At 62.1% G+C, this 41,434-nt stretch carries 44 protein-coding genes and 1 pseudogene; 26 read left to right on the forward strand and 19 right to left on the reverse strand.

Annotation, left to right across the window (positions count from 1 at the left end):
• Positions 1–128: 128 nt before the first annotated feature.
• The 4 genes from AC0L2A_RS29230 to AC0L2A_RS29245 form a co-directional block, all read right to left on the reverse strand.
• On the reverse strand, positions 129–770 hold the full coding sequence (locus AC0L2A_RS29230; protein WP_473611740.1) for a D-glycero-alpha-D-manno-heptose-1,7-bisphosphate 7-phosphatase: 642 nt from the start codon (positions 768–770) through the stop codon (positions 129–131).
• The gene (locus tag AC0L2A_RS29235) at positions 763–1,335 is read right to left on the reverse strand and encodes a D-sedoheptulose-7-phosphate isomerase (protein ID WP_473611741.1); all 573 of its coding nucleotides are present in this window, start codon (positions 1,333–1,335) and stop codon (positions 763–765) included. Before AC0L2A_RS29235 ends, AC0L2A_RS29230 begins: the two co-directional genes overlap by 8 nt.
• Before the next feature lie 7 nt (positions 1,336–1,342).
• On the reverse strand, positions 1,343–2,833 hold the full coding sequence (gene rfaE1 / locus AC0L2A_RS29240; protein ID WP_473611743.1) for a D-glycero-beta-D-manno-heptose-7-phosphate kinase: 1,491 nt from the start codon (positions 2,831–2,833) through the stop codon (positions 1,343–1,345).
• Between the two features lie 151 nt (positions 2,834–2,984).
• Positions 2,985–3,620 (reverse strand): LysE family translocator, encoded by a 636-nt coding sequence (locus AC0L2A_RS29245; RefSeq protein WP_473611744.1) that lies wholly within the window; start codon positions 3,618–3,620, stop codon positions 2,985–2,987.
• 166 nt (positions 3,621–3,786) lie between these two features.
• Between AC0L2A_RS29245 and rfaD the strand changes: the two genes are divergently transcribed.
• Genes rfaD through waaC form a run of 3 tightly spaced genes read left to right on the forward strand, consistent with a single transcriptional unit; the run spans position 3,787 to position 6,688 of the window.
• Complete coding sequence (rfaD, locus tag AC0L2A_RS29250) at positions 3,787–4,737, forward strand: ADP-glyceromanno-heptose 6-epimerase (RefSeq protein WP_473522719.1); 951 nt, start codon at positions 3,787–3,789, stop codon at positions 4,735–4,737.
• The gene (gene waaF / locus AC0L2A_RS29255; RefSeq protein ID WP_473611745.1) at positions 4,710–5,717 is read left to right on the forward strand and encodes a lipopolysaccharide heptosyltransferase II; all 1,008 of its coding nucleotides are present in this window, start codon (positions 4,710–4,712) and stop codon (positions 5,715–5,717) included. The genes rfaD and waaF overlap by 28 nt, the downstream gene beginning before the upstream one ends.
• Entirely contained in the window at positions 5,714–6,688 is a 975-nt protein-coding gene (waaC, locus tag AC0L2A_RS29260) for a lipopolysaccharide heptosyltransferase I (RefSeq protein ID WP_473611747.1), read from the forward strand. Before waaF ends, waaC begins: the two co-directional genes overlap by 4 nt.
• A gap of 137 nt (positions 6,689–6,825) precedes the next feature.
• Here the strand turns inward: waaC and greA are convergent, their stop codons facing one another.
• Together greA and AC0L2A_RS29270 are read right to left on the reverse strand one after the other, a co-directional pair.
• Entirely contained in the window at positions 6,826–7,299 is a 474-nt protein-coding gene (gene greA, locus AC0L2A_RS29265; RefSeq protein WP_023799806.1) for a transcription elongation factor GreA, read from the reverse strand.
• Positions 7,300–7,584: 285 nt separating this feature from the next.
• Positions 7,585–8,124 carry a tetratricopeptide repeat protein gene (locus AC0L2A_RS29270; RefSeq protein WP_419694369.1) on the reverse strand — a complete coding sequence of 180 codons (540 nt, stop codon included), beginning with the start codon at positions 8,122–8,124 and terminating at the stop codon, positions 7,585–7,587.
• Between the two features lie 197 nt (positions 8,125–8,321).
• Here AC0L2A_RS29270 and AC0L2A_RS29275 point away from each other — a divergent pair, with 197 nt between their 5' ends.
• From AC0L2A_RS29275 to AC0L2A_RS29300, 6 genes are all read left to right on the forward strand, one after another.
• Positions 8,322–8,747, forward strand: coding sequence for a DUF3775 domain-containing protein (locus AC0L2A_RS29275; RefSeq protein WP_023799808.1), 426 nt, complete (start codon positions 8,322–8,324; stop codon positions 8,745–8,747).
• Between the two features lie 150 nt (positions 8,748–8,897).
• Positions 8,898–9,806 (forward strand): extensin-like domain-containing protein, encoded by a 909-nt coding sequence (locus AC0L2A_RS29280; protein WP_473611786.1) that lies wholly within the window; start codon positions 8,898–8,900, stop codon positions 9,804–9,806.
• Positions 9,807–9,998: 192 nt separating this feature from the next.
• Positions 9,999–10,814 carry an extensin-like domain-containing protein gene (locus AC0L2A_RS29285; RefSeq protein ID WP_473611748.1) on the forward strand — a complete coding sequence of 272 codons (816 nt, stop codon included), beginning with the start codon at positions 9,999–10,001 and terminating at the stop codon, positions 10,812–10,814.
• Positions 10,815–11,212: 398 nt separating this feature from the next.
• Positions 11,213–11,920, forward strand: coding sequence for an LssY C-terminal domain-containing protein (locus AC0L2A_RS29290; RefSeq protein ID WP_473611750.1), 708 nt, complete (start codon positions 11,213–11,215; stop codon positions 11,918–11,920).
• A 226-nt stretch (positions 11,921–12,146) separates the two neighbouring features.
• Positions 12,147–13,457, forward strand: a complete 1,311-nt coding sequence (locus tag AC0L2A_RS29295) for a hemolysin family protein (protein WP_473611751.1) — start codon at positions 12,147–12,149, stop codon at positions 13,455–13,457.
• Between the two features lie 78 nt (positions 13,458–13,535).
• Entirely contained in the window at positions 13,536–14,492 is a 957-nt protein-coding gene (locus AC0L2A_RS29300; protein ID WP_473611752.1) for a methyltransferase, read from the forward strand.
• Here AC0L2A_RS29300 and AC0L2A_RS29305 read toward each other — a convergent pair.
• The 3 genes from AC0L2A_RS29305 to AC0L2A_RS29315 form a co-directional block, all read right to left on the reverse strand.
• Positions 14,482–15,372, reverse strand: coding sequence for an alpha/beta fold hydrolase (locus tag AC0L2A_RS29305; RefSeq protein WP_473611754.1), 891 nt, complete (start codon positions 15,370–15,372; stop codon positions 14,482–14,484). The two genes, AC0L2A_RS29300 and AC0L2A_RS29305, sit on opposite strands and share 11 nt — an antisense overlap.
• A complete protein-coding gene (locus AC0L2A_RS29310; protein WP_473611755.1) occupies positions 15,369–16,277 on the reverse strand; it encodes an alpha/beta fold hydrolase in 909 nt (302 codons plus the stop codon). Before AC0L2A_RS29310 ends, AC0L2A_RS29305 begins: the two co-directional genes overlap by 4 nt.
• A gap of 167 nt (positions 16,278–16,444) precedes the next feature.
• Positions 16,445–17,317, reverse strand: a complete 873-nt coding sequence (locus tag AC0L2A_RS29315; RefSeq protein WP_473611756.1) for an NmrA family NAD(P)-binding protein — start codon at positions 17,315–17,317, stop codon at positions 16,445–16,447.
• 116 nt (positions 17,318–17,433) lie between these two features.
• On the opposite strand from AC0L2A_RS29315, the gene AC0L2A_RS29320 reads away from it, so the two are divergent.
• A complete protein-coding gene (locus tag AC0L2A_RS29320; protein ID WP_473611758.1) occupies positions 17,434–18,366 on the forward strand; it encodes a LysR family transcriptional regulator in 933 nt (310 codons plus the stop codon).
• Between the two features lie 123 nt (positions 18,367–18,489).
• Here the strand turns inward: AC0L2A_RS29320 and AC0L2A_RS29325 are convergent, their stop codons facing one another.
• From AC0L2A_RS29325 to AC0L2A_RS29340, 4 genes are all read right to left on the reverse strand, one after another.
• The gene (locus tag AC0L2A_RS29325; RefSeq protein ID WP_473611759.1) at positions 18,490–18,867 is read right to left on the reverse strand and encodes a VOC family protein; all 378 of its coding nucleotides are present in this window, start codon (positions 18,865–18,867) and stop codon (positions 18,490–18,492) included.
• 286 nt (positions 18,868–19,153) lie between these two features.
• Positions 19,154–20,032 carry an AraC family transcriptional regulator gene (locus AC0L2A_RS29330; RefSeq protein ID WP_473611760.1) on the reverse strand — a complete coding sequence of 293 codons (879 nt, stop codon included), beginning with the start codon at positions 20,030–20,032 and terminating at the stop codon, positions 19,154–19,156.
• 127 nt (positions 20,033–20,159) lie between these two features.
• The gene (locus tag AC0L2A_RS29335; RefSeq protein ID WP_473611762.1) at positions 20,160–20,975 is read right to left on the reverse strand and encodes an oxidoreductase; all 816 of its coding nucleotides are present in this window, start codon (positions 20,973–20,975) and stop codon (positions 20,160–20,162) included.
• Between the two features lie 197 nt (positions 20,976–21,172).
• A complete protein-coding gene (locus AC0L2A_RS29340) occupies positions 21,173–21,595 on the reverse strand; it encodes a RidA family protein (RefSeq protein ID WP_287321514.1) in 423 nt (140 codons plus the stop codon).
• Between the two features lie 131 nt (positions 21,596–21,726).
• Here AC0L2A_RS29340 and AC0L2A_RS29345 point away from each other — a divergent pair, with 131 nt between their 5' ends.
• The 6 genes and pseudogenes from AC0L2A_RS29345 to AC0L2A_RS29370 all read left to right on the forward strand — a co-directional run bounded on the left by AC0L2A_RS29345 (position 21,727) and on the right by AC0L2A_RS29370 (position 26,332).
• Entirely contained in the window at positions 21,727–22,629 is a 903-nt protein-coding gene (locus AC0L2A_RS29345; RefSeq protein WP_473611763.1) for a LysR family transcriptional regulator, read from the forward strand.
• 555 nt (positions 22,630–23,184) lie between these two features.
• Entirely contained in the window at positions 23,185–24,183 is a 999-nt protein-coding gene (locus AC0L2A_RS29350) for a cupin domain-containing protein (protein WP_473611764.1), read from the forward strand.
• Between the two features lie 287 nt (positions 24,184–24,470).
• Positions 24,471–24,836, forward strand: a complete 366-nt coding sequence (locus tag AC0L2A_RS29355) for a putative quinol monooxygenase (RefSeq protein WP_023799825.1) — start codon at positions 24,471–24,473, stop codon at positions 24,834–24,836.
• Positions 24,833–25,084, forward strand: a pseudogene (locus tag AC0L2A_RS29360) (SDR family NAD(P)-dependent oxidoreductase); the annotation flags it as partial. The gene AC0L2A_RS29355 and the pseudogene AC0L2A_RS29360, both read left to right, overlap by 4 nt.
• Complete coding sequence (locus tag AC0L2A_RS29365) at positions 25,035–25,553, forward strand: SDR family oxidoreductase (RefSeq protein WP_473611766.1); 519 nt, start codon at positions 25,035–25,037, stop codon at positions 25,551–25,553. The pseudogene AC0L2A_RS29360 and the gene AC0L2A_RS29365, both read left to right, overlap by 50 nt.
• 122 nt (positions 25,554–25,675) lie before the next feature.
• Entirely contained in the window at positions 25,676–26,332 is a 657-nt protein-coding gene (locus AC0L2A_RS29370; protein ID WP_473611767.1) for a DUF1579 family protein, read from the forward strand.
• Between the two features lie 194 nt (positions 26,333–26,526).
• Here AC0L2A_RS29370 and AC0L2A_RS29375 read toward each other — a convergent pair whose 3' ends face one another.
• Positions 26,527–27,039: an OmpA family protein gene (locus AC0L2A_RS29375; RefSeq protein WP_128187260.1), complete on the reverse strand. Its 513-nt coding sequence runs from the start codon at positions 27,037–27,039 to the stop codon at positions 26,527–26,529.
• A gap of 10 nt (positions 27,040–27,049) precedes the next feature.
• The gene (locus AC0L2A_RS29380) at positions 27,050–27,709 is read right to left on the reverse strand and encodes a L,D-transpeptidase (RefSeq protein WP_473611769.1); all 660 of its coding nucleotides are present in this window, start codon (positions 27,707–27,709) and stop codon (positions 27,050–27,052) included.
• 193 nt (positions 27,710–27,902) lie between these two features.
• Between AC0L2A_RS29380 and AC0L2A_RS29385 the strand changes: the two genes are divergently transcribed.
• Both AC0L2A_RS29385 and AC0L2A_RS29390 read left to right on the forward strand, forming a co-directional pair.
• Positions 27,903–28,289, forward strand: coding sequence for a helix-turn-helix domain-containing protein (locus tag AC0L2A_RS29385; protein WP_473611770.1), 387 nt, complete (start codon positions 27,903–27,905; stop codon positions 28,287–28,289).
• Between the two features lie 128 nt (positions 28,290–28,417).
• Positions 28,418–29,059, forward strand: a complete 642-nt coding sequence (locus tag AC0L2A_RS29390) for a hypothetical protein (protein WP_473611771.1) — start codon at positions 28,418–28,420, stop codon at positions 29,057–29,059.
• Positions 29,060–29,256: 197 nt separating this feature from the next.
• On the opposite strand, the gene AC0L2A_RS29395 is transcribed toward AC0L2A_RS29390, so the two are convergent.
• Together AC0L2A_RS29395 and AC0L2A_RS29400 are read right to left on the reverse strand one after the other, a co-directional pair.
• Entirely contained in the window at positions 29,257–29,580 is a 324-nt protein-coding gene (locus tag AC0L2A_RS29395) for a carboxymuconolactone decarboxylase family protein (protein ID WP_473611773.1), read from the reverse strand.
• A 243-nt stretch (positions 29,581–29,823) separates the two neighbouring features.
• On the reverse strand, positions 29,824–31,059 hold the full coding sequence (locus tag AC0L2A_RS29400) for a class I SAM-dependent methyltransferase (RefSeq protein WP_473611788.1): 1,236 nt from the start codon (positions 31,057–31,059) through the stop codon (positions 29,824–29,826).
• Positions 31,060–31,936: 877 nt separating this feature from the next.
• Here AC0L2A_RS29400 and AC0L2A_RS29405 point away from each other — a divergent pair.
• From AC0L2A_RS29405 to AC0L2A_RS29430, 6 genes are all read left to right on the forward strand, one after another.
• On the forward strand, positions 31,937–33,661 hold the full coding sequence (locus tag AC0L2A_RS29405) for a hypothetical protein (RefSeq protein ID WP_473611774.1): 1,725 nt from the start codon (positions 31,937–31,939) through the stop codon (positions 33,659–33,661).
• The gene (locus tag AC0L2A_RS29410; RefSeq protein WP_473611775.1) at positions 33,658–33,942 is read left to right on the forward strand and encodes a hypothetical protein; all 285 of its coding nucleotides are present in this window, start codon (positions 33,658–33,660) and stop codon (positions 33,940–33,942) included. Before AC0L2A_RS29405 ends, AC0L2A_RS29410 begins: the two co-directional genes overlap by 4 nt.
• 248 nt (positions 33,943–34,190) lie before the next feature.
• A complete protein-coding gene (locus AC0L2A_RS29415) occupies positions 34,191–36,056 on the forward strand; it encodes a TPR end-of-group domain-containing protein (RefSeq protein ID WP_473611777.1) in 1,866 nt (621 codons plus the stop codon).
• Between the two features lie 119 nt (positions 36,057–36,175).
• Positions 36,176–37,504 carry a gluzincin family metallopeptidase gene (locus tag AC0L2A_RS29420; protein WP_473611778.1) on the forward strand — a complete coding sequence of 443 codons (1,329 nt, stop codon included), beginning with the start codon at positions 36,176–36,178 and terminating at the stop codon, positions 37,502–37,504.
• 22 nt (positions 37,505–37,526) lie between these two features.
• Entirely contained in the window at positions 37,527–38,168 is a 642-nt protein-coding gene (locus tag AC0L2A_RS29425) for a hypothetical protein (RefSeq protein WP_128186519.1), read from the forward strand.
• 39 nt (positions 38,169–38,207) lie between these two features.
• Positions 38,208–38,534, forward strand: coding sequence for a hypothetical protein (locus tag AC0L2A_RS29430; RefSeq protein WP_473611779.1), 327 nt, complete (start codon positions 38,208–38,210; stop codon positions 38,532–38,534).
• A 110-nt stretch (positions 38,535–38,644) separates the two neighbouring features.
• Here the strand turns inward: AC0L2A_RS29430 and AC0L2A_RS29435 are convergent, their stop codons facing one another.
• Entirely contained in the window at positions 38,645–39,625 is a 981-nt protein-coding gene (locus AC0L2A_RS29435) for a quinone oxidoreductase family protein (RefSeq protein ID WP_473611781.1), read from the reverse strand.
• Between the two features lie 97 nt (positions 39,626–39,722).
• Here AC0L2A_RS29435 and AC0L2A_RS29440 point away from each other — a divergent pair, with 97 nt between their 5' ends.
• Positions 39,723–40,160 (forward strand): winged helix-turn-helix transcriptional regulator, encoded by a 438-nt coding sequence (locus AC0L2A_RS29440; protein ID WP_473611782.1) that lies wholly within the window; start codon positions 39,723–39,725, stop codon positions 40,158–40,160.
• 81 nt (positions 40,161–40,241) lie between these two features.
• On the opposite strand, the gene AC0L2A_RS29445 is transcribed toward AC0L2A_RS29440, so the two are convergent.
• Positions 40,242–40,847, reverse strand: a complete 606-nt coding sequence (locus AC0L2A_RS29445; protein WP_473611784.1) for an NADPH-dependent FMN reductase — start codon at positions 40,845–40,847, stop codon at positions 40,242–40,244.
• 92 nt (positions 40,848–40,939) lie between these two features.
• Here AC0L2A_RS29445 and AC0L2A_RS29450 point away from each other — a divergent pair, with 92 nt between their 5' ends.
• On the forward strand, positions 40,940–41,308 hold the full coding sequence (locus AC0L2A_RS29450) for a winged helix-turn-helix transcriptional regulator (protein ID WP_473611785.1): 369 nt from the start codon (positions 40,940–40,942) through the stop codon (positions 41,306–41,308).
• Positions 41,309–41,434: the final 126 nt, after the last annotated feature.

The following is a 41,434-nucleotide window of genomic DNA, read 5'->3' on the forward strand; positions in this document are numbered from 1 at the left end:
AATTGGCGTCGAGGCTGCGGCAGTCCCCTTCTCCCCGTCACTATACGGGGAGAAGGTGCCGGCAGGCGGATGAGGGGCGGCGCCGAGACCGGCAATTGGCCTGAAGCGACTACCCTGACCTGGACGGATTAAGGCCAAAGCGCCTCGACCGCCGCCAGCAGCACGCTCAGGTCGCTGTGGTCGCGCAGCGGCAGAACCGAAAATCCTCGCTCGCTGGACGCGTCGCCGTCGATCAGCCAGCCGCGCGACAGGCCGGCGCGTCGCCCCGCCTCCATGTCGGCCGGCTTGTCGCCGACGATGAGTGAACGCTGGAGATCGAGGCGGAGGCGCCCGGCGGCCTCGATCAGCATGCCCGGATTGGGCTTGCGCATCGGATGCTCGGCAATGGCAAGCGGCCCACTGCCTGCCTTGTGATACGCGCAGGCAAGCACCATGTCCACGAACGCGCCCTGATCGCGCAGCAGTTCCAAAACCCGGCCGTTCACGTTGGCGAAAACACTCCAGTCAAAATACCCGCGCGCGATGCCGGACTGGTTGGTCACCACGACGACAGGGATTCCGGCCCGGTTGGCGGCAGCGATCACTGGCGCGATATCTTCGCGCAGCACGATGTCAGCCGGATCGCTGGGGTAGTCGGTGTCGACATTTATGGTGCCGTCGCGGTCGAGGAACAGCGCCGGCATACGCTCGGGAAAAACCTTATCGCCGATCCTCTCCACCCACAGACCCGGCTCCACCAGCGGGTGCGGATTCACCGCCCTGTCAGCCATCACAGAGGCGCGCTTCGACCATTTCGCACAGATGATGATAGAGACACAGATGCCCCTGCTGGATGATCGGCGTCGAGGTCGAGGGCACGTTGAGCAGGATATCGGAGAGCGGCTTGAGCTTGCCGCCGCTGTCGCCGGTCAGGCTGATCACCGTCATGTCCATCATGCGCGCCTGTTCGGCGGCGGCGAGGATGCTGGGCGAGTTGCCGCTGGTCGAGATGGCGAGCAGCACGGCGCCCGCGGCACCATGCGCCTCGACCTGGCGTGAAAACACCGTGTCGAACCCGTAATCATTGCCCCAGGCGGTCAGCACCGCCGCATTGGCCGGCAGCGCGATGACGTTGTAGGCCTTGCGCTCCTTCAGGAAGCGGCCGACCAGTTCGCCGGCGATGTGAATGGCGTCGCTGGCCGAGCCGCCATTGCCGCAGATCAGCAGCGCCTTGCCCTGCGAAAGCGCGGCGACGACGGCGGCAACCGCCCGCTCCATCTCGCTGGTGAGGTCGCGCTCGACCATCGCGGTGATCGCGGCCGCCGAGCGGACCAGATAGTCGTTCAGTGCGGACATGAAAACCTCAGTTTGTGCTGCCGGCGCGCAACTTGCCGATGGTGCCGGTGGTGCTCTTGCCGGCGACGAGATCGACCAGCACGACGCGGCCGCCCGCCTTTTGCACGATTTCGGCGCCGACCACCTGATCGATCGTATAGTCGGCGCCCTTGACCAGTATGTCGGGCTTCAGCGCCTCGATCAGCGCGAGCGGCGTGTCGTCCTCGAAGACGACGACGGCATCGACCGAGGCAAGCGCCGCCAGCACGCAGGCCCGGTCATGCTCGTCGTTGACCGGGCGCCCTGGCCCCTTCAGCCGGCGCACCGAGGCATCGCTGTTGAGGCCGAGCACCAGCCGGTCGCACTGGCTGCGCGCCGCGTGCAAAAGGCTGACATGGCCGGCATGAAGGATATCGAAGCAGCCATTGGTGAAGCCGACGCTCAGGCCTTCGTCCTTCCACGTCGCCACCAGCCGTGCGGCGGCAGTGGCATCGAGAATTGCATCCTTGTGGGCAACCGGTCCATGCGAGCGAAACAGCGCGCCGGTGAGTTCCTCGACCGTCAGCCGTGCGGTGCCGCGTTTTCCCACCACCACGCCAGCCGCCGCGTTGGCGATGGCCGCGGCAATGACGCGGTCGGCGCCCGCAGCCAGAGCCAACGCAAACGTAGCGATGACCGTGTCGCCGGCGCCGGAAACGTCGAACACCTCCCGCGCCTGCGTGGAAATGTGGCGGGCATCGTCGGCATCGACGACGCTCATGCCTTTTTCGCTGCGCGTCGCGACGACGAACTCGAAGCCATGTGCCGAGATCAGCTCACGCGCCGCGGCGACGATCTCGTCATCGGCAAACACCGCGCGTCCGACCGCCTCGCCAAGTTCCTTGCGATTGGGCGTGATCGCCGACGCCCCGGAGTAGCAAGCATAGTCGCGACCCTTGGGATCGACCAGCACCGGCTTTCCCGCCTCGCGGCAGATCGAGATCAGCTCGCCGGCGACGCCGTCGAGCAACATGCCCTTGCCGTAGTCGGACAGGATGACGATGTCGGCTTGCGCGAGCCCGGCGCGGAAAAGCCGGATCAGCGTCGCCCGCTCGGCGTCGCGTAGCGGCTTGATTTCCTCTTCGTCGAAGCGCAGCACCTGCTGGTTGAGCGCGCTGAAACGGCTTTTCGACGAGGTCATCCGGTTGGCGTCCTGCGCGAGACCGCCGGTGTCGACGCCAAGCTCGGTAAGCATGCGCATGAGATTGTCGCCGGCCGGATCGGCGCCGATCACCGAAACCGGTATTGCGGCAGCGCCGAGCGAGACGATGTTGGCGACGACATTGCCGGCGCCGCCCATTGCCGAGGTTTCGCCACGCCCGCGCAGCACCGGAATTGGCGCTTCCGGCGAAATCCGCTCGATGACGCCGTTGACGAAACGGTCGAGGATGAAGTCGCCGACCACCAGCACGGTGATGTTGCCGAACCGCGAGATGGCGCGGTGAAGCGGTTCGGAAGAAGGCAGGTATTGCTCGCTCATGTCATCTTCGACGTGCAATGAGAGCCGGTCCCGATGCTGTGAAAACGCTGGACTGGCAGGGCTGGTCGTTCATGGCGAAGCCGATATACCGCAATTCGGCTCAGCGCAACGGCAGGCACCGAACGGCCCACAGCCAAAGCCGGTCGACGGATCAGCTTTTCTGCAAAGCCACATGGACACCCAATCCGACGAGCACCGCACCGCCCGCACGCCGCATCAGGCGTTGCGCGTGGCTCGAGCGTCGCAGCCTGGTGATCAGCGCACCCGCCAGCACCACGCACATGACATCCGCCGAGGAGAACATCAGATTGACGATCGTCCTGAGGACGAGGAATTGCAGCCAGACGGGAAACGTCGCCGATGCGTCGATGAATTGCGGCAGGAACGCCATGAAGAAGATTGCAGTTTTTGGATTGAGCACCTCGACGGTGATGCTCTCGAAAAAGGCGCGGCGGGCGGATTTCGGCTCGATGCCTGAGATGATAACAGCATCGTCTTGCGCCCTGGCGCGGAACAGCGACACACCCAGCCAGATCAGATAGAGCGCGCCGGCCAGCTTGACCGCCATGTAGAGCGTCGGCACGGCATGGAAAAGCACGGACAGTCCTGCAGCGGCAGCGACGACGTGCACATAGCCGCCAAGATGGATACCCAACGCCGCCGTCAGGCCGGACCAGCGGCCGCGCGCCATGGTTTGCGCAGCAGCGTAAAGCATCGCCGGACCGGGGATGTAGGCAAAGATCGCCGTGGTGGCGAAAAAGGCGATAAGCAGTTCGGTCGACGGCATTACCCTTGCTCCTGTCGTGCTTCGCCGGTGGATCGCCGACTGAAGCGAAAGCTGTGCGGCGGCACTGAGGTCTGCAGCCAACCGCCGGATTGCGACCTGCTTTATCGACAGCCCCGCAAGCCTCCCCTATAAGGGCCGGAATTGGCACAAGATACCAGAGGCTTTCATGATCATCGTCACGGGCGGCGCCGGCATGATCGGCTCAAACATAGTCGCCGCGCTCAATGCCGAAGGGATCAGCGACATTCTCGTCGTCGACGACCTGACCGACGGCCACAAGATCGCCAATCTCGCCGACCTGCAGATCGCCGATTATCTCGACAAGGACGATTTCCTGCCGCGGATGGAGGCCGGGGACCTTGGCCGCATCGAGGCCGTCTTCCACCAGGGCGCCTGCTCGACCACCACCGAGTGGAACGGCAAGTTCATGATGGAGGTGAACTACGCCTATTCGAAGCGGCTGCTGCATGCCTGCCTGGCGCTGCGGCTGCCTTTCCTCTATGCCTCCTCGGCTTCCGTCTATGGCGGCGGCGCCGAGTTTCGCGAGGAGCCGGACTGCGAGCGCCCGCTCAATGTCTATGCCTATTCGAAGAAGCTGTTCGACGACTATGTCCGCCGCACCGTCTTCGAAACCGACCATTCGCCGGTGGCAGGCCTGCGCTACTTCAACGTCTATGGTCCGCGCGAGGCGCACAAGGGCGCCATGGCCTCGGTCGCCTACCATCTGTTCAACCAGGTCGAGCAAGGCCACAACCCAAAACTGTTCGGCGCCTATGACGGTTTCGGACCCGGCGAGCAGAGCCGCGATTTCATCCATGTCGGCGACGTTGCCGATATCAATCTGTGGTTGTGGAAACGCGGCTCAAGCGGCATCTTCAACTGCGGCACCGGCCGAGCCCAACCGTTCCGCGCCATTGCCGAAACGGTGATCGGCGCGCTCGGCAAAGGCGAGATCGAGTTCATCGACTTCCCAGACCATCTCAAGGGCAGCTACCAGAGTTTTACGCAGGCTGATATGTCCCGGTTGCGCGCCGCCGGTTACAATGGTCAGTTTCGCACAGTGGAAACCGGCGTCAGAGACTATGTCGAATGGCTGAAAGCCCAACGATCCTCGTGATCGGCCCACGCTGGGTGGGCGACATGGTGATGGCGCAGTGCCTGTTCTCGGCGCTGAGAGAGCTTCACCCGGACGCCGCGATCGACGTGCTGGCGCCGGCATGGGCGGCGCCACTGGTCAAGCGGATGCCCGAAATACGCCGGCAGGTCGATCTGCCGCTGAAATCCGGAGCGCTGGAATTCCGCATGCGAAGGCGCGTCGGCCGCCTGCTGCGCGGCCACTACGACATCGCCTATGTCATGCCTGGAAGCTGGAAGTCGGCGCTGGTCCCGTTCTTTGCCCGCATTCCGCGCCGTGTCGGCTACCTCAAGGAAATGCGCTACGGGCTGCTGACCGATGTCGTAGCCTTGCCCGACGATGTGAAACGGCGCACGGCGCAGGCTTATTTCGGCCTCGCGCAAGGCGGCACGTTCCATGCTCCCAAGCTCGCTGTCGACACGAAAAACCAGGCGGCATTGCTGGGCCGCTTCGGGCTGGAGGCGAAAAAATTCGTCGCGCTGATGCCCGGCGCCGAGTTCGGGCCGGCCAAACGCTGGCCGAGCGACCACTATGCCGGCCTTGCCCGCGACATGATGGAAAAAGGTTTTGCGGTCGCGCTGTTCGGATCGAAGAACGACGCTGAGGTGACGGCGGAAATCGCCACGCTTGCACCTGATGTTGTCGACCTCGCCGGCCAGACGCGGCTGGAGGACGCCATCGACCTGATCGCCGCGGCCAGGCTTGCGGTGTCGAACGACAGTGGGCTGATGCATGTCGCCGCCGCGGTCGGCACGCCGATCGTGGCCGTCTACGGCTCGACCTCGCCGCACAATACGCCGCCGCTCGCCGAGCAGCGCGAACTGGTCTGGCTCGGCCTGTCCTGTTCGCCCTGCCACCGGAAAATCTGCCCGCTCGGCCACCTCAACTGCCTGAACACGCTTGAGGTGGCACAGGTCGCGGCGGCGGCGGAACGGCTGCTGGAAATGCCGGCCGCCGCATGAGGGTGCTCATCGTCAAGACATCTTCGATGGGTGACGTCATCCACAGCTTTCCAGCCGTCGAGGATGCGCGCCGCAACCGGCCGGACGTGTCGTTCGACTGGTGTGTGGAAGAGGCTTTTGCCGGCATCGTGGCGCTGCATCCGGCGATCGCGACCATCCACACCGTGGCGATCCGGCGCTGGCGCACAAGCCCGCTCGGCCGCGGCACATGGCGCGAGGCAGCGGGACTGCGCCGCGCCTTGCGGGATCGCCGCTACGATCTCGTCATCGACGCGCAAGGATTGCTGAAGTCGGCGGTGGTGGCGAAACAGGCCGCGGCGCCGATCGCCGGCTTCGACAAGTCGAGCGCTCGCGAGCCTTCGGCGACCGTGTTCTACGACCGCCGCTACGCTGTGCCGCGCGACCTGCACGCCATCGAACGCACAAGGCGGCTGTTCGGGCTGGCGCTCGGCTATGAACCGGACTTTTCCAGGCTCGACTCCGGCATCGTGCCGCCGGCCGTCGGGTCGACCTTTGTCGGCGGAAAAACCGCCTTCCTGCTGCACGGCACCAGCCGCGAGGACAAGAAATGGCCGGTCGGCGACTGGATCGAGATTGCCCGGCTTCTCGTCGAAAGAGGAATGACGCCGGTCACCACCTGGTCGAACGACAGGGAACAGGCGGTTGCCGAGGCGATCGCCCAAGCCGTTCCACAGACCGTGCTGGTGCCGAAATCACCGCTTGCCGAGATCGCCGCGATCATCGGCCGGTCGGTGCTGGTCATCGGCGCCGATACCGGCCTTACCCACCTCGCCAGTGCCTTCGGCCTGCCGACCGTCGCGGTGTTTGTGACGACTGAACCCGGCCTGACCGGCCCGCGCGGGCCGTTCTCGTCAACGCTGCTGGCCGCGCCCGGCGCTCGTGTCGCGCCGATAGAGGTGATAGCGGAAGCTGAGAAGCTGCTTGCGCTCAAATCGCAGGCCGCGACATAGGACCTTTTCAGAATTCGCTCTGGCGAGTCGAATAGCGTGGTTTTCGAGAACCGGAGCGGAGCGTACTAAAGTACGTGAGCACCGGAAGCGCAGAAAACCGCGCTAGTCGGCCGCCAGAGTAGAATTATCAAAAGGTCCTAAATGAACTGCACCTGGACGATCTCATAGCCCCGCGCGCCGCCTGGCGCGTTGACCTCGATGGCATCGCCGACTTCCTTGCCGATCAGCGCCCGCGCGATCGGTGAGGAGATCGAGATGCGGCCTGACTTCACGTCCGCTTCCTGGTCGCCGACGATCTGGTAGGTCTTCTTCTCTTCCGTGTCCTCGTCGACCAGCACCACGGTCGCGCCGAACTTGACCTTTTCGCCGCTGAGCTTGGTGATGTCGATCACTTCGGCGCGGGCGATAAAATCCTCGAGCTCGTTGACGCGGCCTTCATTGAGACTCTGCGCCTCTTTCGCCGCGTGGTATTCCGCGTTTTCAGAGAGATCGCCGTGCGAGCGCGCTTCGGAGATTGCTTCGATGATGCGCGGCCGCTCTTCCTGCTGGCGCCAGCGCAGTTCTTCCTTCAATGACGCGAACCCCTCGCCTGTCATCGGGACCTTGTTCATAATGCCTGACCTTTCCTGCCGCCGCCCCCGCATTCCGGGAGCGACCTTGTCGATGGGTACAAAAAGAAAACGGTCCGGCAGCCTCGGGCTAACGGAACCGTGTCACCGCAATTTCCTCCAATATAGCAATCTTCGCGGGTTTTTCACGCCAAAAAATCGGTTTTGAAAAATTCGCCCGCCATTTGCGGAAATGCCGTCATGGCAGCCCGGCTGGCCGAGCGAGCGGCAATAAAAACCGGCTGCGATTGCTCACAGCCGGTGGTGAGGAAAAGTTCGGGCTTCTATTCAGCTCTTCATGAAACGGTCTATCTGCTCGGACAGCATGCCGTATTCACGAGATCCCTTGCCGATGCGTTTCTCGATCTCGCGGAGCTGTTCCCGGGCGCCGGCGAGATCGCCGATCTGCAGATGCGCCTCGCCGAGATATTCGCGTACCAGCGTGTAATCAGGATCGATGCGCAGCGCTTCCTCATAATAGCCGAGACCGACGGTGACGCGTCCGGAATGGCGGTGCGAGTAGCCGAGGTAGTTGAGGATGCGAGGGTCTTTCTTGTCCGCAGCCAGGCTGAGCACGGCAATCGCCTCGTCATAACGTCCGGCCATCGCCAGCGCGCGGCCGGCTTCATAGATGTTGTCGTCGTCCAGCATGCCGTGCTTGGGCGCGACGCACTTCTTCAGCTTCTTGTCCCAGACCTTGCCTTTCTTGCACTGTGTCGTCTGGCTGCCATCGCCACCGCCTCCACCTTCACCGGCCGAAAACGCCGGAACAGCAAACAGCGGCAGGGCGGCAACCGCCAGAACCTGGATCAGCAATCGTCTGCGCATCGAACTCTCCTTGAAGCATGACAATGCAAGACTAACGCCGGGCAAAAGCCGTTTCATCCCGGAAAAAAGTCACGGCCAGTGAAAGCCTTTTCAACGGCCCGCGCCAGTCGGAAAATGGAAGCGCCGAACAAAACGTGACGAGCGCTGCAAATCCGCTATCATCCAGCAAACGCCAACGGAGTATGCGGAGACGGCCAGTGCAGCGGCGCCTTGAAAAAGAATGGGAGCTTTCGATCGGTCCCGACACGGTGCGCCTGTTCATCCTCAAGGCGAAGGCGTTGAGCGCCGCCGTCAACGAAGACTATGCCGATGGCGCCGAGCACGAGGTAGAACTCGATAGCGAGGCGCATGACAACCATCATCATGACGGTCTCGTCGAGGAACGTTCCGAGGACCTCACCGAAGAAGAGCTGCGCGAACTGATCAACGACCTCAATGTCGACGAGGCGGCCGAACTCGTAGCACTCGCCTGGGTTGGCCGCGGCGACTATGACGCCTCGGAATGGGCGGACGCGCTGACGGCCGCGCGCGAGCGCGCCAACAAGCGCACGGCGAAATATCTGCTCGGCATGCCGCTGTTGGCCGACTGGCTGGAGGAAGGGCTGGAAGCGATCGGTGCGTAACACCGCGGTCACCGTTTGTGATCGGCCAATGCCCTCGTTCAGGCAACTTCCGCATTCGTCCGCCGTTAAGGGCGAATGGCGGTGGTGACCTCTCCTACATCGATCAGAATGGCCGGATTGATCAGATTGGCGCTGCCTTTGGCAGCGGCGATGCTGTCGGCAGGAGCGGCCCTGGCCCAAGCTCCGGAACTGCCCGATAGCGTACCCGTCCCGGAGCTCAATCAGTCGCAATCAGCGCAAGAAGCCGCGCCTGCCGACGTGCCGATCCCCGAGCCGCGCCCTGGGGATGCGCCAAAGCCTGATCAACCCGCGACCGACAAAATGGACCAGCAGAAGTCGGACCAGCATCAGCAAGCCCGGCCGCAGCCACCGGCAGTCGCTCCGACGCCGACCGAAAAGCCCGCCGAGGCAGAACCACCGACCGCCGCGCCAAAACCACCGGAGAAGCCGGCGCAGGCGCCGGAGAAAAAAATCCCTCCCGACCCGCGCTCGGCCGCTGTGCCGCAGGAAGAAATGCCGGACGAGGAACTGGCCTGCCGCAGGCGGCTGAAGTCGATGGGCGTCGATTTCGAGGAACGCAAAGCCGAGCACGATGCGGCGGTCGGCTGCTCTGTCCCCTATCCGATCGCTCTGAAGACGCTGGGCAAGTCATTGGATATCAACCCCGAATCCGAGTTGAACTGCCAGATGGCCGAGGCCGCCGTGCGCTTCGCCGCCGATATCGTCCAGCCGGCGGCCAAGGCCGAGCTCGGCGCCGAACTCAAGTCGGTCGGCCAGGCATCCGCCTTCGTCTGCCGCCACCGCAATGGCGGCGGGAAATTGTCGGAGCACGCCTTCGGCAACGCGCTCGACATCGCCAGCTTCACGCTTTCGGACGGCAGGAGGATCGACATCCGCCCGGCGCCGCCGGAAAAGGAGGCGAAATTCCTGAACGCAGTACGCAAGGCAGCCTGCGGACCGTTCAAGACCGTGCTTGGCCCGGGCAGCGATGCCGATCATTCGCTGCATCTCCATCTCGATCTTGCACCGCGCCGCAACGGCGGCACCTTCTGCCAGTGATATGGTTGCGGACCGACGCGCCGCAATTTGGCCGCAGCCGTAAACGCAGCCGCTGATTTTTCCTTTACTGTTGGCGGGTAAGCTCCGTTTCATCTGATCATGACCCCGAAAAGTGGGATCCGGTTTTCGGAAAAAGATCATGATCAAACGATGACATGGAGCCTGATCGGCTCGGGGACCGGGAACCTGCCAATGGCCGGGATATTTCGCGCCGCGTCTGTAGCCGTGCGGCAAGTGAGACGCGCGCGCATGATTGCCGGCGGGCTTGCCATCTCAGCGGTCTCGGCCTGCACCACCGGCAGCGTGCTTTCCCTGGAACCGGCCGTCGATGTCGGCAGCCAGACATCAGCTGTCCCAGAATACGCTGGCCAGAAATACGCTGGAATGCAGCGCCTCGTCCCGTCCAACCCCTACATGACCGCCGCCTATCCGCGCATGGACGAGCCGATGGCGCCGACCGAACAGATGCCGGCCAGCGAGGTCGAGTGCCGCAAGGATTTGAAGCGCCTGGGCGTCGTCTACAGCGACCTTGCGCCGATCCGCGAAGGCCAGTGCGGCATCGACTACCCGGTCAAGATCTCGGCCATCGGCCGCATCGGGATGAAGCCGGCTGCGACGCTGACCTGCGACATGGCCACCACCTTCGCCGGCTGGGCCAGGAATGAACTGGTCCCGTCCGCCCGCTGGCGCTATTTCTCCGGCGTCAGGACCATTCGCCAGGGCTCGAGCTATTCCTGCCGCAGGATCGCCGGCGAAGGCACGCTGTCGGAGCACGGCAAGGGCAACGCGCTCGACGTCATGAGCATCGAGCTTAGCAATGGCAAGGAGATCGACGTGCGCAAGCCCGGCCTGTTCGCCTTCCGCACCCGCGGCTTCCTCAACACTGTGCGCGCCGACGGCTGCCAGTATTTCACCACCGTGCTCGGTCCCGGCTACAATTACGACCACCGCAACCATTTCCATTTCGACATCAAGAACCGCAAGAACGGCTACCGCGCCTGCCGCTAGACGGCAGTTTTCCAGCGCAGACCCGAGAATCCTGCTGTTACCTGCTGTGCGGGATCTTTCGCAACGCTGGAGGGACAGTACCCCCCTCTGTCCTGCCGGACATCTCCCCCGCAAGGGGGGAGATTGGATGCCGCGAATGCTTTCGCCAATCTCCGACCTTGAAAAAGAGGCGCCGAGGCGGAAGCTGCCGATCTCCCCCCTTGCGGGGGAGATGTCCGGCAGGACAGAGGGGGGTGCGAAGGAACTCGACGGAGGGTGCTCGGTTCTGCGTCGCCGCGCCTTGCGAGGGTGTCATGGTCATGGATCCTCGGGTCTTCGCAATGTCGCTTCGCTCCTCCGCCCGAGAATGACAAAGGCGTGGTAAGCTCTGCCAAGTAGACTGGGCGTTTAGCTTTCGCATGAGCCGACGAAGCCTTCGACGACGCGCAACGATCTGGCTGGTGGCGTTCTGTGCCGGCTATCTCGTGCTCGCCTATTTCGCCGCGCCGGAATTCTGGACCCTGCGCGACCGCAATTTCCGCACGCAGCGCTTCGAGATGGTGACGCACACGCCGCAAGGCATCGCCGGCGATCCAATCAATGTCGGCCTCGTCGGCACCAAAAAAGAGCTGGTCCATGCCTTCGCCGTCGCCGGATGGGACACGGCCGACGCCCTCACGCTGGAGACCGCGGTCGAGATCGGCGAAAGCGTGCTGTTCGATCGGCCCTATCCCGACGCGCCGGTCAGCCGGCTGCTGTTCGAAGGCCGTGCACAGGATCTGGCCTTCGAGAAGCCGGTCGGCGACAGTGCCGACCGGCGTCATCATGTCCGCTTCTGGCAGACCGATGCGACGGGAGACGATGGCCGGCCGCTCTGGCTGGGTGCGGCAAGCTTCGATCGCGGCGTCGGCCTCAGCCACGACACCGGCCAGATCACCCACCATATCGGTCCCGACATCGACGCCGAGCGCGACTTCCTGATCCGCGACCTGTCTGCCGCAGGCATGCTGATCTCGACCAGCGAGATATCGGGCATCGGTGCGACAAAGACCGGGCGCAATGGCGGCGGCGATCCCTATTTCACCGATGGCAAGGCGGTGGTTGGCCTGCTGCGGCAGCTGCCGTAGGCACAAGACGAAGAGACGGTCCTGTCGGACTGTCTCCTCGAAGACATCGTCGTGCACGCCATCTGGCCGGTGACGCGTCGCCTGACGCCAAAAGTCCGCGTCGACGCCCTGATCGAGCATTTTTCGTCGCCGCCATGGGATGCCGCATGAGATGGTTGCGCCTGCCGGCATGAAAAATGACGGCCGTCTATTTTCGAAGACCGCGCCGCAATGCTATTGACCCCGCATGCTTTACGCTGAAATCGCTATCGTGGTCGTCCTCATCTGCGTGAACGGCCTTTTGGCAATGTCCGAGCTTGCCATCGTCTCGTCACGGCCGGCCCGCCTCAAGGCGATGATCGACCGCAACGTCACCGGCGCCGGACGCGCCTTGGCGCTCGGCTCCAATCCAGGCAAATTCCTGTCGTCGGTGCAGATCGGCATCACCCTGGTCGGTGTTTTGTCCGGCGCCTTTTCCGGCGCCACGCTTGGCGAGCGGCTGTCCGTATTCCTGGCATCGACCGGCATCCGCGAAAGCCTTGCCGACCCGATCGGCGTCGGCATCGTCGTCGCCCTCATCACCTACTTCTCGCTGATAATCGGCGAACTGGTGCCCAAGCAGATCGCGCTGCGCGATCCCGAAGGCGTCGCCTCCAGGGTTGCTCCGGCGATGACCATCCTCGCCACCGTCTCGGCGCCGCTGGTCTTCCTGCTCGACATTTCAGGCCGCGCCATGCTGTGGCTGCTTGGCCAACGCGGTGAAAGCGAGGAGAAGGTCACCGACGAGGAGATCAAGATGCTGGTCGCCGAGGCCGAGCATCACGGCACCATCGAATCCGACGAGCGGCGCATGATCGCCGGCGTCATGCGGCTCGGCGACCGCGCCGTCCGCGCGGTGATGACGCCGCGCACCGAGGTCGACTGGATCAACCTGCAGTCCGACGACGCGACGACCCGCAAACTCTTGATGGAAACCCAGCATTCGCGCCTGCCAGCCGGCGATGGCGGCGTCGACGCCATGATCGGCGTCGTCCAGACCCGCGACGTGCTGGCCGCGATGCTCGGCGGTCGCGCGCTCGACCCGCGCCGGCACGTGCGCACCGCTCCCATCGTCCATGACCAGGCCGACGCGCTGGATGTCCTTTCGACGCTGAAGGAATCCAACGTGCCGATGGCGCTGGTCCATGACGAATACGGCCATTTCGAAGGCATCGTCACCCCGGCTGACATACTGGAAGCCATTACCGGCGTGTTCCGGGCGGACCTCGACGCCGGCGACGAGGAAAACGCCGTCAAGCGTGACGACGGCTCATGGCTGCTCGCCGGCTACATGCAGGCCGACGAGATGGCGGACGTTCTCGGCATCGACCTGCCCGAGAACCGCGACTACGAGACTGTCGCCGGTTATGTGCTCGCGCACCTGCACCATCTGCCGACGACCGGCGAATGCGTCGATGCGCAGGGCTGGCGCTTCGAGGTCGTAGACCTCGACGGCCGCCGCATCGACAAGCTCATCGCCACCCGCCTGCCCGGCGGCCATCGCGAAATCGTGCGGTAGCAGTCAACGCGATGGGTAGGCAAAGTCGGTCCTGGATCGCGGAAGGGCATAGTGGATTCTGATCGGATCGACAAGCTGATGGCAGCGGTGCCGCCCGCCTTGGCGCTTCGCGCCGGGCTGGACCTTGGCATCTTCACCCGGCTCGGTGGCAGCGCGATGACTGCCTATAGCCTTGGGGTCGCGCTCAAAATCGAGCCCGATCGTCTGTCGCGGCTCCTCTACGCGCTTGCCAGCATCGGTCTCCTCGAAGTCAAGCATGGTCAATTTCGCAACGGAGCCGAAGCGGCGGCCTTCCTCGACGCGTCCAAGCCGGCCTATCGCGGCGGCGATCATGCGCTCCTGCGTGAGCTCTGGGGAGCCGACCTTCTGACCGCAGAGTCGCTGCGACAGAACCGGCCGGCTGCGCTGCACGACTTTTCCGAAGCCGGCCCCGAGGCCGCGGCGGCCTTCAGCCGCATGCTCGCACCGGGCGGGGTAATTTTCGGCCGACATCTGGCCCAGGAGATGGACCTCTCGGCGATCGGCTCGGTCATCGACATCGGCGGCGGCCCCGGGACCATTCTCGTCGGACTTCGCGAGCGGCGTCCGCAGATTGCGGCGACGCTGATGGAACTCCCAACGGTCGCAGCGGTCGCGAAAGATATCCTGTCAGAATACGGTGCCGACGACGTGATTGTCGAAGAGGGGGACATAACCGTCGCGCCATCGATCGGTCGGCACGATCTGGCGATCCTGAAGGCCGTCGTCCAGGTCCTTCCGCCGGACCAGGCGCGCAGTTCGATCCTGAACGCGGCGCGTTGCCTCACACCCGGAGGCGAGATCGCAATTGCGGGGTGGGGTGTCGTCGATGACGACCGCCTCGGCCCGCCTGAGGGTGTGTTTCTGAATCTCACCTTCTTGAACCTCTATCGCCACGGCGAATCGTACACTGAAGGTCAGTATCGCGCCTGGATGACCGAGGCTGGATTCCGGTATATCTCCAGGTCGCGCCTGCCGGACGGCTCCACCTTGTTTCGTGCGCGCCTCACGGGCTGATCGTGGCTGAATGGCCAATCGCAATCTGCGTTCGCTCAATAAAGTCGGTCATCAGCGCGGCTGCCGCCTCGGCGTGGGTTTCGAGCAGGAAGTGGCCGCCGTCGAAGATGTGCGCTTCCATGCGTGGAAAGTCTTTCATCCACGACAGTGTTTCGGCGATGTCGAAGAACGGGTCGTGGCGGCCCCACAGCATGAGCGCCGGCGGCTGCCGCGTTTCGATATAGTCGGCGATGAGACTGAAGCGAGCGGCATGGTTGGCGTAGTCGGCGAGGAGCGCGCGTTGTGTTTTCATGCCGCCAGGCTGATTCATGACCCTCCAGTCCTCGATCCAGGGTTCGCCTTTGATCCGGGCGGCGACATCCTCCGGCAAGCCGCCCAAATATTGCTCGCGGGTGCCTTCCAAAGTCAAAAACGCGGTAGCCTCCCGTTCGTTCTCTTCCGTCGGGTTTGACCAGAACTCGAATGTGGCTTGCCATTGCGGTCCGAACCCCGTGCGGTGGGCGTTGGCGCTCTGAACGATGAGGCCGCAGACGAGGTCGGGGGATTGCATAGCGATCTGGAGACCCACAGGCGCGCCCCAATCGTGCAGGTAGATGAAGCGCCGATCGATCGCGAGATGCCTTAGAAGCTCCTGGATTGCGCCGCTGAACGCTTCGAACGAGGGCGCGGGCAACGGCGCCGATTGGCCGTAGCCAGGCAAGTCGGGGGCGATGACGAAGGCGACGCGCGCAAGGCCGGGAATGATGCCCTGGAAGGTGCGCGACGAGCTCGGGAAGCCGTGCAGGAGCAGCAGCGCGGGCTTGGACGCATCACCCGCGGTGATGAAGCAAAGCTCGGTCCCGCCGGACAGGCGCAGCCGCTGTTGCGTGGGGGATGTCATGCCTGCACTCCTCGCACTGCTCCGGGATGGGCTCGATCAGGGTGCATCTCCTGTGTTCGCTTGATGAACTCGACCATCAGGGAGAGTGCTGGTTCGGCGTGCGTCTCGAGCAGGAAGTGCCCGCCGTCGAAAACATGCGCTTCCATACGCGACAGATCCTGCATCCAGGACAGCGTTTCGGCGATATCGAAATAGGGGTCGTGACGGCCCCACAGCATGAGCGCCGGCGGTTGCCATCTCTTCAGATAGGCGGCGATCGTATCGAAACGCGCGGCATGGCTTTTGTAGTCGCCGATGAGCGCGCGGTGGGTCTCCATGCGGCCGGGAAGGTTCATCACCCTCCAGTCCTCGACCCAGGGGTCGCCCCTGATCGTGGCGGCGACATCCTCTGGCAGGCCGCCCAAATATTGCTCGCGTGTGAATTCGAAGGTCAGGTCGGGGGTCGCGGCCGCTTCGTTCTCATTTGTCGGTTCTGACCAGAATTTCAACACGGCGTCCCAGACGGGACCGAAGCCGGTTCGATGCGCGTTTGCGTTCTGGATGATGAGACCCGAAACCAGCTCGGGCGCTTGCGTGGCGATCTGCAGCCCCACGGCGGCGCCCCAGTCATGAATATGGATGAAGCGGCGCCCGATCGCGAGGTGGGTCAGCAATTCGGAAATCGCCTCGCTGATCGCGGCGAAGGATGGTGTCGGCGGGACGTCGGACCGGCCATGGCCCGGGAGGTCGGGCGCGATCACATAGGCTGCGCCCGCCAGACCTGGAATGACATCGCGGAATGCATTTGCGGAGCTGGGAAACCCATGCAGGAGGAGCAAAGCGGGGTTGGATGGATCGCCCGCAGTGACGTAGGCAAGCTCGGTTCCACCGGAGAGACGCATTTGGCGCGGGGCAGGCAGTCTCATGTCAGGATTCCCTTTTTGCCGTCCGGAATTGGAGTTAAGTCCAAACCAGTGGCGCGAGTTCCGCATGTCGCCGACAGCGTTGGCCGGCGAGACGCGGGGTATTGCGGCCGAAAACGTTCCCTAAGTGGCTGGAACCCGTGTTTCGGCCGTCGCTACTCGGCTGAGGATCAGCGGCCGGCTGGCGTTGCGACAACGCGCTCTATCGCCGTCGCCAGGAAGGTCGTGCCACGCCGGTGCTCGCTGCTGTCCTGGCGCGTCAACAGGCCGTTGGCGATTCCCTCATACATACCGAGCAGCGCATCTGCCACCTCGCCCGGCACGCCTTGCCCGGCAAGCAGCGCGGCACGCTCCTCCGGCGCAACAAGAACAGGGGTTACCGGCCGGCCGAGAGCTTCGGCGAAGGCCGATGCCACGTCGCCGGCGCTCCAGTCTTCCGGTCCGCCCAGCTCCACGACCCGCTTGCCGGTCCATTCCTCGCACAGCACGGTCGCTGCCGCGCGCCCGACATCGATCGTGCTCACCATCGGGATTTTCTGGGAAGGCTCGATAAAGGTCGGCAGTATGCTTTGCGACAGGACTGGTTGCGCCACCTCGCTCCAGGTTTCGACAAAATACCCCGACCGCAGGAAGGCGGTGGCCGGCGCCACGCCGTCGAGCAGCGCCTCGAAGCGGTTGAGGGTGGCGATGACGCCGGTGCCGGAGGCATGCTGCGCTCCGATGGACGACAGGACGACGGCCTTTGGCAGATCTGCACGCCGTGCCGCATCGGCAAGCGCGGAGCCGATTTCTTCCGTGCGCTGATAGGGATCACCGCTCACCGGCGGCGGGTTGAGCAGGAACGCTGCCCGCGCGCCGGTCAGCGCATCGGCCATGGCGCCGGCATCCTCCATGCTTGCGACGGCCACCTCGGCGCCGAGGGCCGTCCATTTTTCGCCCTGTTCCTTGCGACGCAGGACGACGCGCACGGCTTCGCCGCCTGCGATCAGGGCGCGCGCGACCTCGCCGCCGGCCCGTCCGTTTGCTCCAAGCACGACATACATCACTTCTTCTCCTTCTGCTCGCCTGACCTTCATCCGGCCTGACCTTCATCTCGCTTGACGGGGGAACGATAGGCGCAGGCTTTCCATGCGTCCAATGCATGGTGTATATAGTTGCCATGCACGAAGTGGATTTACGCCGGATCGACCTGAACCTGCTGGTGGCGCTCGAAGCGTTGCTGGACGAGAGGAACGTCACCCGTGCCGCAAGCCGGCTCGGCATGAGCCAGCCCGCCGCGAGCCGAGCGCTCGGCCGATTGCGCGCGCTGTTTTCGGACGCGTTGCTGGTCGACGGACCGGGCGGCTACGTCCTCAGCGCCCGTGCGGAAGAGGTGCGCCCGGTGCTGCGCGGCATCTTGGCGGGTGTGCGAGAGATGGTCGAGGCGAACGCGTTCGATCCCGCCACGGCCACCGGTCGGATCCGGCTGCTGATGCCCGATCTCCAGGCCGCCGTGCTCGCGCCGCATCTGCTCGCCCGCCTTGAGCGCGAGGCGCCGTCCCTCGATCTCGATATCGTCGCGCCGGGCACGGACGCGGTCGAAGCGCTGGAGCAGGGTAGCGCCGATGCGATGGTGGCGCTGGTCGACGAAGCCCCGGCCGGCATCCGCCGGCGCGGTCTCTATGACGAGAAGCTCGTGACGCTGATGCGCGCCGAGCACCCGGCGCTCGCCCGAAAGCTGACGCTCGAGCGTTTCCTGGCGCTTGAGCATATCGTGGTGAGCGTCACCGGCGTCGGGCCTGCGCCTGTCGACGAAGTGCTTGCCCGCATCGGGCGAACGCGGCGGGTGAAGCTGCGCGTGCCGAACTTCTTCGCGGCGGTCGAGATCGCCGCTCGCTCCGACCTGATCATGACCCTGCCTTCGAGCCTGGCGCGAGCGGCCGCCAACATGAAGCGCTTCGTGTCGTTGCCGCCGCCCCTCGATCTTGGCAGCTTCACGATGAGCCTCGTCTGGCACGCGCGCCAGCAGGACGCGCCCAGGCACATATGGTTGAGACGTGCCATTGTCGCGGCGGCGGCGGACATGTCGTCGGCGATCGACGTTGGAAACTGAGGCCGCAAGGCGGCTCTCTGGAGCACAACGCCTCGAGCCGACCCGCGTTCAGGAAAGATGCTCTAGAAGGATCTCAACCGAAACCCAGGTTCGGCGCTTGCGTTTCCGCCTGCTCGAGTGCCTTTAGTCACGGTCGGCCCCCTCCGCCTGCCAGAGCTGGATCGGGTTGCCCTCCGGATCTGCAAGCCGGGCGAACCAACCATTAGGGTAATGTTCGGTGTCGACCTCAACCGCAATTCCGGCTGCCGTGAGCTGTGCGACCATGGCCTGGAGGTCGCGCACGCGGAAATTGATCATCCACGGCTGGTCGGCGCGACCGAAATAGTCACTATCCGCAGCAAACGGTGCGAAGACGGTTGCGCCGTGCTGTTGCTCCCACGAGCGTTGATCGTAGCTTTCTGGCGGCAGCGCCACGCCGAGATGGTCGGCATACCATCGAGCGAGCGCATCGGGCTCCTTCGCTCTGAAGAAGAAGCCACCGATGCCGAGCACCTTTTCCATTGTATCTCCTTACCGACGCGATCGCGGTGATGACCGGCCCAATCCATATACGCGATGTCAGGCGCTGCAGGGCTTCTTGGTTCAAAACGACTGACAATGCCGCTCTTTGGAGTCCTGAAGGCGCCTGTCTGCACTGTGCAACCGCTCGTGTTTGTTGGCGAACCATTCTGGAGGTCGCGGTGCGGACCAAGCAGACATCAGCTCGGCGCGGAATTTAGCTGTCTCCAGTGGTGATTTGACCCACGTTCGACTGTAGCGGAGATGACCGCCATTGGAAGGTCAGCAATCACACCAATGGCAGGAAGATGTCGGTGATGGCTTCGTGCTCGGCAACCATCGGAACAAAACTCACCCGCTGACAGTAGAGGGGAAAATCCCGAAGGGCCTCACCGCTTGCCGGCAACCAGTCGCGATACAGGAATTCGATCGCCGGCTCGACATTTTCTGCGCCGATTGCGCGAAGCACGGCACATCGTCCGGCCGGAAGAACACCGGCTTCCACGCCCTGGTCGTTCATCTCGATTTTCCGATCGGTCGCTGCACAGATGTCGAGGCGAAATTCGTCCGGCGGCGTTATGTCGGAATCCGAATGAAACACATTGTAGGTTGCACTGGACGCCGCGCTCAAACCTGCAGCCCTTCGCCAGGCGATGAATTTCTGGATAGTCTCGGCGACCAGGGCCGGATTGCCTCGGTGCTGCAGGACGGCGACGGGTGTTTCCGGCACGTCGATGATGTTGACGTCAGCCAATGAATACGCCGTTTTCATGAGCTTGCTCCTCGCGTTGGTCAATGGCCACAGGCTGGCAAACCACACCTCCCAGTCGGGCGTGTCCCGAAATGCGGAGGGCAATTGCCCAAAGCTTTTCCGAAACGCGCGGGCGAAGGCGTCGGGCGCATTGTAACCGACGTCCAGCGCGGTTTCGGTCACGCTCGCCTCGTCCTTGAAGGCAAGCACCTGTCCCGCCCGTTTCATGCGAACGAGTTGGACGTAGCGATGCCCTGATATGCCGAAATATCCTCTGAATTGGCGGTGGAAATGGTACTTGGACAAGGCCGCAACGGCACTAAGCGTGTCCAGGCCAAGATCATCCTCAAGATGCCGGTCGATGTAGCTCAACACCCGTTTCATGCGCGCGTGGTAGGGATCTAGCGGCGTCGTCATCATGCTCTCCTGTGTGAGAGCAATCTGCCAGCTTGCGAGACAGCGCGCTCGACTGTTCTTGCTGAACACCCCAGGCGCTGTTCACTCCGATGCGGAGCCGTTGGCGGCGGAGCACTGCTAACCGGGTTCAGACCGGCAGGCGGAACTGTTTGCGCAAGCTCTTGTCGAACATCTCTGCGGGGGCAAAGCGGCGCAGAATGCTGACCTGGCGCGCGGCCTTGCCGGCGGTATAACGACGCCGCGGGCGGACATCGGTCGCCGCCTTGACCACCACATCCGCCACCACTTCCGGCGGATCGGCTTTCGGCATCACATCGCCCAGCAGCGCCTTGAGCCCGGCGCGCGCCCGATCGTATTCCTGCAACACCGAATCCGGCTCGATCCCGTTCTGGTCGAAGACGGTACGCACGAATGCCGGCTCGATGACCGAGACGCGAATACCGAAAGCACGAACCTCGTGATCAAGCGATTCCGAATAGCCCTCAAGCGCGTGCTTGACCGCAGAGTAATGGGCTGAGTATGGCGCAGGCACCAATCCCAGAATCGAGCCGATATTGATGATGCGCCCTTCGCCGCGCTGCCGCATCGACGGCAGCACCGCGTTGATCATGCGGATGACGCCGAACAGATTGACGTCGAACAGGGCCTGCACCTGTGCGACCGCGGATTCCTCGGCACCGCCAAGCAGACCGACGCCGGCATTGTTGACCAGGAGGTCGATCCGCCCGGTCTGCGCCAGCACGGTCGAAACGAGGGCGCTGACAGAAGCGCCATCGGTCACGTCGCAAACCAGCATGGTCACCTCGTCCGGGCCGTTGCCGACAGGGCGGCGACTTGTCCCGAAGACGGTGAATCCTGCCCGCGCAAGCGCCTCGGCGCTGGCGTGGCCGATGCCCGAGGAGGCTCCGGTCACAACAGCGGTTTTTTCGGAATTCGCATTCATTTCGTGCTCCAAATCGTCAGGGTCAGACTTCTCTCGCCGGTTGAATTATGATGATAATAACATATTACGATCATAATTCAATACCAGAAGGGAAAGGCAGTCACGTGCTACGAAAAGGGCTGAAAGAACGCGTCGCGCGGCCGGATCATGGGAGTTGCTGGACCCATCCTGCGTCAGGACGAAGTGAGAGCGAACGATCAACGCTTGTCCGCCGGCTGGCCGCTGGTCGTCGAAGGGATGCGGGCGATGACCTTGATCTCGAAATCGAAGCCGGCAAGCCAATTGACGCCCACTGCCGTCCAGTTCGGATAGGGAGGTCCGCCGATCTCCTCCGCCCGGACCGCCAGCACCGTTTCGATCTGTTGGTCCGGGTTGGTGTGAAAGGTGGTGACGTCGACAACGTCGTCGAAGCTGCACCCGGCGGCGGCCAGGATCGCGCGCAGATTGGCAAAAGCCCGCCGAACCTGATCCTCGAATGCGGGCTCGGGCGAGCCGTCCTCACGGCTGCCGACCTGCCCCGAGACGAAGAGAAGATCGCCGGAGCGAATGGCCGCGGAATATCGATGAATATCGTATAACGCGTGGCGTTTGGCCGGATAGATGGCGTCACGTGCAGGCATTTCGTGTTCCTTTCTGTCTTGAAAACGACAGCGCGCCGGAGGCGCCGAGTTGATACAGGCAGGAGATAGGGCAATCGCATTACGCGCATAAGCCGTTGAAATCGGCATGAGGTGATGCAAAATTACCATCAATGCCCCGCCTGTCCCTCAACGATCTCACCGCCTTCGTGGCCGTTGCCACGCACCGCAGCTTCCGCCGCGCAGCCGACGAGATCGGCACGGCACCTTCCACATTGAGCCACGCCATGCGTGCGCTCGAGGAGCGCATGGGCGTGCGCCTTCTCAACCGCACCACACGCAGCGTCTCGCCGACGGAAGCCGGTTTCCAGTTGCTCGGCCGCCTTCAGCCGGCGCTCGCCTCGCTGGACGAGGCGCTCGACAGCGTCGCCGGGTTCAGGGGCAATGTCGCGGGCACCGTCCGCATCAACGCACCGCGACTGGTGGCCGGGCTTCTCGTTCGCTGGGTTCTTCCGCGGATGGCGGAGCGCCATCCAGACGTGATCCTGGACATCGTCGTCGAGGGGCGGCTCATTGACATCGTGTCCAGCGGCTTCGACGCCGGCGTGCGCCTCCTCGGATCGGTCCCCAAGGACATGATCGCCGTGCCGCTTGCACGCGCGTTGACGTTCATCTGTGTCGCGTCGCCCGCCTACCTCGATCGCTTCGGCGACCCGAAAACCCCCGAGGAATTGCAACGCCACCATTGCATCGGCCACCGCATGCCCAGCGGCAAGCTTTACCGATGGGAGTTCGAACGCGCCGGCCAGGAACTCGTGATCGAGGCAAACGGCCCCGTCGTCCTCGACGACGAGGAACTGATGGTCGAAGCCGCAATTGAAGATCTGGGCGTCGCCTACGTGGCCGATTGGGCCGCCGACGCGGCCTTGTCCGACGGCCGGCTGCGCAAGGTCCTGACCGCGTGGATGCCCGCTGCGGAACAAGTTGCGGTTTACTACCCCGGACATCGAGCCGTACCGCCCGCACTGCGGGCCTTTCTCGATGTCGTCAAAGACCTGCGGAAGAAAGAACCTTAGCGACGAGCAGCCGCGCCATGACCGGTTGTTGGGCCGGGGGAGTGCTCAGTTCGTTGCTATTGCGCCAACGCATCAGTGTTCTGCCTCAGTGCGGACGAATCCTGCATTGGGCCGATGACCAGTTCGATCGGTCAGGCTGAAGCAGGCGATGACGCAAGTGAGGCCGAGGGCGGACCGGCAGCTTGTAGTTTGATATGCAGGTGAGCTGACATACAGCTCGGCGCAGGGATCCCCCATCTTTTGCTATCGGATAGCCGACATTCGCGGCAACCTGCGCTGATGTTCCGTTGCGGACTTCCCATATCGCACGAAAGAGCCGGACTTGATTGGAACTCTATCGTCGAGCAGGTCAGCCACACGACGTAGTCTGCCAAACACCGACATTGCGCCGTCGCCTCGGTATGGGAACGCGCGAGCCGAGAAAATTCGGTAGTCGCGCAGCCGCCATCATGCAGACCTATTAGATTTAGGACCTAGAGGATCGATCCGTAGCATATTCTGCCCACCAAGAGATAACGGGATGCATAAAGAGTATGCAAAGGTTCGAGGCAAGGAATGCATATGGACGATCCGCTTAGATCCATGAATCGGCCCGGACTTGGACGTGCAACGATGGGCTACCAACCGGCCGAGAATGATTTGTTGAGCGAGGTGCTGCGCGACCTGCGCCTTGCCCATGCAAGATATGGCCGCAGCGAGTTAACGGCGCCCTGGGGCATCGCCGTGCCGTTCAGGGAGGGCGTACGATTTCATGCGATGCTCGAGGGTCAGTGCTGGATACAAGCCAAGAGCTTGCCGCCGCTGCTGCTGGAATGCGGCGATGTGCTTCTTCTTCCCCACGGAACAGAGCACACCATGTCCGACCGGCCCAAAGGGAGAGCCTTGCCACTGGACGATATCAAACCGGCGTTGATCGGGAATGGAACCTACGAATTGAAGTCCGGCGGCGGCGGTCCGCGATCGCTGATCGCATGCTGTACGATCGGCTTTGAGGGGCCGACGGCAAATCCGCTCCTGGAACTGCTGCCTCCGGTGATGCATATCCGCTATGCAGAGCACAGCGATACTGACCTGCCAAACCTCCTTGCTATGATGGCGCGGGAGGCTGATGGGCAAAGAATCGGATCGGCAACGGTAATGGCGCGCCTTGCTGATATTGTCATGACGCAAGTAATCAGATCCTGGGTCGAGACGTGTTCCGACAATCTGACTGGTTGGCTGGCGGCCGTGCGGGATCCGCAAATCGGGTCTGCGCTTGCAAGAATCCATCGCTCCCCCGGCGAAGACTGGCCAGTCGATCGCCTGGCGGCATTGTCTGGGCTGTCGCGATCGAGGTTTTCGCAGCGATTCAAGGGTCTGTTGTCGGTATCTCCCGCCCGCTATCTCCTGCAATGGAGGCTTAGGCTGGCCGAATCCTGGTTGCGGAACGGATATATGTCGCTGTCACAGGTCGCGTCTGAGTTGGGATATGAGTCCGATGCATCCTTCAGCAGGGCATTCAAACGCTTCATAGGCGTCTCGCCAGGCGCGGTCCGAGATTCCGGGCGCGGGTGAGCATAACAGAGACGGGATCGGTCCTGCATATCGCCTGATGCGATCCACGGCTAATGTAATCAGTGCGACAAACGGTCAGACATTCAAGCGTTTCTGCCATAGCGGCGCCGCGCCAGGATCTGCAAATTCTCAAATGCCGTAACCACTTCGACCGATTCGCGAGTCAAAGCAGCGACTGCATCGCGGCGGATTATCGAAGGAGCAATAGCCGGGATTTCGCATGCGCCATGAACGCATGACGTGTGAATGCAGAATACCTCCTAGGCCGCTACCAGAAGGAGACTCATATGGCGTTGGTGTTGCCTGATCTTCCCCCACCAGCCACTGGCGAACACACGCCCTATTGCATTATCGCCAAGCATCGCGCCGCTCCTGGTCAAGGCGAAGCGCTCGTTACCCGGATGCTTGAGGATCTCGAAGCGACGAGATCAGAAACGGGCTGTCTACAATTCCACATCCATCGTGATCGATCCGACCCCGATCTCATCGTCATCTACGAAGTCTGGCGCAGTGTCGATGCAGTCAAGAGCCACTTCAGCGAAGCCTATGTCCAGAGGTTCGTCGTAGATGGTGGTGAGCTCGAACCGGGCGACATGGAGACGCAGTGGCTTGAGATGCTGAGCCCATATGCCAGCGGCAGAGATCCGCGATGACCGGTGACGAGCAGTCTCTTCTGAATCAGCGAGTCGTGATCGTTGGCGGGACAAGCGGCATGGGCATGGGGGCGGCTCTTGCGGCCTCGCGCGCAGGCGCCGAGGTCATCGCGCTCGGGCGGCGGCCACCGGCGAAATTGGCTGCAGAACAAAGCGCCCACGGTTCAATCACCTTCCAGTCGCTGGACATGACCGACGATGCGGCGGTCGAGCAAGTATTCGAAACGCTGGGGGCGCTCGACCACCTTCTCATCACCGCAACTCCACCAAGTCCTGGAGGGAACCTTCCTCTCCCAAACGCTGGCCGACTCGCAGCCCGTTCTGTATGGCAAGCTCCTGGGCAGTTGGTCTTGCGCCCGGCACGCGGCGCCCAAGATGCGGAAAGGCGGTTCGGTGACCAAGCCTCGCATGGGCGCTTCGATGATGATGGTCGCGTTCGCTGGTCTGGAGGCGCTGACACGAGCCCTTGCGCTCGAACTCGGTCCGATCCGCGTCAACACAATCCGTCCAGGCGTCATAGACAGCGAAATGTGGGCCGGCATGCCGCAAACCAAGCGGGAGGCGTTTTTCGCGCTGGTGCGCGAGAGCTTCCCAGCAGGTCGCGTTGGAAAAGTCGACGATATCGGCAAGGCCGCACTTTTCCTGATGACTAATGATTTCGTGACCGGCGCTATTCTAGAAGTTTCAGGAGGTGAAACGCTGGTCAGCATCGAATGATCTAACAGATAGAGCCTCAAGGATTAAGAGATCAGTATCGATCCGGTTCACGCGGAAAGTTCACAACGGTGACCCTCAACCAAGCGCGTTACAGCAATTTCCAATAAACAAATGGACCGCAGATGAGAAGAATCATTGAGACACTACACGTTGCCCTAATTGTCGTTGCATTCGCCCTCCCCGTTCCTTCCGGCGCATTGGCTCAAGATGGCTCGGCCGCGGCCGCGCCCCCGACGCAGTCCGAGTTACCCAAATGGCTTAGTCGCGGATTGCCGGGTCAGGCGCATGAGGTTCTGGCGCCACTAGTTGGCACCTGGCGGGTCCAGTTGAGCTTCTACGGCACGCTCGGCCGCAGCCCCGATCAGCCGCCGCTCGTGACGGACGACCTCATTAGCCGTCGGCAGTGGTTGGCAGGCGGCCGTTACATCGAAGACACGATGGAGGGGACGCTGGATGGAGCGCCAATCTGGCGCAAAGGCTGGCTCGGCTACAGTATCATGGACGACCGATACGAGTGGATTACGATCGATCCTGTCAACACAACCATGATGTACTACGAAGGCACCCCTGGATCCGGAAATCAAAGGCCCATCAGCATGTCCGGGGCCTTCACTGACCAGGGTGTGGCTGGCGAAGACACGGTCGGCAAGTCGATCGGCATGCGCACAGTAATCAAAATCGAGAACAACGATCGCCATGTCTTTGAGCTCTATTTCACGCGTCCCGGACAGCAAGAGACGTTGGCCACACGCGGCCTCTATACACGGCTGAAAGAGTGAGCGTCCGCTCGAGGACGGCCCGGCGTCTCATTAGCTCGCTCGGTGCTTGGCAATGGCGCAACCGCGACCTCCAGCGCTGTCTACTTTCAGGAAGCCGCAAAGCTGATCTTTACGGCCGACATGAGGCGCAAAAGCAGCCATGCCGCCGTCGCGTGTGAGACTCTGCTTCGGGTCACAAGCAGAACAGCAGCCCCCTACGGCTCGTCTCTCTCATCGCGCAAATTAGACACAACGCGGCGGTTCTGCGACCTGCAGGCGGTGTCGGGGCAGTCGCGGACGAGCCTGTCCTTGCCGTAGCCCTTGGCCCACATGCGGTTGCGGTCTATGCCGCCGGCGGCGAGGTAGTCCATCACCGCATCGGCGCGCTGCTGCGACAGCGCCGTTTCACTTGCGCCGGGATCGTCGGCGAAACCCTGCAGCTTGAGCAGCCAGCGCGGATGCTTTGCTAACCAGGCGATCTGGGTGTCGAGGGTGGCCTTGGCGACAGAATCGAGCGCGGCCGAACCTTGCGTGAAATAGGTGCGGCGGCCGACATTGAGGATAAAATCCTCCTCGCTGCCCGGCTGCACGTTCTGGAAGCCGGCAACCTCGGTGTTGGTGATGTCGGGCGTGGAAGGGGCCAGCGTGTTGCTGGTCGAGCAGGATGCGGCCAGCAACAGCAGGCCGGCGGCGAGCAGCCGGCGCGTGTTCTCAATCATGCGGTTCATGAGGCGCCAATCATTCGACAGTGGTGGAAGCGGGCGCCTGGTCGGCGATGTGCGGCAGGACCTGCACCGCGGTGCCGATCGGGCAGCGCTGGTAGAGATCGATGATGTCTTCCGGGAACATGCGGATGCAGCCGCTGGAAGCGTCGGTGCCGATGCTCCATGGCTCCAGCGTGCCATGCAGGCGGTAGCCGGTGTCGGCGCCGTTGCGGTGCAGATAGAGCGCGCGCGGCCCGAGCGGATTGTTGGACGCGCCGCCTGCGACCATGTGCGGTAGGTCCGGCTTGCGCCTACGCATTTCGGGGGGCGGGACCCATTGCGGCCACAGCGCGCGGCGATCGATCGTCGCGCGGCCGTACCATTTGAAGCCGTCCTTGCCGACGCCGACGCCGTAGCGGATGGCGGTCTTGTTTTCCATGATGACGTAGAGGAAGTGGTGGCGGGTATCGACGACGACGGTGCCGACCGGCTCGCTGCTGAAATACTTGACGATCTGGCGATGCCATCTCTTGTCGATCTTGGCGAAGTTGGTCTTGCGATAGACAAAATTGTTGTCGCTGGCGGTACCGGCGAAAAAGGATTTTGCCGCCGCGGCTTGAGCAATATTGCTGGTTGCACCCACCGCGACCAGCGCCAGGCCGCCGAGCATGACACCCCTGCGTGATAAAACCATCGGCAATATTCCCCCCATGCCAAAAGCCTGGCGGACCATAGTTGAGAATTACTTCGCCTCAAAGTGGAAAATGCTGCGTTGCTTCAGTCCGCCGTGTCCGGGCATTCGGCAATTTGGCGGCGAGTGACCGAATTGTGACAATCTTGCCGAGGACGAACGTCTAACCTAAACCCCATCCAGGACCTTAACCAAATTGGCGCGACTGTTTGGGACCGAGCGTAGTTGCGACATTGCCCTATCCGGACGTGTGAGCAATGCCCACCAGCAGATTCAAAATCTTGCGGAAGCCGTGCGCCTCATAGATGCCGATCCAAACCAAGGCGTTGCTACTGCCGCGGCCGCGCTGGGGCTGTCCTATTCTTCGCTCTATCGACTGTTCCGGAACCTCGTGGGCCTTTCACCAAAACGATATGCGAGCGTCATGCGCTATTATCGACTAGTTGGGGCTCTGCTGGCCGACGCGCCCGCCGGCGGACTGGCGCAATTGGCCGCCAGCAAGGCTATTTCGATCAAGCCCATGCGAGCCGCGATTTCCGGCGTTATACAGGCATCGGGCAAGCCGAATTCCGGCGCCATTTAAACGGAATTGCCAAGTTGATGAACACTCTTTGAACATCTGCACAATCGCGTAGGCGCATGCAGCCTGTGTCGACGGCTCTGTCGCTCAGGATGCGCCAGCGGCGGCATGCTCACCACAGGAGATATAAAATGGCCGACATGACAACACCCCACACCGCGCTTCTCGCGGCCCTCACGACAGAGCATTTCGTGCAGCAATCGGCGATCAGCGCAACTATCAGCGAAATGGCGTCGCGAACGACCATCTACATCATGTCTCTATCGAGCGCTCTAGTGGCGACGGGCTTTGTCGCGCAGTCGCCTGAATTCCTTCAGCCGTTTCTCCTAGCCGTGCTGCCATCGCTCTTTTTGCTGGGTAGCTTCACCGTCCTAAGGTTGATCGATATAGCCGCCGAGAACATGCAGGCCCATATCGGCATCGCCCGGATCAGGAACTACTACCGAACGCTGGGGGAGGATGCTGCTTTTCAGTTTTCCAAAGAGTTCGGCCGTTGGCCAGAAAACGACGCCGAACCGTCGCTGCGTGCCGGGCCGCTCCTGGCGCATCTGACCACAGCCGCGACGATGATCGCTTTCGTAAATGCCATTGTCGCGGCGGCGGGCGTGACCCTTCTAGCACTATATGTCGGATCAGCGTTGGCGCCTGCACTGTGCCTTGGTGCCGGCACAACAACCGGCTTGATGATACTATTCTATTGGTACCAACGCCTTCGAACGAAAGGCATGGTCCGTCTCGCCAAAGCTTATGGCCCTGAAAAGAGCGTTCTTTGAGCGGGAGGTCAATGCAGTCGGGGTGATACAGCGCATCCGGGCTTTGTCGCCTATCGCAGGCCACTTCAACTGGCCGGCAACACGATGACCGCTTTGAAAGCCGGGCCCATCTATTGGCGAAGCGATGTGTTTGGTAGAGCCGACGGATAGTCGCCGGCTTCACATCACGTCTTTTGGCACGAACGCCTAGCCCGAATTCATGTCGGGACGAACGCGTACCCGTAACTCCTAGCGCCAGCTTTCGCTTGGCGAGCGCCCAGGCAGTGGTTTTCCAACAGCGCGACCGCGATGAAAAACGAGACTTGGCCGATGGCAACAGCGAGCGTGGCGAGCGCTTTGTCGTCGTAGTGGCTGGAAGCTCGGGCGTACAGCGCATCCGAACCGCGTTCGTTGCCGGCATCCGGGACGAAAATGGCCTCGACAAGGGCCAGCGCAACCCGTTCCGCTTCGCTGAAGCAGATCGCCGCCTTCCACTGCGCTACTGCGGCGATGCGTTCGTCCGTATCCTGCGTTTTTCGCAAGGTTGGACTTGTGTAACGCCGTGAGATACTCGCTGCCCACAATCTGACGTGCCCGAAGTTGGACCAGGTCTTGGGAGGAATGGTTCCGGTTGCGGTGGCTTTCGCTTGACCGGGGCGGTACTCGGGCGCGGGCGGAGCCTTAGAAATGACTCGCCACCAGCTGCAAGCCCCCCACGATGATGTCATCCGAGTCCTGCAGGGCGAGCTAACCAGCGGACCGGGCCCACGGTGTAGACAGCGAAACTACGCACTCGTCTGCATCGAGCTCAGTAGGCGTCGCTCTTCTTCGACAATATAATCGCGGATGATTGGGACATCGTCACGGCGAACCGAGATCAGTATCTGGAAGACAAAATTTGAACCGTTTAGGAAGCCGAGTTCGGCCGACGCCAGATAGAAATCCCACATACGGCAGAAGCGTTCGCCCATCATGGCGACTGCCTCCTCGCGCCTGGCCTCATAACCGAGACGCCAATCGTGGATCGTCCAGTAATAGTGCAGCCGCAAATTTTCGCAGTCGGCGCACCAGATCCCCGTGCGCTCCAACGAGGCAAACACCTCTGACAAAGCCGGCACATACCCACCTGGAAAGATATACTTGCGGATGAACGGCGCCGTCGTACCAGGCGGTGACATGCGTCCGATCGCATGAACCAATGCGAAGCCGCCCTCCTTCAACAATCTACTGATGGTTGTGAAATAGCTGTCGAAATGAGCGACGCCTACGTGCTCCATCATTCCGATCGAGACAACACGGTCGAATTGTCCGCTGACCTCGCGATAGTCGACCTCGCGAAAATCGATCTGATGAGCGACCCCGGCCTCGATCGCTCGAAGCCGAGACGCCGCCAATTGCTCCGTCGAAACGTTGATCGCCGTGACCTTCACGTCGCAATACTTGGCGAGATAGATGGCGAGAGCGCCCCAGCCTGAGCCGATTTCCAACACATGCATGCCCGGCTCTAGCTTGAGCTTCGCGGCAATGTGGCGATGCTTGTCGATCTGCGCTTGCTGCAGATTGTTGTCCGGTGCCGTATAATAGGCGCACGAATAGGTCATTGTCTCGTCGAGCCATAGCTCATAAAATTTCGTCGGGATGTCGTAGTGATGCTGAACGTTTTTTGCGGCGAGACCGAGCTTGTTGTTCTGCTGGCGTCGGCGCAACGCACGCCAGACTTTCCGCAACGCCTTCTGAACGGGGTGGGCTGCCAACCCAGTGCGGTTGACAGAAAAAAGTGACAAGAGGTCAAATGCTTTGCCACCGCTCTCGATCACCAAGCGGCCATCCATGTAGGCTTCGGCCGCCTTCAGTTCCGGATTGAAGAAGATCTCGCGTTCGACCGCTTTGTCGGTTAGGCGGATCGTCACGTCGGGCCCATCCTGTCCACTGCCGAAGGCTTGCCTGAAACCGTCCTCGAATATGACAGTCAGGCGCCCGTTTTTTACAAAGCGGGAGAGCAGATTTGGCAGCAGACGCATTGTGGCTCGTTTCTCGTCACTTGCCCCGTAAGTATGACTGCCCGGTGTCGGTACATCAATACCGATCTGGGGCGGAGAGGAATCGGACTTCAGAAGTCTCCTCCCAATGCCGAAGTAGCGACCCATCCGGGGCCGCCTGCCCCGCGATCGGAAATGTCTGCCCTGGCGCAATAAGATGTCCAAGGTGGTCGCCGGCAGCGTCTGCTATCCGGCAATCGCAAAGATCGCCTCAAGGACGGACATGCGGCGCAAAGCAGCCATTCGCGTGTGAGACTCTGCTTCGGGTCGGAGAACGAACCCGCTACGCGGGAGGGCGCCTGCGGTTGAGGTAGAGATCAGGGACCGGTCGTCGCGCCGGCATTGAGCGTCATTCGGCGGCGGCAGAGCATGACGGGCTTCTTCAACAAGGAGCCTGACTATGACCCATCCCGCTCTCGATGCACACCCATCAGCCCCTTGCGCCAGCGGTTGATCGGCGACATGAACATGTGGCGTTTCTCACGGGAGACGCAGCGCAACTATCTCCGACCCATTCGGATTTGCGTAGCGGCGCGAGCCAGGCGGCGAAGGTGTCAGCCTAGTGCAAGGCCGGCCAGGTCACGGAAGAAGGCCAGATCGCCTGATCGATGCTTGGGAGGTTTTCCAACGCGGGCCGATGTCTGCGTTGCGCGCCCGCATCGAAAAATCTTCACCGAGTCGGTCATCTGATGGAGGCGCCAGAGCCTCCAAAGGCGGACGATCGACAGCTTTTTGAGGTGAGCGTAACGAGATTCGTCAACGGGCGGATTCCCAAAACGGCACCGACCCGAGAACAGTGGCTTTATCATTTTTTTGAGTCCTGCGCGGTAAGGTTCCGCGCATGTGGTTGAAGACTTACTTGATCATCACCGGCATCGGCGCGTTCGCGGCGCTGACAATGCCATGGCTGGTCATAATCGGCAGTTTCCTGATTATCCCGGGGCTCATCCTCGCGTCGATGCCAACGGCCTTCATGTATGGCGTCGCCTTCGCGTTGTTCCGCTTGCTGCTCGGGCTTTTCCTTTCAGGCGTTCCTCTGAACGTCATGTCGGGCGCCGCGACGCTGGCACTGTTCTGGACCATCCCCCAGCCAGGCCTCACCCGGGCGAGGGATATGCTGGTCAGCCTGAAGGAGCCGGACATTCAGTCGAGCGCACCGATTGCGCTCAACGGCGACATTCTCCTCGCCCGCCCGTTCGAAGGCCGTTGCGACGCATTGTGCGCGGCCTTGCTCAAGACCCCGGGCGTCACTTCAGTCCGCGTCCAGACCCTTCGCGGTCATTCCAATACCTATCGCATCGTGCCGGACTCGACGCCCGGCAAACGAAGCACCGTCATCGGGCATGGCCTGCTGGAAGAGCGGCGCTACGATGCCTCCGATCCGCTCGCCCCTCAGCGCGCGCTGGAAGCCGAATGGAACCTGATGATGTCAGAGGGCAAGGCGCTGCTGCAAAGCGACGACGCCCCCGAACCCGACCTCACTATCGCGATCGAGGACGGCCCCGCCGTGCCCGATGCCAAGCCCCGATCGGGACGGGTGGATTGGTCGCTCGAACCCTCCGCACCCCACCGCAAGGCGCTCACCATCACCGACGCCGGTGAACAGGTGCTGCTGCGGCAGTCGATCCTGTCGATCTTTGCCCCCGCGGCGCCGTTGCTGATCGGGGCTTCGGGCGGGATCGAGAACTTCCGGTTCGGCTGGGAGCGTCGGCGGCTCGGTGACGGAAGGATGTACGCCGAGGTTCCGGTCAACCGGCTGCTACTCGACCACACCAGCGTTTCGCGCGGCGTGAATATGGAAACGACGAAAACGAGAACGCGCGAGGAACTTGCCAGAGCGCTCGACGATCCGCGTAAGCCGGTGAGGAATCCCGCGTTCGCGCTCGCCAATCAGTGGATGGACTCGTTCCGCGCGAACGACCAGCCGCTCGGCGAGAGCGACCGGCGTCTGCTGGTTCGCATCTTGGAGGACCCGCGGGTGCGATCCTCCGACGGGCTGTGGGCGATCATCAAACAGGTCCATGGCGACTCCGCCGATCTGCGGCGGCTCGCCGCCCGCCGCTACCTCGCGGCCACCGACAAGAAGGAGGCGCGCCACTGGATCAATGCCCTGGCCGGCCTCCCTGTAGGTGCATACTCCGATCCTCTGCCGGAAGAGCGCGCAATTCTCGCAGATCCGGCGGTCAGCCGCTTTGCCACCGGCCTGATCAAGCGCCAGGGCGAGCGCAGCGTCGATGCCGTGCCCGACCTGTTGCGGCTGCTGCGTGAGTACTCCGTCTACGATCCGGGCAAGTATGGCTTCAGCGACCTGACCGCGGCTACCGATGCCGTGCGAAGCGGCTTTCGCCGCATTGGCCCTGCGGCCTCTTTCGCGCGGCTTGAGATCGAGCAACTCCTGGCTTCGCCAGGTCTGGAGTACCGCTACAAGACGCTCGGCCAGGAAGAATGGGACACGCTGCTGGTCGTCCTCGGGAAGCCTGTCGAAATGCTTACCAAGCCGGAAAACCGAAGTGGTACCGACGCGAGGTACCGCGAGCGCGTCGCTCAACGGGCCGCCAGGCCTTACGATCCGCGCCGGGATTGATCGACGACACGGGACGAGAACCTCGCCAATTTATTGCATGCGGATTCCGCTATTTCGGCCTAATCGTTCAAGCGATTGATCGTGCTTCGAAACATCCTGCTTTTTGGAAGAGTATGCCGCCGCTCAGAGGCAGAATCTCAGCGCAGAGTAACGTCAATGGTTTGATTCAGCCCTTGTCCGCGATGGCGGGATCGTTGGTTACTGGCGCAACCATGATCTCCAGCGTGGTCGTTGGCTATGTCTGCTTTCAGGAAACGGCAAAACTGATCTCAACGACCTGAATGAGGCGCAGGGCCGACCGACACAAGGTTTGGGGCCACCCCGATTGCGGCTGTCGGCCCGCTGGTCACCGCCAGCCCCGCGCTTTCCCCATAGCATCCACCCTGCACCCCGCGGCTTCCTGCTTGGGAGGTTTTCCAACGCGGGCTGATGTCGATCCCAGCCCGCACCCTCGCGTTGCGGCCCACATCGAAAAACCTTCACCGGTATGCCGTTAAATCGTGTAGTATCGACGTTTTTCGGAGACGGCATGTCCGAGGAGCGGGTTGAGCGCCGTCTGGCGGCGATCCTGGCTGCCGACGTGGTAGGCTACAGTCGCCTGATGGAAGCGAATGAAGAGCGAACGCTCGGCGCGCTTCGCCAGCATCGCCGCGAGTTCTTCGATCCCACTGTAGCCAAGCATGGCGGGCGCATCTTCAAGGTGATGGGCGACGGCTTGCTTGTCGAGTTCGGCAGCGTTCTCAACGCCGCCCGTTGTGCCGTAGAAATCCAGCGCGGGATGGTAGAGCGCAACGCCGGGATCCCGGAAGACCGCCATTTCAAGTTTCGGATGGGCATCAATCTCGGCGATCTTATCGTCGACGGCGACGATTTTTACGGCGACGGTGTGAACATGGCAGTCCGGTTGCAAGGTCTCGCCGTACCCGGCGGCATTGCCTGTTCGGAGGCGGTGCGCCACGAGGTTGGCAACAAGCTCGGCGTGGGCTTCGCCGATCAGGGTGCCAGGACGGTGAAGAACATGTCCCATCCGGTGCATGTCTATTTCGCCAATTGGGGGAATGTCGCCTCGCGCAACGAAATGCGGACCGGTGACATTGGGACGCGCCCCGACAAGCCTTCGGTGGCCGTCCTGCCCTTCGCCAATATGAGCAACGATCCCGACCAGGAGTTCTTCAGCGACGGCATCACCGAGGACATCATCACGGACCTGTCCAACGTTTCGGGCCTCTTCGTGCTCAGCCGCAACACCGTCTTCGCCTGCAAGCGCCGCGCCCTGAACCTGGAACACATCGCCAGTGAACTCGGTGTCGCCTATGTGGTCGAGGGAAGCGTCCGCAAAGCCGGGAACCGCGTCAGGATCAATGCCGAACTGACCGAAGGGGCGAGCGACGGCCACGTCTGGGCCGCCCGCTACGACCGCGACCTCACCGATATCTTCGCCGTGCAGGACGGGATCACCAAGGCAATCGTCGAGCAGCTCAAGGTCAAACTCCTTCCCGAGGAGAAGAAGGCGATCGAGCAAGCGCCGACCGAGAATGTCGAAGCCTATACGCATTATCTGAGAGGCCGCGAGTATTACCACATCGCGTCGAAGGCAAACCACCTGATGGCCAGGCAAAGTTTCGCCAGGGCTATCGAACTCGACCCGAGCTATGCTCGAGCCTATGCCGGCATCGCGGTCTGCAACACGCGGCTCCGCTCGCAATTTGGCTTCGACATTCAGGTCGAGGATATTCTGGCAACCACCGCAAAGGCGTTGGCTATCGACCCCAATCTGCCAGAAGCGTATGCGGCCATGGGGCACGCCCTTTCGGGCGCTGGTCGCCGCGCCGAGGCGGTTGCCGCCTTCGAGCGGGCTTTGGCCATCGATCCTAATTGCCATGAGGCCAATCGGTACTATGCCGAGTTCTGCGTGACCCAGGGTCAGTTCGAAATGGCAGCGACGTATTTCCTGAGGGCAATGGAGATCAAGCCGGCGGACTATGGTGCGCCGGTTATGCTCGTGAACGTCTTCCGCTCGCTCGGGCAGAACGATCAAGCCGAAAACTATGCGCGGATCGCGATAGAGAAGGCCGAGGAGGAGCTAAGGCTCCACCCGGAGAATGCCAATGTTGGATGCCTTGGCGCGATCATGCTCGCCTTCCTCGGTGAGCACGATCGAGCATTGGCATGGCTGGAGCGCTCCCTTGCGACCGAATCCGGCGACATAAATATCCAGTACAATGCCGCCTGCACCTATGCGCTGCTGGGCGAGAGCGACCGGTCGATCGACCTGCTGGAGGCCTGGTTGCCTCAGGTCGGCACGGAAATGAAGCTGTGGTTCAAGAACGACTCCGATTTCGAGTCCATTCGCGGCCACCCGCGCTATCCCAGGCTGATAGAACTCACGGAATAGGACGGGGCCGGGGCGCGTTCGCAGACCCGACAAACAAAAGGCTTACGTTGCTTACGAAGTTCTCGCCAAGCAACGGAGATTAATTTATGCTTAGCTAATATAGGTCGTGGGGTACTGGGATGGCGACCCGATTCAGGCTCTTTGTCCAGCCTCCGTTCGAGGACGATAGAGCGTGCCCTGAAATCGTCACGGTTTCATCGCCCCTCGGAAGCGTCGGTGTCGGCCCGTCGGACGATCGAATGTATGTCGTGGAGCCGGTCGGCAAGACCATGCCCTATGGCGTGAACCGCGCGCCCTTGGGAACACCGTTTATCTATCTGCCGCCCTGGACAGGAAATATCCTCGCGCCGGCAGTGCCCGACGAGCGCGGCAATTTCGATCACTACCAGCCATCGACGCCCGGCTTCGAGGCCGCGCATCTGTTCGGCTCCGTGCGGTTCACGCTCGATGTGTGGGAACGCTACCTCGGCCAGTCGGTAGCATGGCATTTCCGCGATCACCATGAGCGTCTGGAAATCTCGATTCTGCCGACATGGAACAATGCTCAGTTCGGCTACGGCTATCTCGAAGTGGGCAGCCAGTTCGAGACGGACGGAAGTATCCTCCCTTTCAGCCTCGACTTCGATGTCATCGCTCACGAGGTCGGCCACGCGATAGCCTTCGCCGTGCTGGGCGTGCCGGGCCTGGGCAAAGAGTTCCCCGAATATGTCGGCTTCCAGGAAGCCTTTTCCGACTGCGTGTCGCTGATCGCCGCCATGCATTTCCCGTCGGTGATCGACAATGTGCTGGATGAGACGCGCGGCAACCTCTATCTCGCCAACCGTCTCGCGCGCTTTTCGGAATTTTCGCCGCATAGCCAGATAAGGTTGGCGAACAACCAGCGGACGATGGCCGAATTCGTTCACGGCTGGAAGAACGAGCATGACCTGTCGGAGCCGCTCACCGGCGCGATATTCGACATCCTGGTCGATATCTTTCACGAGAGCTTGGTGGCACGCGGCCTGATCTCGTCCGAGGTCGAGAATCTCGCCGATGTCGCCGAAGCCGATCCGGCTGCCCGGGCGCCACTACAGGACGCCTTCGACCGCGCTTTCGCCCGCCGGATTGACGGCTTCCGCGAGGCGCTGCTCGATGCGCGCGATGTCGTCGGGATGTATCTCGCCGAAACGCTATGGGCTCTGGGGCCCGATTTTCTGGACTATGGAGATGTCGCGAAGGCGATGCTCGCCGTCGACGAGGTCGAGACGGGGGGGGAGTTCGCAAGGCTCATCGATCGCAATTTCAGGCGTCGGGGAATCGGCGAGCTGCACGCTGGCAGGCGGATCAACAATAGGCCGCGCCGCGGCCATTCCCATTCGGCGCGCACCTTGCTGCCGAGAGATATATCTAATTTTCCGAAGATGAGCTATCGAGAAAGAGTTCTGTTAGCGAGGTCGATGTCTATCTAGATAATAATGAGTGGAGAGGAAGATGTCAGATAATGAAACACTACTTGGCGTATCATCTGTATATCTGTTTGGGCGGCCGCTTGACGACGTGATCCTGAGAGGAGGCGGCGTATACGGTAACTTACGGGTACCAAGACCAGGAAACAACAATTTTCTGCGACGCCAGCTCGAACATGTTGTTGGAACTGCTCCGAATCAACGCCCTGATGCGCGTCTGGCGCGGATTTTTTCTTTTTCCTTTGAGGGAGCATTTTATGAACTGGCTCCGCCAGCGATTTTTCTCGTCCATGGGGCTGGCCTTGACCCCGACGACCCTCCCCCGACCAATGCCGCTGGCCAAGTTGAGTACAAAAGACTGTCCCGAGCTCCCGGCTCCAGTGCGCGAACGGGCCTCGGCTTGCAAATTGGAGCCTTCTCCAAGGACATGAGAGTATGGATTTACGACAAGAGCGACCATTCACTCAGGCTGGACGCAGAGACGGGGTCACTCGAGCAAATCCTGTTATCTGGAGAGGCCCATGGCGGAGGCATGGGCAGGTCGGGCGGAGGCATGGGTAGATCGGGCGGCGGCATGGGCAGATCCGGTGGCGGCATGGGTAGATCGGGCGGCGTGATGGCAAGATCAAGCGGATGGACGCCACGAAAAGCAGGCGATCTAGATTGATTTCGTCGAAAGTTAGGCAATAACAAGGAGGAACATCCTATGCCTGTAGATCCTGTAGAAATAGATCGTTTGGAAGATAACCCTGTTGACGTTCCTAAAGGTGGCATTAAATACTTTGACATTGTTGGCAATAATCTTCTGACATCTGGATTGGAATTCTACGCCTCGTTCGATCAAGCTGGCGCGAAACGGGACAATGAAATTAAAATCTATGTCGATGAGTTTGGAACAAGAAAAAAAGAAAGACTGCCGATGATTGCTGAGGCAACTGAAAAAGCGGACAACAATGCGAATAAAGTACGCTGGGTTGTGATCAAATTGAATGGCAATATAGCGGACACAGAACAAGGTTTGAGAGTCATTTAGAGGCCTTGGCCGCCTGCAATCCGGCCCGCCAGAAGTCGGCTCCTGGCGCTGTTCCCACCATTTGAGCACACGCATTGCACGCAGCCTGTGCGCGGTTAATCGACCACCACTCAAGGTGTCAGCACGACCTTGCCGGTCGAGCGGCGCTCCTCCAGCAGGCGGTGCGCTTCGTTGGCCCGGTCGAGCGGATAGCGGCCGCCTGTTGTCACCAAAAGTCCGCCGCTGGCGGCTAGATGGAAAAGCTCTGACAAACTACCGCGCAGCACGTCGGGAGAAAGCAGCGGCAGCAGGGCAAAACCTCGCAGGGACTGGTTCCGGGTGATCATCGCTTCCAGTTCCGCAGCGCCGACCGTGTATCTGCCCAGCGCCGCAAAAACCAGCTCTCCGCCAGGCGCGAGCGCTTGCAGCGATGCCGCCGTCATCGAGCTGCCGACAATGTCGTAGACGACATCGACGCCGGCGCCGCCAGCCGCCTCCCGCACTCGCGCGGGCCAATCCGACGTGCTGTAATCGACCGCGGCATCGGCGCCAAGCGACAGGGCAAGATCGAGCTTGGCCCTGCTGCCGGCGACCGCGATCACGGCGCTGGCGCCCTGGCGTTTGGCGAGCTGGACTAGCAACGAGCCGACACCGCCCGCGGCTGCAGTGACCAGCACCGACTTGCCGGCTGGCGGGCTTTGCCGCAGCAGATGAAAAGCCGTCAGTCCCTGCACCATCAAGGCCGTCGCGTCTTCGAATGAGAGCGCGTCGGGCAAAGGCACGGCCAGCGATGCGTCGATCGTCACATAGTCGGCATAGCCGCCAAAGGGGTGCGTTGAAGCGAACAGCGGCGCCGCGACGCGTGTCCCTGCCAGCGAGGTGTCAGCGCCTTGACCAAGCGCCTCCACTGTGCCGGCAGTTTCGACGCCGAGAACCATCGGCAATTGCGGCGTCACCGCGTAGCGATCCCCGCGCATCAACACTTCGAAGAAATTCACGCCGGCCGCATGAACGCGGATCAGCACCTCGCCTGTTTGCGGCTCTGGCTTCGGCATCTCGACGACGTCCAGGACGTCGGGACCGCCGAAACGGTTCAGTTGAATGGCTCTCATGGCATGCATCCATCGCTATGGCATCGGCTGCTGTTTGCCACTATCTGCCTGATCGCGACTACACACTCATTTGTTCCCTGCTGACCAGGAGGTGACCATGGCCATGCCAACCAAAACGGGGCCGACCAAAAGGGTGTCGACCAAAAGGCTGCCAACCAAGAGACTGCCGCTGCTGCCGGCGGAACGCGCCCTGAAAGTTATCTCGGGCCGATGGAAGGCTGTCATTCTCTACCATCTCTTCGACGGCCCCCGGCGGCTGTCGGCGCTGAAGACGCTGGTGCCTGATATCACCCAGAAAGTGCTGATCCAGCAGCTTCGCGAAATGGAGGAACACGGCCTTGTCAGACGCGAGATCTTTGCCGAGATTCCCTCACGCGTCGAATATTCGGCGACGCGCCTCGGCCTCAGCCTCGAGCCTATCCTTCTGGCGCTCTGCGGGTGGGGCCAGCACCATGCGGATGAGTTGAACGAGATGGACCGCCTCGCCGACTGCATCATCAGGCCTCGGCAGGCGCGCCCGCCAGCCATCGCCTGAATACCAGCCATCGCCTGAATCAAAAGGGGCGACGCAAGCGCCGCCCCGGGAACCCTTGGGAGGATTGTTCTGGTCTGCGGTTCAGGCCGCCTTGACTTCCTCGGCCACCGCGTCGGCCTGACGCGCCGCCTTCAGCACTTTGGCCCACCATGCAACGTCGTTGACCAGCGCGGTCGCCGCCTGGTTCAGGTGCTCGAGCTCCTCGAGCTTCTTTTCACCTTGCCGGACGGCAAGGAAATCGCCCCAGGCGATATGGACTGCCGACTTGACCGGCGCCATCTGCAGCTCGACCGCATGCAGCCTCAGCTGCTCGACGGCACGCGCGCCGCCGACGCTGCCATAGCCGACGAAGCCGGCCGACTTCTTGTTCCATTCATTGGCGGCGTAGTCGATCGCGTTCTTCAGCACGGCGGTCGGGCCATGGTTGTATTCGGCGGCGGTGAAGATGAAGCCATCGAACTCGGCGACCTTCTTCTGCCAGCGCTTTGCCACTTCATTCTGCGACGGCGCCCAGGCGGACGAAGCGACCTCGTCGAAGAACGGCAGCGGGAAGTCGCGCAGGTCGATCACCTCCACGTCGATGTCGGCATGCGACTTGGCGATCTTGGCGATCCACTGGGTCGGAACGTCGGCGAAGCGTGCGGCGCGGGTCGAACCGACGACAATGGCGATTTTGGGTTTGGACATAGAGGGGCTCTCCTTCAGGCGAATTTCTGGTATCGTTTAGATACCTGAGCTATATGAGTGACTGTGCTCACGAGGCGCAAGGAGGCACCTTTTTGATACCAAGGCACCCGCACCGCACCGAGGACTGCCGCGCCATCTCGGAAATCCTGCAGCGCGTCGGCGACAAATGGACCGTGCTCGTCGTCGGCAAGCTCGGTGACGGGCCGCTGCGCTTCAACGAATTGCGCAGCGCCGTCGGCGGCATTTCGCAAAAAATGCTAACCACCACGTTGCGCGGGCTGGAGCGCGACGGCTTCGTCACCCGGACCGTGTTTCCGACCATTCCGCCACGCGTCGACTATGAGCTGACCGAACTTGGCTACGAGCTGCTTGTGCCGGTCGGCGCGCTCGGCGAATGGGCGCGCAAGAACACCGAGCGGGTCAAGGCCGCTCGCGAAAAGTTCGATAGCGTGCACGCCTGAAACCCTTGCGCCGCAAGGGTTCACAGCAGCGCGGCAAAACGCTCGCCGTCCCTTCTCCCCTTGTGAGGGCTTTGCACAGAATCGGATTGGTGATTCCGTGGGCAAGGAAGAGAGGGAGATGATTTG

This window comes from Mesorhizobium sp. WSM4844, assembly GCF_055811775.1.

Bases quoted from the DNA above. Each gene is read 5' to 3' on its own strand.
- AC0L2A_RS29285 (WP_473611748.1), top strand. From the start codon at position 9,999: ATGGCCGGGATATTTCGCGCCGCGTCTGTAGCCGTGCGGCAAGTGAGA.
- AC0L2A_RS29445 (WP_473611784.1), bottom strand. From the start codon at position 40,847: ATGTCCAAACCCAAAATCGCCATTGTCGTCGGTTCGACCCGCGCCGCA.
- AC0L2A_RS29365 (WP_473611766.1), top strand. From the start codon at position 25,035: ATGCGGCGGTCGAGCAAGTATTCGAAACGCTGGGGGCGCTCGACCACC.
- AC0L2A_RS29350 (WP_473611764.1), top strand. From the start codon at position 23,185: ATGCATATGGACGATCCGCTTAGATCCATGAATCGGCCCGGACTTGGA.
- AC0L2A_RS29355 (WP_023799825.1), top strand. From the start codon at position 24,471: ATGGCGTTGGTGTTGCCTGATCTTCCCCCACCAGCCACTGGCGAACAC.
- AC0L2A_RS29305 (WP_473611754.1), bottom strand. From the start codon at position 15,372: ATGACATCCCCCACGCAACAGCGGCTGCGCCTGTCCGGCGGGACCGAG.
- rfaE1 (WP_473611743.1), bottom strand. From the start codon at position 2,833: ATGAGCGAGCAATACCTGCCTTCTTCCGAACCGCTTCACCGCGCCATC.
- AC0L2A_RS29315 (WP_473611756.1), bottom strand. From the start codon at position 17,317: ATGTATGTCGTGCTTGGAGCAAACGGACGGGCCGGCGGCGAGGTCGCG.
- AC0L2A_RS29295 (WP_473611751.1), top strand. From the start codon at position 12,147: ATGCTTTACGCTGAAATCGCTATCGTGGTCGTCCTCATCTGCGTGAAC.
- AC0L2A_RS29430 (WP_473611779.1), top strand. From the start codon at position 38,208: ATGCCTGTAGATCCTGTAGAAATAGATCGTTTGGAAGATAACCCTGTT.
- AC0L2A_RS29280 (WP_473611786.1), top strand. From the start codon at position 8,898: ATGCTGTCGGCAGGAGCGGCCCTGGCCCAAGCTCCGGAACTGCCCGAT.
- AC0L2A_RS29390 (WP_473611771.1), top strand. From the start codon at position 28,418: ATGGCCGACATGACAACACCCCACACCGCGCTTCTCGCGGCCCTCACG.
- AC0L2A_RS29310 (WP_473611755.1), bottom strand. From the start codon at position 16,277: ATGAGACTGCCTGCCCCGCGCCAAATGCGTCTCTCCGGTGGAACCGAG.
- AC0L2A_RS29300 (WP_473611752.1), top strand. From the start codon at position 13,536: ATGGCAGCGGTGCCGCCCGCCTTGGCGCTTCGCGCCGGGCTGGACCTT.
- AC0L2A_RS29330 (WP_473611760.1), bottom strand. From the start codon at position 20,032: ATGACGACGCCGCTAGATCCCTACCACGCGCGCATGAAACGGGTGTTG.
- AC0L2A_RS29235 (WP_473611741.1), bottom strand. From the start codon at position 1,335: ATGTCCGCACTGAACGACTATCTGGTCCGCTCGGCGGCCGCGATCACC.
- AC0L2A_RS29380 (WP_473611769.1), bottom strand. From the start codon at position 27,709: ATGGTTTTATCACGCAGGGGTGTCATGCTCGGCGGCCTGGCGCTGGTC.
- AC0L2A_RS29340 (WP_287321514.1), bottom strand. From the start codon at position 21,595: ATGCCTGCACGTGACGCCATCTATCCGGCCAAACGCCACGCGTTATAC.
- AC0L2A_RS29320 (WP_473611758.1), top strand. From the start codon at position 17,434: ATGCACGAAGTGGATTTACGCCGGATCGACCTGAACCTGCTGGTGGCG.
- AC0L2A_RS29370 (WP_473611767.1), top strand. From the start codon at position 25,676: ATGAGAAGAATCATTGAGACACTACACGTTGCCCTAATTGTCGTTGCA.
- AC0L2A_RS29290 (WP_473611750.1), top strand. From the start codon at position 11,213: ATGAGCCGACGAAGCCTTCGACGACGCGCAACGATCTGGCTGGTGGCG.
- AC0L2A_RS29345 (WP_473611763.1), top strand. From the start codon at position 21,727: ATGCCCCGCCTGTCCCTCAACGATCTCACCGCCTTCGTGGCCGTTGCC.
- AC0L2A_RS29440 (WP_473611782.1), top strand. From the start codon at position 39,723: ATGGCCATGCCAACCAAAACGGGGCCGACCAAAAGGGTGTCGACCAAA.
- greA (WP_023799806.1), bottom strand. From the start codon at position 7,299: ATGAACAAGGTCCCGATGACAGGCGAGGGGTTCGCGTCATTGAAGGAA.
- AC0L2A_RS29400 (WP_473611788.1), bottom strand. From the start codon at position 31,059: ATGCGTCTGCTGCCAAATCTGCTCTCCCGCTTTGTAAAAAACGGGCGC.
- AC0L2A_RS29425 (WP_128186519.1), top strand. From the start codon at position 37,527: ATGTCAGATAATGAAACACTACTTGGCGTATCATCTGTATATCTGTTT.
- AC0L2A_RS29420 (WP_473611778.1), top strand. From the start codon at position 36,176: ATGGCGACCCGATTCAGGCTCTTTGTCCAGCCTCCGTTCGAGGACGAT.
- AC0L2A_RS29435 (WP_473611781.1), bottom strand. From the start codon at position 39,625: ATGAGAGCCATTCAACTGAACCGTTTCGGCGGTCCCGACGTCCTGGAC.
- waaC (WP_473611747.1), top strand. From the start codon at position 5,714: ATGAGGGTGCTCATCGTCAAGACATCTTCGATGGGTGACGTCATCCAC.
- AC0L2A_RS29375 (WP_128187260.1), bottom strand. From the start codon at position 27,039: ATGAACCGCATGATTGAGAACACGCGCCGGCTGCTCGCCGCCGGCCTG.
- rfaD (WP_473522719.1), top strand. From the start codon at position 3,787: ATGATCATCGTCACGGGCGGCGCCGGCATGATCGGCTCAAACATAGTC.
- AC0L2A_RS29270 (WP_419694369.1), bottom strand. From the start codon at position 8,124: ATGCGCAGACGATTGCTGATCCAGGTTCTGGCGGTTGCCGCCCTGCCG.
- AC0L2A_RS29245 (WP_473611744.1), bottom strand. From the start codon at position 3,620: ATGCCGTCGACCGAACTGCTTATCGCCTTTTTCGCCACCACGGCGATC.
- AC0L2A_RS29335 (WP_473611762.1), bottom strand. From the start codon at position 20,975: ATGAATGCGAATTCCGAAAAAACCGCTGTTGTGACCGGAGCCTCCTCG.
- waaF (WP_473611745.1), top strand. From the start codon at position 4,710: ATGGCTGAAAGCCCAACGATCCTCGTGATCGGCCCACGCTGGGTGGGC.
- AC0L2A_RS29230 (WP_473611740.1), bottom strand. From the start codon at position 770: ATGGCTGACAGGGCGGTGAATCCGCACCCGCTGGTGGAGCCGGGTCTG.
- AC0L2A_RS29325 (WP_473611759.1), bottom strand. From the start codon at position 18,867: ATGGAAAAGGTGCTCGGCATCGGTGGCTTCTTCTTCAGAGCGAAGGAG.
- AC0L2A_RS29415 (WP_473611777.1), top strand. From the start codon at position 34,191: ATGTCCGAGGAGCGGGTTGAGCGCCGTCTGGCGGCGATCCTGGCTGCC.